Consider the following 57671-nt stretch of genomic DNA (forward strand, 5'->3'; position numbering starts at 1 on the left):
ACTCATAATTTCCCCTGCACCTTTTTCCGGACAGGCACCCTCATCATCCTGGGAATCTGGTTGCACCTGGTGGCGCTCTCGGTACCGGCCGGCGCCCAGGTGGGTTTCCCGCATTCGTTCGCCGATCTTGCCGAGCGGGTCCGTCCCTCGGTGGTAAACATCAGTTCCACCACCACCGTCAAGGTCCCGGGGAACCCCTTCCGGCATTATTTCGGTGACCGGGACGGGGGGAACTTCGACGAGTTCTTCAAGCATTTCTTCGGCGATACCCCGGACCGCGAGATGAAGCAGCAGAGCCTCGGTTCCGGGGTCATCGTCAGCCGGGACGGCTACATCCTGACCAACAACCATGTCGTCGAGGGGACCGGCGAGATCAAGGTGAAGCTCTCCGACGGGCGGGAGCTCAAAGCCAGGGTAATCGGCCGCGACCCGAAGACGGATCTCGCCCTGATCAAGGTAACCTCCGGCTTTGAAAACCTGCCGGTACTGACCCTGGGGGACTCCGAGAAGATGCGGGTCGGCGACTGGGTGCTCGCGGTAGGAAATCCCTTCGGGCTCGAACTCACCGTGACCCAGGGGATCATCAGCGCCACCGGTCGGGTCATCGGCTCCGGCCCCTACGACAACTTCCTGCAGACCGATGCGCCGATCAACCCCGGCAACAGCGGCGGACCGCTGGTCAACCTGCGCGGGGAGGTGGTCGGGATCAACACGGCGATCGTATCCGGAGGGCAGGGGATCGGCTTCGCCATCCCGAGCGATCTGGCCAAGTCGGTGATGACCCAGTTGCGGGAAAAAGGGAAAGTGACCCGGGGCTGGATCGGGGTCAGCATCCAGAGCGTTACCCCGGAGATAGCCAAGGCCTTCGGCATGAAGGATACCCGCGGCGCCCTGGTGGGAGACGTCATCCCCGAAGGCCCCGCCGCACGCGCCGGGATCAAGCGGGGCGACATCATCCTGGCCTTCGATGGCAGGCCGGTGAAGAGCTCCAACGATCTCCCCCGCGTCGTCGCGGAAACCGCGGTCGGGAAACAGGTCGAGGTGACGATTCTGCGCGACAAAAAAGAGATCCGCACGCCGGTCAAGGTTGCCGAACTGACCGATGCCCGCGCCGCCACCGGTGAGGCACCCGCGGAGGGGTACGGGATGAAGCTCTCCAACCTGGACGACCAGCTGCGCGAGCGTTTCGGCCTGACCGAAAATGCCGGGGTCGTGGTCACCGACGTCGCCTCCGGCAGCGTTGCCGACGATGCGGGGATCGAGGCGGGAGATGTCATCAAGGAAGTGAACCGGGTCCCGGTACGAAACCTCGCCCAGTACCAGGAACAGATCCGGAAAGGGACGAGTGGCGAGCCGGTCCTGCTCCTGGTGCAGCGCGGCAAGGAGACCTTCTATGTCTCCCTGCAGGCCCCGTAGCATGGCGGCGGTGCCGCAACGTATCTACGAGCGGATCGACAACGGGTTATATGACGACGAGTCCGACTCCTGGTGGGGGCCGGACTCGCCGTTTTTTCTCATGACCACCTCGCTCAACCCCGCCCGGGTCGGTTATCTGCGGCGGGTGGTAGGCCGGGCCCTGGGGCCCGATCTGGCCGGCAGGCGCGCCCTGGAAGTCGGGTGCGGCGGCGGAATCCTCTGCGAGGAGATCGCCCGGATGGGATTTGCCACGACCGGTATCGACCCGGCGGCCGCCTCGATTGCCGTCGCCTCCCGCCACGCCGCCGGTGCCGGTCTCGCTATCGACTACCTGCGGGGGAGCGGGGAGCGGCTACCCTTCGCCGATGGCGCCTTCGATGCCGTTTTTTGCTGCGATGTGCTGGAGCACGTCCGGGACCTTCCGGCGGTGATCTCGGAAATAGGGCGGGTCCTCAAGCCGGGGGGAATCTTCTGTTACGACACGATCAACCGGACCGTCGCCAGCTGGCTGATGGCGATCAAGGTCTCGCAGGAGTGGTCCCAATTCGCCTACCTTCCCCCGCGGCTGCACGTCTGGGAGATGTTCATCAAGCCGCAGGAGCTGCGCGGGCTTTTGGCGCAAAGCGGGATAACCTGGCGGGAACATCGGGGGCTGAAGCCGAACCGGCCGCTGTGGCAGGTGCTGTGGCAGCTGTACCAGAGGGCGCAGGGCAGGATCTCGATGACCGAGATGGGGAGCCGGCTTGGCCTGGTGGAGTGCGACTCGCTCCAGCTCATGTATCTGGGATACGGGGTGAAGCGAGGAGCAATGAGCAATGAGCCATAATAGAGGGCGAACTCAGCGACTCAACCCCATCCTCACCCCGACCCTCTCCTGGAAGGAGAGGGAGGTAACGGTGAATCAATAAGGAGCACCAATGGATTGTCTTGAGGTGAGCGCGGAACAGGCGCTGCAGATGGCGAAGGGGTGCCGTCAGTATGCCATGTGCAAGATCGACTTTCTGGGCACCGGAATCTGCGAGTCCGGTGCCGATCGACGCTTCGTCGCCTACTATCCCCAGGGAAGGATGCTCCTTTATGCCGCGCTGGCCGAAGGGAAGATACCCGTCACCGCACGGGCAAAGGAGATCGCCGATGGCTGCACCCTGTGCGGCAAATGCGATTACCAATGCTATTTCGTGACGGGGATGCGTCCCACCGCGGTGATGAGGGCGCTGAAACGGTTCGTCGTGGGGCATCCGCAGCCGGATCGCGCCGCTTCCGATGCCGATCCCCTGCTCGCTGAGATCCGCGCCATCGTCGGCTCCCGGTGGGCCGACAGCGATCCCGCGGTCACGGTTACTTATTCCACGGATCCCTGCCCGCTTGCCGACCAGCGCATTCCCCGCTACGTGGTCCTGCCCGAGTCGGCCGAACAGGTGGCGGCGCTCCTCGCCCTGTTCCGGGAACACGGCATTGCCTGGACCGTCCGGGGCAACGGCACCAATATCCTCGGTTTTGCCTTGGGGGACGGCGCCATCATCGACATGAACCGGATGAAGCGTATCGAGTTCGACGAGAAGAACTGGACGGCGCGCATCGGCCCCGGCGTTACCGCGTTCGAGCTCCAAAGCGAGGCGGTGCGGCGCGGCTACCGGGTCTGCGTCGCCGAAGGCGCCGCTTCGGTTATCTCCAGCATCATGACCTCCGGCATCCTTTCCCTGCTGTCGACCGCCTACGGCACCTGCGCGAGCAACGTGGTGGATGCCGAGTTCGTCTCCCGGGAGGGGAGGCGCTTTTCCCTGAACGACAAGGAGGCTCCCAACCTGTTCGCTTTCCAGATGACCGACCAGGAAAGCCGCTTTGTCTGCACATCCGCCACCATCAAGCTCCACCCGCGGAGCGACGACGAAGCGGGAGTCCTGGTCCCCTTCCAGGGCCTCGACGACGCCGTCGCCTTTGCCCGGGACTGCGCGGTGCGACGCATCGGTTTCGGGATCGGCATCCTGGGCGCCGAGTACGTCTCCTCATTCATCTCTCCGACGCAGGCGCAGGCGGTTACCGTGAAGGAGACCCTTTCAACGAAGCTCGGGATGGAATACCTCGTGGTCGTGCTGGGGGACCGCCATGCCCTCAGGTCGGTGGCGGATATGGGGCGCCCGTTGATCGACCAGAAGCTCTTCCGGACCCTCAACCTCGGTCTCAACGCACTGGGGGCGGCGGAATGGCTGGAACTCCTTACCGAGGTCTCCCAGGAGGAACCATTTTCCTATCTCAAGATCCAGGGCTTCAGCGAACTGGCCGAAACCGCGCTGGGTCCGTCCCCGGAGGCGCTGCTTAAGGAGGTCGATCCCGATCTGCGCTCTTTCTATGCCGAGCTTTACGCCGGTAGCGAGATGACCGACCTGGTCTGGCTCAACATGTTCCGGGTCACCAGTTCCCGCATCGGGCGGGAAAAGCATTTCTTTCCGATCCTGGTGTATTTGCCGCTCGAAGCGGAGCTCCTTGGCGTCCTGGTCCGCGAGTTCGCCGCAATTGCCGCGAAACACGGGATCAAGCACGATCTCGGTTTCATCACCCCGGTGGACGACGGGAAACGTTGCATGTTCGAGTACGACTACTTCGTCGATCACACCGACCCGGCGCAGATCGCCGATTTCCGGGTGGCGGCCGGCGAGGTTGGAGCGGTGATCGAGAAGTACGCCGCGAAGACCGGGACCATCCGCTGGTTGCGCTACCTGCTGCACCAGGGGGTCTGCCGGATGGAAAACCTGCTCTACTGCTAAGGGGGCGACCATGACCGACTCGAACGAAACCATTGTCATGACCGGTGCCACCGGGTTTCTGGGCAGCCATCTCATGGCGGCGCTGGTCCAGCGGGGGGACCGGCTCATTATCCTGGGGCGGCCGCAGGGGACGCGGCCGCTGCGGGAGCGGGTCGATGCCCTGCTGGCATCGTTGGGGGCCACACCGAAGAAGCACCAGGTCGACGTGCTGGAAGCCGATTTTTCCGACCCTTCGTGCGGGCTCAACTGGCACCAATACGCCGGCGTCTGCCTGAAAGCCACCCATTTTCTGCACTGCGCCTCCGACACCCGGTTCTCCGAGACGAACCGGCTGGCCTCCATCCAAACCAACGTCCGAAGCCTCGCATCGATCATCGAGCTCGCCCGCCGCAGCCGCGCGGCCTACTTCCACTACGTATCCACCGCCTACGTCTTTGGTGCCGAGACCTCCAGCTGTCCCGAAGCTCCGGTGATCGCGGCAAGGCACGCCAACGTCTACGAGGAGACCAAGGCGTGGGCCGAGCGCGACGTCGCCGAGGAGTGCAGCCGGCTCGGCATTCCCTACACCATCCTGCGCCCCTCCATCGTTTACGGGGACTCCCGCACCGGGCAGGCGACCCGCTTCACCGCCCTTTACCACCACGTCCGTTCTCTGAGCGCCATCCGGGACATCTATCTGAAGGAGATCCGGGAGCTGGGGGGGGAGAAGGCCCGCCGGCACGGCATCTACCTTGACGCTGACGGGACCCTGCACCTTCCGCTGCGTATCCATCTCCCCCGGAGGGGGTCCGTGAACCTGATACCCATCGACTACTTCGTTGCCGCGGTGCTGGCGGTGCTGGATCGGCCCGACAGCGACACGATCTACCATCTGACCAGCAACCGCCCCGTATCCATGGAAGAGCTGGCGTGCTACTGCGAGCGGTTTCTCAACATTCGCGGGATCAAGGTTCACTACGGTCCGGCCCCGGAAGGATTTGCGCCCAACCCGGCGGAGGCGCTTTTCGACAAGTTCGTGGAACCGTACCGGCCGTACCTGTCCGACATCCGCAATTTCGAGCGCCGCCACACCGATGTCGCCACCGAGGGAATCGATCCTCCCGAACTTACTTACGACGTCTTCGAACGCTGCATGGCGTTTGCCGCCGGGGCGAACTGGGGAAGGTAACGACTCGATTGCACCTTTCTTACAAAATTCATGCTTCCTTGACGTTAGTCAAAGAACTGATGTTTTTGCCCTGATAATCTGCCCCCCGGATTATTGGGACCGGATTGGTCCAATGGCATAGAGACGAACGTGGACACAACAGCAAAGGGAGGGAACGGATGAACAAACTGGTAACGAGAAGTGGGATCGCCGCGATGTTTGTCGTTGCGGCACTGTGGGCGGGATGTTCGCAGCAAAAGGTCGAGCCGATGAAGGCGACGGAGATTCCGGAAGGGACCATCGACCCGGCTGCCTGGGGCAAGGTCTACCCGGTCGAGTACGATATGTGGAAGTCGACCGGCCAGCCGACCCCGGCCGGAAAGAGCCGCTACAAAAAAGGGTACGACGTCGGTGAGGCGCGCCCGGACAAGCTCGACGAATATCCATTCCTGGCCCTTCTCTACAACGGGTGGGGCTTCGGGTCCGAGTACAAGGAACCGCGCGGCCACTACTTCATGGTCCAGGACCAGCTCGAAGTTGATCCGGGCCGGATCAAGGCGGGCGGTTCCTGCCTGACCTGCAAGACTCCGTATGCCCCGACGCTTCAGAAGCAGATGGGCGGGGCATATTTCTCCACCCCGTACAAGGAAGTCCTGGCCCGGCTGCCCAAGGACCAGCAGACCCTCGGCGTCGCCTGCATCGACTGCCACGACAGCAAAGGGATGAAACTGCGGATCTCCCGCGGGTTCACCCTCGGCAAGGCGCTCCAGGCGATGGGCGTCGACGAGAGCAAGCTCACCCAGCAGGATATGCGCACCCTGGTCTGCGCCCAGTGCCACGTCAGCTACTGCATCCCGAAGGATAAGGAGATGCATTCCACCGACGTGGTCTTCCCGTGGGCCGGCAGCAAGGTCGGCAACATCAGCATCGAAAACATCATCAAGTTCATCAAGAGCAACCCGGCCAACGGCGAGTGGACCCAGAGCGTTACCGGCTTCAAGCTCGGCTTCATCCGTCATCCGGAATACGAGCTCTATTCCAACAACAGCCCGCACTGGAACCAAGGGGTCACCTGCGCCGACTGCCACATGCCGCAGGTCACGGTCAACGGCCAGAAGGTGGCGGACCACCGCGTCATGAGCCCGCTCAAGGCCGACCTGAAGGCGTGCGCCGCCTGCCACACCGAGACCCCCGACCAGCTGCGCCGGAAGATTTTCGAGATCCAGGACGCCACCATGAGCCTGTACCTGCGCACCGGTTACCAGACCGCTACCGTGGCCAAGATCTTCGAAATCGCCAACCATGCGGCCGCTGCCGGCAAGCCGATCGACCGTTCCTTCTACAACGAGGCACGCGAGCAGTACGAGCAGGCCTTCTACCGGCTGATCTTCATCGGTGCCGAGAACTCCATCGGCTTCCACAACCCCGGCGAGACCATGCGCGTTCTCAACGACGCGGCGCGCTTTGCCGCCTCTGCCGAGGTGACGCTGCGGCTGGCCCTGAACCGGGCCGGCATCGAGGTCCCGGCCAAGGTCGACCTGGAGCTTACCAAGTACACCAACAACCGCGGCCAGAAAAAACTCATGTTCCACCCGGAGCACGAGATCAAGGTCCCGGCTCCGGAGAAGAAGTAACTCCATCCTCCAAAGGCCATTCCCTCCCCTTCACGGGGGAGGGATCCTTGGTGAAGGGAGCGCCAATAAAAAAAGGCCACATCGAAAGATGTGGCCTTTTTCCTTTCAGGACCGACGGTTTGGGAGGTTTTGGAAGGCATTTGAAGTGTTGGCTGCCCGCCGGCACCGAAAGAAACTCTTCAGCCCCCTGATTCCAGCGCCCTACTGCCCGCCGCCGTAGGAGCCGCCGCCGGCGGGGCTGCCCGTGTCGGAGCCGGTGCTCCCGCCCGGCGCGCCGGGGGTGCCGCCGGTGCCGCTGGGGGTGCCACCGCTGGTGCCGCCCATCGTGCCGGAGGTGCCGGTGCTCCCCGGACCCATGCCGGAAGTGGCACCTTGCTTCGATTTTGCTTTCTTCTTGGATTTTTTATGCGCTTTTTTGTGTTTCTTATGCTTCTTGGTCGGCTGGGTCTGCTGCATCTGGTTCCCGGTGCTGCCGGCCGTCTCGCCGGTATTGGTGGTGGGGGAGGTATCGGTCTGGGCGAAGACGATGGATGCCAGGGATACCGCGACGATTGCCGAGACTACAGAAGATAGAACCTTTTTCATCTCCAAACCTCCGTTTTTATAAAAGTGCCTGTTTCGCTCCAAGATTAAGCAAACCTAATGCCATGATGGCGGCAGGTGCGTAAGGTTCGGTAATCCTGGTGGACACCGTGCGGGGACAGGATACGAAGCCGCATTAGCGTGCCTTAAATAATCCACCCCCTGCCTCATTTGAGGTGGCAGCGCCTTGACTTGCGGGCAATCCTCTGTACACTGACTAACCCGGCGGCACGTCTCATTAGATTGACGGGCTCCAACGAAATTGACATCCCACCTCGCAAAGGTGGATGCTGAAAGAAAATGCAGGAAAAGGAGAGCAAGCCTTGGAAAACAGATCCTGGACCCCAGCGCAACTTCTCGAACTCTCCGGCAGTTACTGGAGCACCTGTGCCCTCCATGCCGCCGTCAAGCTCAAGGTCTTCACCTGCGCCGCGACGCCGCAAGCCGCGACCGAAATCGCGCGCAAATGCGGCTGCGATCTCCGGGGGCTCACCATGCTGCTCAACGCGATGTGCGGCCTGGGCCTGATGGAGAAGTCGGGCGACACCTACGTGAACACCCCCTTTGCCAACGAATACCTGTCCCAGTCGTCTCCCAAGTATCTCGGGCACATCATCATGCATCACCATCACCTGGTTGCCAGCTGGGGGCGGCTGGACGAGGCGGTCCGGACCGGCTCCAAGGTCCGGGTTCCTTCCTCCCATGACAGCGACCCTTCCGAGCAGGAAAGCTTCCTGATGGGAATGTTCAATCTCGCCATGCAACTTGCCCCGAAGATCGTGCCGCAGATCGATCTGAAGGGACGGCGCCGGCTGCTCGACCTCGGCGGCGGTCCGGGAACCTACGCGATTCACTTTTGCCGGGAGAACCCCGAGCTGAGCGCGGTCATCTGCGATCTCCCCACGACCCGCGCTTTTGCCGAGAAGACGGTGGCGAGCTTCGGCCTCTCGGACCGGATCGAGTTCGTCGCGCGGGACTTCGACACCGACGAGCTGCCGCGCGGGTTCGATGTCGCCTGGCTCTCCCACATCCTGCACAGCTGGGGACCGGAAGGGTGCCGGCAGCTTTTGAAAAAGGCGGTAAAGACCCTGGAGCCGGGGGGATTGATCCTGGTGCAGGAGTTCGTCCTGGACGACACCAAGGACGGTCCGCTATTCCCGACCCTGTTCTCGCTCAATATGCTGATCGGTACCTCCCAAGGTCAGGCCTACAGCGAGGGGGAACTGAAGGATCTCCTCTCGGAAGCGGGTGTCACCTATGTGAGGCGGATTCCCCTGCAACTGCCGAACGGCTCCGGCGTCATCGGGGGCGTGGTCAAGGGATAGCAAGCGCCTCGGGTGCCGTGGTCGCAACCCGAAAGCAGCTGCAGCTTTCCCGGTATTTGGGCACCTTGGAAGGATGGTAAGGGGGCTCATATGGAAAACGACACTCAGCGCGCGAAAAGTTCACGTCCGACCGGCATATACCTGGCGTTTGCCGTGATCGGATCGCTTCCGGCCGTTGCCTTGGTCGCGGCCGGGTTCGGCACCCGGTTCGGACTTTGGCAATTCCGCACCGGTTTCGCCATCCTCAAATATGCCGCCGTGGCCGGCGCCGTAACCGCGCTTCTCGGTCTCATCTTCGGCATCATCGCCATCCGCCAGGAATGGCTGCGGGGCGTGCTCATTTCCCTGGTCGCGATCGCCTGTGGGGTTCTCGCCTTCGGCCTCCCGTTCTCCTGGAAGATGAATGCCATGCGTTATCCGAAGATCCACGATATTACGACCGATATCGCCACCCCGCCGGAATTCGACGCCGTCATCCCCTACCGGGGCGGTCCGGTTCCCTATCCGGGTGCATCGGTTGCCGTCCAGCAACGGGAGGCGTACCCGGACATCAGGACCCTCGTCCTTCCGGTTCCCGCCGAGCAGGCCTTCAAGCACGCGGTTGGGGAGGTGCAGGATCTCGGCTGGCAGATCGTCGCCATGGATCCGGTCCACGGCAGGATCGAGGCAACCGATACGACCTTCTGGTTCGGCTTCAAGGATGACGTCGTCATCCGGATCACCCCCGCCGGGAAGCGGTCCCTTCTGGACATCCGTTCGGTATCGCGGGTCGGCATCAGCGATGTCGGCACCAATGCCCAGCGGGTCCGGAACTTCATCCGCGCCATGTCCCGGCAGTTCCCGGTTCAGTTGCCGATGTCCTGATCTCGCCTGCCTTTATGACTGGTGCACGTCCTTTTCTAAGGTGAGAGCGCCTTTCCAGGCGCGATCCGCCGAAGGCGGCGCTAGGGGGTCCTCCCGTTTACTCGCTTGGGAAGGCGCTCCCACTTGGTCGGCCGCTACCTCGCATTCAGCTAGACCCGATCGCGACCGCAACGTCGCTCCGGCAGGAAATCCCCTCCGCGGTCATTCCCCTTCACTCACCCTCGGTGAGCCCTTTCGGTAACGCCCCCAATCTTTTCCCCACACATTGAGATGCTGAAGTTGCCCATTATAATTGGTGCACCGCGGCGGATGCTGCTTTTAATGTTAACGCACTGACCGCGGTACTCATTAACTAGAAGCATCCGGAGGGGAGCACCGATGAGCCTGGAGTTAAACGACGAACAGCTGAAACTGAGGAACCTGGTTCGGGAGTTTGCCCGTTCCGAACTGGCGCCCGGGGCAGCACAACGTGATGCCACCGGCGAGTTCCCGGCCGACCAGATTCGGACCCTGCAGCAGATGGGCTTTTTCGGGTTGATCTTTCCGACCCGGTTCGGCGGGGGAGGGCGCGACTTCGCGAGCTACGTGATCGTGGTGGAGGAACTGGCCCGGGTGGATGCTTCCATTGCCATTACGCTGCTGGCCCATACCTTGTGTGCGACGCACATCGATCTTTTTGCCTCCGAGGAACAGAAGGAAAAGTATCTCGCGCCGCTGGTGAGCGGGCGGCAGCTCGGCGGCTGGGCCCTTTCCGAGCCGGATGCCGGAAGCGATGCCGCCGGTATCCGCACCATGGCGGTGGCCGACGGTGAGGGATGGCGCCTGGACGGCAACAAGTACTTCATTTCCAACGGTTCCCGGGCCGGCACTCTCGTGGTGATGGCGGTGACCGATCCCGCCGGGACTTCCGGCAAACTTTCCGCCTTCATCGTCCCCGGGGATGTCGAGGGGCTTGGTAAAGGGAAGAACCTCGACAAACTCGGCTACCGGGCCAGCGACACGGTGGCGCTCATGTTGCGGGCGGTGCGGCTCCCCAAGGAAAACCTGATCGGGGCCCAGAACCAGGGATTTCACCAGGCGATGCACGTGCTCGATGCCGGTCGGGTGGGGATCGCCGCGATGGCGCTGGGGATCGGGCGCGCCTGCCTGGAAGACAGCCTGACATACCTCAAGAAGCGAAACGCCTTCGGGCACCCGATCGCCGAGTTCCAGGCGCTGCGTTTCATGATCGCGGACATGGCGACGGAACTGGATGCGGCGCGCCTTTTGGTGATGCGGGCGGCGCAGATGAAGGACCGCGGGATACGTTTCACCAAGGAGGCGTCGATGGCGAAGCTCTACGCTTCGGAAGCGGCGACGCGCGCCGCGCTGAAAGCGGTCCAGATGCATGGCGGCTACGGCTATACCAGGGCCTTTGCCGTGGAACGTTACCTGAGGGAGGCCAAGTTGTGCGAGATCGGGGAGGGGACGTCCGAGATCCAGCGGACCATCATCTCCCGGGAGATGCTTGGGGAGGGGGGAAAGCCATGAGACCGGTCTACATGATATCGGGGGGGATCACCAAGTTTGCCAAGGCCCACCCGCAAAGCGATTTCCGCAAGATGGTGGCGGACGCCTTCGAGTATGCCCTTGCCGATCTTCCCGGCCTGAGCCGGGATGCCATCGACGGCAGCGTCTGCTCCTATTTCTCGGACCACTTTACCCGGCAGCTCATGGCGGGGGCGATGGTCCAGGACTACCTGGGGCTCGATCCCAAACCGTCGCGCCGGGTCGAGGGGGGCGGGGCGACCGGGGGGCTCTGTTTCCAGTCCGCCTGGGAATCCGTCGCTTCCGGCAGGCTCAACTGCTGCCTCGCCATGGGGTTCGAGACCATGGGGCGGGTGAACACCTGGAAGGGAAACGAATTCATCGCCCTTGCCTCCGACACCAACTTCGACTTCCCGGTCGGCGGCTTCTATTCCGGTTACTATGCGATGATGGTCCAGCGCCACATGCATGAGTTCGGGACCACGGTCGAGCAGATGGCGAAGGTCTCGATCAAGAACCACGCAAACGCGCTGTACAACCCCTACGCCCAGCGCCCCGGGAAGCTGACCATCGACGAGGTCCGCTCGGCGCTGATGGTGGCCACACCGCTCACCCTTCTCGACATCTGCCAGATGTCGGAAGGTGCCGCGGTGGTGGTGCTCGCTTCCGAGGAGGTGGCCCAGCGGTTCGGCGGGACCCCGGTAAAGGTCACCGGGGTAGGGAGCGGGACCGACGCGATGCGGATGGCGGACCGCCCGCACGGCAAGGTGATCCTCCTCCCGCACGAGACCGAAGAGGAGTATGCCGACCTCAAGTATCCCGGCGTCCACTCCTTCCGGGGCGGCCGGATGGCGGCGAAGCTTGCCTACGAGATGGCGGGCATCGGGAACCCGGGGGAAGAGCTCGATTTCGTCGAACTGCACGATGCCTACACCTCCTCCGAGATCCAGACCTGCGAGGATCTCGGGCTTTGCCGTTACGGCGAAGGAGGGAGCTACGTCGACTCCGGGGCTCCGTTTCTCCCCAACCTCGACTACGGTCTTTCCTTCTCCGGTTCGGAGCAGTGGCCCCGGCTTCCGGTCAACCCGTCGGGGGGGCTTTTGGCCTGCGGGCATCCGGTCGGGGCGACCGGCCTGATGCAGGCGGTGTTCGCCTTCTGGCAGTTGCAGGGGACCATCGGCAAGCACCTGCGCGATACCACCCTGCAGATCCCGGACGCTCGGCGCGGGCTCATCCACAGCCATGCCGGCACCGGAACCTACATCACCGTATCGATCCTGGAGAGGGTGTAACCATGGACAAACATTACCAACTGCCGGAGACCCAGGACGGAACCGTTCTTTTCAATACCGATCCCATCATCCAGAAATACCATTACGAGATCGACTACCTGCACAGCTACGCGCAGGACTCCCCTTTTTTCGTCGGGCTGTCCCAAGGAAAGCTCCTGGGAAGCCACTGCACCTCCTGCGGGAGGCGCTTTGCCACCCCGCGGGGCATCTGCATGGAGTGCGGCGGCAAGACTGAATGGTTCGAACTGCCGCGGGAGGGGAGGGTCCATACCTTCACCACCTGTCACTTCGGTGGCGAAGCCTTTTTGAAGGAGACCCCGTTCACCCTGATCCTGGTGGAGTTCGACGGGGTCGACACGCTGTTTTTGTCCCGGCTGGTGGGCGCGGAGCCAGAGGAGGTCTACATCGGCATGCCGGTCTGGGCGCGGTTCATCCGCAACAGCAAGTTCAAACCGACCGACGTCTATTTCGTGCCGCGCTGACCTTCGGCAGGCGCTCCCGCCCCCCGTCTTGGCAGGAGGGGCGCGGCAAAGCCGCCGATAGCCCCAGATGCCGATCCGGGCCGGACCGGCGCATACCCGGTGGGAACGCGCTTCCGGGCGCGATTGACGACATCATCGAGCTGGAATCGGAGAAAAGGGGATATCGCCTGCGGAGGCGGTCGGCCCAGGTTGTTGCGTGGCGTTCAAGACGGAGTTGGTGGGGAAGGGAAAGAAGGGTCTTAAGGAGAGATGGATCCGATACCGTAGGGGCGCAGCATGCTGCGCCCTTTTTCATCATCGAGATTGCCGGCTACTCAAATCAACTCTGCAACTCTTTCAGATCCCGGAACAGCTCCAGCGCCTCCGGATTGGCGAGCGCCTCGCGGTTCGGGACCGGCTCCCCGTGGATCGTCTGGCGCACCGCCAGTTCCACCTTCTTCATGTTCCGGGTGTAGGGGATGTCCGCCACCGCCAGGATCTTCGCCGGAACGTGCCGTGGCGAAAGCTGCTCCTTGATGGCCCGCCGGATCCGCTCCTGCAGATCCTCGCTCAGCTCCCCGCCGGCAAGTTTTAAAAAGAGGATCACCCGCTCATCCCCCTCCCAGCGCTGGCCGACGGCCAGGCTATCCGCCACCTCCGGAAAGGTTTCCATAAGTCGGTAGAGCTCGGCGCTTCCGATCCTCACCCCGCCGGGATTGAGGGTGGCGTCGGAGCGTCCGTGGATAATCATGCTGCCGGTCTCGGTGAGGGTGCACCAGTCGCCGTGGGTCCAGACCCCCGGGAATTTTTCGAAATAGGCCCGGCGGTACTTGCTGCCGTCCGGGTCGTTCCAGAAATAAAGCGGCATCGAAGGGAAGGAGGCCCGGCAGACCAGCTCGCCTCCCTCACCGACCACCGGTTCCCCTTTCGCGTCGTAGACCTCTACCGCCATGCCGAGTCCGCGGCACTGCAGTTCGCCCGGGTACACCGCCCCGATCGGGTTCCCCAGAGCGAAACAGCCGTTGAGGTCGGTGCCTCCGGAAATGGAAGCCAACTGGAGGTCGTTCTTCACCTCCCGGTAGACGTAGCGGAAGGTCTCTTCGGATAGGGGGGAGCCGGTGGAAAGGACCGCGCGCAGCCGGGTGATATCGAAATGCCGGCCGGGCCAGGGGAGGGTGCGCTGCAGGTTGGCGAGGTAACGCGCGCTGGTGCCGAAAACGGTGATTCCCTCGTCGGCCGCCAGCCGCCAGAGCACCCCGGGGTCGGGATGGAAGGGGTGTCCTTCGTATAAAACGATGGTGGCGCCGACCGCAAGCGATGTCACCAGCCAGTTCCACATCATCCAGCCGCAGGTGGTGAGGTAGAGGATGGTATCGTCCCGGGTGAGATCGGTATGGAGCACCAGTTCCTTTAACTGCTGCATCAGGATTCCGGCCGCCCCCTGCACCATGCATTTGGGGGGTCCGGTGGTCCCGGAGGAGTACATGATGTAGAGCGGGTGGCTCGCCGGGAGCTGGGCAAACGATAGGTCCGAGCCGGCGGTCCCGGAGGTAAAGTCCCGCCACGTGGTGGAGCGCGGCACGCCGCCGCTGCCGCCATCGTCGACGAGCTGCGGCACCAGCACCACCTGCTCGATTTCCGGGATCCGCTCCACGATCTCGGCGAGCCGGTCGCGAATGTCGAACTCCTTGCCGCCGTACCGGTATCCGTCCGTGGCAAAGAGAACCCGCGGCCCGATCTGTCCGAAACGGTCCACCACTCCCTGGGTCCCGAAATCGGGGGAGCAGGAGGACCAGGTCGCCCCGACGCTGGTTGCCGCAAGCATGGCGATCACGGTCTCCGGGAGGTTCGGGAGCAGCGCCGCCACCCGGTCTCCCGGCCCGATCCCGGCGCGCCGCAGCGCTTGGGCTACCCGCGCCACTGCAGCGTAAAGCTCGGCATAGCTCAGGCGGGAAAGCTCTCCGCTTTCGGTGCCGGACACGATGGCGGTCCGATCGTCCCGGTAGCGGAGGAGGTTTTCGGCGAAATTGAGCCGGGCACCCTCGAACCAGCGCGCCCCCGGCATCCGTCCCGGGTCGTCCACGACCGAGTCGTACCGCTTGGAGGCGATGATGCCGAGGAAGTCCCAAAAATCGGCCCAAAACGAAGCAATCTCGCTCACCGACCAGTCGTAAAGCTCGCCGTAGCTGGAAAACCGGCTGCGGTGCCGCTCGTTGACCAGGCGCATGAAGCGCATCAGGTTGCTGCGCTCGACCCGTTCCGGGGAAGGTGTCCAGATCGGTTGCTTTTTCATGGCACGGTACCGTTTCGTTTCCGGACCGTCACCTGCAGCCCCTCGACCCCGACCACCTCGACCGGTTCACCGCTGCGGATCGCCTCGTTGCTCCGGGCATTCCAGTACTCGCCCCGGATCAGGACCTTGCCCTGGGCGCCAACGTCGGTTTCCGCCACCCCTGCAGTGCCGATGAGCCCTTCGGGACCGGTGATCGGCCGCTGGCGGTGCGCCTGGACCGCCTTGGTTATGACCAGCGTTACGAAGAGGGCGGTCGCCAGGCAGGTCAGTGCGATGATCCAGCGCGAGACCCGGAGATACGGCTCCGGGGATGGAAAGAGGAGGAGCGAGCCGAGAATGAAGGCGATCGCCCCGCCGATGGCCAGGATGCCGTGCGAGACGATCTTGATCTCGGCGATGAAGAGGACGAAGGCGAGCAGGATAAGGAGAAATCCGGCGTAGTTGACCGGCAGGGTTTGGAAGGCGAAAAAGGCGAGGATCAGCGAGATGCCGCCGATGACGCCGGGGAAGATGGCGCCGGGGGTGGAGAGTTCGAAGAAGATGCCGAGGATCCCCAGGAGCATCAGCACGTAGGCCACGTCAGGGTTCCCGATGGTGTTGAGGATGCGGTCGCGGTTCCCCATCGGGTGCAGGACCACCTTGGCCCCCGAGAGTCTGAGCACGGTTTCCCGGCCCCCCTTCACGATGCGCCGGCCCTCCAGTTTTTTGAGGAGATCGGTCCGGTCGGTGGCGATGAGGTCGGTCACCTTCTCCTGGAGGGCACGCTCGGCGGAGACCGAGATGCTTTCCCGCACCATCTTTTTGGCGAGTTCCACGTTGCGTCCGCGGTTGCGGGCGATCCCCTCCACGTACGCCTCGGCATCGTTGAGGATCTTCTCCTCCATGACTTTCTCGACCTTTTGCCCCATGGTGACCGGGTGCGCCGCGCCGATGTTGGTTCCCGGCGCCATGGCGCAGATGGCGGCGGAAAGGGCGATCACCGCACCGGCCGAGGCCGCCCGCGCCCCGGAGGGGGCCACGTAGACCGCCACCGGCACCTTGGCGGCGAAGATCTCCTTCACGATGCCGCGCATCGAGGAGTCGAGCCCGCCCGGGGTGTCCATCTCGATGAGCACGAGCCGGTCGCCCCGGTCGGCGGCGCTCTGGAGGTTGGCCGTGAGGTAGGCGGCGGTTGCCGGGTTGATCGGCCCGTCTACGGTGAGTACCGCCACCTCCGAGGGCTGCGCCGCGCCCAGCAGAAAACTCACGAGCAGTATCAGTGCGCATGCCAGGATCATTTTCATCAGGTTTGGCCTTTCTTGATGTTCCTGAATTCCGTCTCGTCCCTGTCATGAGCCGTTCCAGGATCGAGAAAGTCTATCCACGCCCCCGACTGTGTCAAACCGGGTGCAGATACAAGAACGGCAGTTCTCGATAAGAGAGCTGCCGTTACTGTCTGCCCTGTATCAAAGGTCATGGACCTCATTTTTTACCCCGTGCCGTGGACGAGGTTTTTCTGGCCGCAGTGATATGCCCCCCGATCGGTTTGCCGCCGCTTCTCCCTCTCATCTGAGCCGGGCTTTTGGCAGCTACTGACATACCTTTGGGCGCTTTGGTGCTGCTGCCGCGCTTCATACTGCCGATGCTTTCTTTGGAATGTCTCATTTTGCCACCCCCCTTCCTTACAACTAATGCTTTGCCTAGCTCCCTACCTGCATGATAGCATAGGGAGCGAAAAAAGCCTCATGCTGCCTGCTGTGAGAGTTGCGGGAGATTGTTCCCGGCAGCGTTATTTGGAACCGGTCGCTTGACCTACCTGTGAAAAGGAAGTCTATGAGATATCTGTCAGTTAGTGCCGTCCTTTCCTGCACCATCCTCTGTTCCTCGCTCGCCGCCCACGCCGAGAGCACGTACTACAAGGGTGACCTCGAGATAGTAAAAGTGTCCGGCAATGCCTGCGGTGACATGACCCCCGGCAAGAAGCTCCCCATGGAGATGGTGCTGCAGCATGAAGGGGACAGGATCCTCGCCTACTTCACCGCTCCGGACATCCAGATGGGGAAAGTCACCGGAAAAGACCCCGCCACGCTCGACATCGAATACCCGGATCCCTCCGGGGGGACCGGTCATCGCATCTCCCTCCAGGAGAACCCGCGCGGGTTGACCGGGGTGATGCACGAGGCGCCCCTGCCGCCGGATGGCAAGGGATGCAACTTCGATACGGCGACCCTCAACCTGATCCGCAGCACCGATAAGGACGGGGCAGATGTGTTCAAGAAGAGCGCGGGCAGGTTCGATGCCCAGCAAAGCTACAATGCCGCGCTCGAAGCGTACTCCGCCGGCAAGGTCGAGGCCTCGATCAGCGGATTTGAAAAGACGATCCGGATCCTGGAAGAAACGCAGGGGGTCGATTCGGACGGGGTGCTCGATCCCTGTCTCTATCTCTCCGTCGCGTACTGCGCGGTGGGGCGTTACGACGAGGGATACCGCCTCCAGGACAAGGCGTTCGGCATTCCCAAGGAGAAGGACAAGCGCCAGTTCCTGCGCAACGGCGCCCTGGTGAAGCTCTTCAACTCGCAGGTCGAGCGGCTGATCCAGGAAGGAAAGTACGACGCCGCGCTGACCCTGCTCGACCACGCTGCCTCCCGTTACCCTGATCTGGCCGGTTTGCAGGCCTCCCGGGCGGTTATCCTGGTCGGGCTCCGGCGTGCGCCGGAGGCATGCAAGGAACTGGAAAAGGCCCTGAAAGAGGATCCCAAAAGCGATGTCCTCAAGGAATCGCTCGCCTGGTGCCTGACCCAGCAGGGGCACGAGCGCTACACCGCCGAGGACGTGGATGGCGCGGTCGCCTTGTACCGCCGGGCGTACTTGCTGAACCCGAAGAACATCGAGTCGGTGCGGAGCATCCTCGCGGCCCTTTTGTCCAACAAGCGGGTCGCCGAGGCCGATACCTTCTTCCGGGCCAACGCCGCCGCGCTGGCCAAGACGCTGCCGCCGCACCATTTCAACGCGATCAAGGGATCGTTTTTGCGCGAAGAGGCGATTCTGGTCGAGAAGGAAGGAAAGCTGCAGCAAGCCGAGGAGCTGTACCGCGAATCGCTCAAGGTTTCCCTGGATCCCTCGGTCCCGGCCACCGACCTGGCGCGGCTTTTGACCAAGGCCCGGCGCTTCCCCGAGGCCGAGAAAATGCTGACCGAACAGCGCAAGCTCTGCAGCACCGATCCCTGCCGCAATGCCATCGACGCCTCGCTGGAAAAAGAGGCGGAAATGAACCGGCTGGTGTCGCGGATGCAGTAGCGAATAAAAGACCCGGGGGAGGCCACTCTCCCGGGTCTTCTCGTCTTGCTCCCTTCCCCCCTGCCGCCAGGCTTTACTTCTCCTCGACCGGCTCCTCCTTGCGTTCAACTTTGGGCTCCGGGTAATCCTTTTTGATGATGTTCACGATCCGTGTCACGCACTCCTGCATCGGCATCCCCAGGTCGGCAATGAAGTTGCGCCGCCTCGATTCCCTCAGCTCCCGGTAGCGCCGGGTCAATTCCAAACGCCCCAACGAATGCACCGATTCCGCTGCCATCTGGCGATGGTCGGGATGCTCACAGTGGATGCTGAACCCGAACTTCGCCGCATAGGGGCAGGACGGTTCCTCCTTCAGGCATCCCGAGTGTTCCTCGCATATCGGCTTTACCACGCATCTGCTCATCGTATTTTCCTCCGTCTGTACCGGGATTGGTGGTTGGCCGCAGCCGGTGGCGGTTCCGGAGCCTCACCGGCACGCCACGAAACGGACCGCGCTGCGGGTTTCGGACAGGATCTCTTGCAGGCTTTGCAACAGGTAGGCGATGTCGTCGGCGCCGGTTTGGGCGCCGAGGGAAAAACGGATCGAGCAGTGGGCCTGGTGCGGGGTAAGCCCCATCGCCAGCAGTGCCGGCGACGGATCGGGATGACCCGATTTGCATGCCGACCCGGACGAACAGGCGATCCCCTTGCGGTCCAGGAAGAGGACCAGCGACTCGCCGCGGATCTCGGGCAAGGTCAGGTTGAGGGTGTTGGCCAGCCGCGCCTCCCGGGGACCGTTTCGGGTCGCCCCCGGCAAAAGCCTTGCCACCCCTTCCTCCAACCGGTCGCGCAGTTCGGCCAGCCGCTGCTCCTCTCCGGCGTTGAGCCGCTGTACCGCAAGCTCTACCGCGCGGCCGAACCCGACGATCCCCGGCACGTTCTCGGTGCCCGCCCTGAGGCCGCGTTCCTGGCCACCGCCCCAGATCAGCGGGGCTACCGGGACGTCTTTGCGGATGTAGAGCGCTCCCAGCCCTTTGGGGCCGTGGAGCTTGTGGGCCGATACCGAGAGGAGGTCCACCCCGAGATCCTCCACGTCGACCGGGATCTTCCCCAGCGCCTGGACGGCGTCGCAATGGAAAAGGGCGCCGGATTCGTGGGTGATTTCGGCGAGTTCCCGGACCGGCTGGATCGCCCCCGTCTCGTTGTTGGCGAGCATCACCGAGACCAGCAGCGTGTCGGGGCGGAGCGCCTCCTTGAGCGCTTGAGGATCCACCGTGCCGTCGGGGCGGACCGGGAGCAGGGTGAAGAGATAGCCTTCGCGCTGCAGCGCCCGGCAGGGGGCGAGGACGGCGGGATGCTCGACAGCGCTGGCGATGATATGGTGACGCCCCTCGTCGCAGCCGTGCAGCACCCCGAAGATGGCGAGGTTGTTGGCTTCGGAGCCTCCGCCGGTGAAGACGATGCGCCGGGCGGTGCAGTTGAGCGCCTGCGCCAGGACCCGGCGCGCCCCTTCCACCGCGGCACGGGCCCGGCTCCCGGACGAGTGGATGCTGGAGGGGTTGCCGCACTCGGCGGAAAGGAAGGGGAGCATCGCCTCGCGCACCTCGGAGCTCACCTCGGTGGTGGCGTTGTTGTCCAGGTAGACCTTTCTTCCCGGCTCGCGCGGTTCGGCACGGTGCAGCGCCACCGGTTTTTCCCGAGTGCCGCGGATTGAAGGAGCCGAGCGGTCCCGGGCCCCGCGCTCTTCCTTGCGCACCCGGCAAAGGAGCGTCTTGTACACCGGGAAGCCGGAAATGGGGTCGAAACGCCCCAGGTCGGTCAGTTCATTTACGTTGCATTCGCGCCACGGTGCGGACCCGAGCGGCCCCCCCCCTCCCATCGCGGCGTCGATCGCCCCCCGGACGATGTCGGGGGTGACCCGCGCCGTGAACCGCGCCGCACCGCGCGGGCTCTCCACCAGGACCCGGTCCCCATCCGAGATTCCCAGTTCCCATGCGTCCTGGTCGTTGAGCGTCACCGGCGGTTCCGCCAGGTGCTGCGCCAGCCCCGGTACGCCATGGTGCTGGGTCCGGAAGTCGTAATAGGTGCGCGTCCCGGAGTTGAAAACGAGCGGATAATCCCGCGCCAGTTCCGGTGCCGCCAACGGTCCCTCGGCCGGCTCGGTGTAGACGGGGAGGGGATCATAGCCGTTTTCGGCAAGGATCGAGGAGGCGATCTCGAACCGGCCGCTCGGGGTGTTGAACCCGGCGGCACCGTCGGGTCGCAGCAGCCCCTTTTCCCACTTCTTGTATTGCATGAGCACCGGTTTCAGCCGGGCCTCCCCGTCGTTGGCGCGAACCTCTTCCAGATCGAACCCGGTCCCCTCCAGGGCGAAGCGGAGCAGATCCTCCTCGCTTTGGGGGTAACGGTTGCCGTAACCCAAGCGCCGGGCCAGTTCGGCCAGGATCAAAAAGTCGTTACGGGCCTCCCCCTGCGGCTCGACCAGGCGCTCACGGATCTTGAAAAGGGGGCCGTAGCGCATGTAGGAGACGTTTTCGAAATAGGTGGTGGCGGGAAGGACGAGGTCGGCGTAGGCGGAATCGGCGGTGTGATAGCGGTTGATGGTCACCAGAAAGTCCAGCGAGCCCAGGGTCTTCTTCCATATTTCCGGCCTGGGCCACGCGGTGATGATCGAGCCCCCCAGGACCGCGAGTGCCCGGATCGGGTAGGGGGATCCGCTAAGCACCGCATCGGGGAGTGCTATCGCATGGGATTCGCCGCGATAGGCGCTGTAGACCGGGAACCGGTCCCGGCCCAGGGCCTTCTTCAGGTCCGGGTTGGGGATGAGGCGGGAGCGGTTCTGGGGAAAGATGTTTTCCTTCATCCGGAAGAGAAGCCCGCCCGGGACGTCGAGTTGCCCGGCCAGGGCCCACAGGGTGAAGACGGCACGGATCGCCTGGACGCCGCTGTCGGAATACTCCAGTCCCGAGTACATCACCGGCGACGCCCCGCGCGAGGTAGCCAGGGACCGCGCCAGGGAGCGCACCGTCTCCTCGGGGACGCCGGTGATCCCTGCCACGACCTCCGGACGATAATGCTGGACCATCTGGGCCAGCTCGTCGAAGCCCACCGTCCAGTTGCGGGCGAATTCCTCGTCGTAGCTCTCCTCTTCGATCAGGACGTTGATCATCCCCAGCGCGAGCGCGCCGTCGGTGCCGGGGCGGATCGGAATCCATTCCGCTTCGGCTTCCCGGGCGGTTTCGTTGCGACGCGGATCGATGGCGATGATCCGGGCGCCCCGTTCGCGGGCGCGCAGCACCTGCTGGTGGGCGAGGGGAGGGGAGTCGGTGGCGGGGTTCGCCCCCCAAAGGACGATCAGCTCCGCCTGCTCCAGGTCCGTTTCCATGGTGACCAGCATCTCGCCCATGGTCAGGTGGGGGGCGATCATGGCAAAGGACACGTAGCAGAGCGCCCCTACGCCGAGGGTATTGGGCGAGCCGAACGGGAAAAGGACGCTGGAGGCGGAAGAGACCGCGACGTCGGCGGGCTGGAAGATGTCGCATAAAGCCATGTCGAAACTGCCGCGTCCGGTGTAGATGGCCACCGCTTCGGGGCCGGACTCGGACTTGATCCGGTTGAACCGCTCCACGATCAACTGGTAGGCGTCGTCCCAACTGATCGTCTCGAACTCGTAATTACCTTTCGGGCCCTTGCGGCGCTGGGGATAGAGGACGCGGTCCGGGTCGTGGACGATTTCCGGCGCGCGGCTGCCGATGCGGCAGATCATCCCCAAGGGGTGCCCTTCCCGCGGCTCGACCCGGACCAGCCGGCCGTTTTCCAGGGTGACGGTCACGAAGCACCCCGCCGGGCAGATCCCGCAAAGCCCGTTGGTAACCCCGTCGGTAATGCAAGGCATGGTGCCTCCTTTAAAGTAGGTCTCGTTGCGGAACCGAAAGGCGACCGTTCCGGGCCCTCCCGGCAGGCTTTTTCCGTTTCGCGACGAAGCGTTACCTGCCAGCCGGCTCCCGTTACAGTGAAGGGGGGAAGGAAGGGATCGGATCCGCCCCTTCAGATCCGGCGCAGCAGCACCAGCGCGTACCATTTCCGGTCGTCGGTAAAGGTCGCTTCGCAGTGCAGACCGAAGGATTCCAGGTAGGGGAGAACGGCCTCCAGGGAATACTTGCGGCACCGTTCCACCTCGATCGCCTCCCCGGCCCGGATCGGGAACCGCTGGCCCAGCTGCGAGACGGTGATCACCTGAGAGGCGGTGAACTGGGCCTTGATCTCGACTTCCTGCTGGTCCGGGAGATAGCGGGCCACGTGCTGGATCGAATCCACGTTCAGGCGGCTCCCCAACTCCCGGTTCATCCGGGCGAAGATGTTGCGGGTGAAATCAGCCGTGATGCCGGCGGCATCGTTGTAGGCCCGCTCGATGACCTCGGGATCCTTGGCGAGATCCAGGCCCAGGAGGAGAAAATCGTCCGCGGAGAGGGAGGCGGCCAGGGCGCCGAGGAAGACGGAGGCATGGCCGGGGGAGAAATTGCCGAGACTGCTCCCCAAAAAGAGGACCAGCAGCGGCGAAAGTTCCCGGAAGAGCGGAAAGGCACAGCGGTACTCCGAGTTCACCGCGATGACCAGCACGGAGCTGAAGGTGGATTCGATGAGGCGACAGGCTCCGGAGAGGGCGCTTCGGCTGACGTCGATGGGAACGTAGCGGACCCGGTCCCCGCGCTCCAGCCACGCCTGGAGCAGGATTCTGGTCTTGAGGGAACTTCCCGAACCAAGCTCGGACAGTGTTACCGCACCGGTAATCGCCCGGATGGCCTCGGCATGGGCGGCAAGGAGCGCGGTCTCGGTGCGGGTGAGATAGTATTCCGGCTGCTCGGTGATCCTTTCGAAAAGTTCGCTGCCGGCGCGGTCGTAGAGAAAGCGGCACTCAAGACGTCGGGGGCGGGCCGCCAGCCCCTCCACGGTGGAGTAGGCAAAGTCGAAAACCGGGTCCTGGCCGGCGTCACCGTCGAGGATCGCCGTAGTGTTGGATGCCACGGCGCGGCGAAAGCTTTCACAGATCGAAATCCTGGTGTAGGCATCCATGGGCAGGTTCCTTGGAAGCTTAGGTGTAGCTAATGAAATGAAAAAACAGAGACGAAGTCTACAACAGCCGCTGCTTCGTGCAACCGCGCCTTTGCATGAGGCTAACGTGCCGGAAATGGGAATGAATGCCGTACCGCGGCGGCGCGCCGGGAAAGGATTGCCCGGGCTTGCGTCCTGCGCAGTATCGGCAGGTGAGCGTCGGGGAAGGTGGTAGACTGTGCCGGTTGCCGGAACGTCCGACCGAGGAGGTAGACCATGGAAAGGGAGCAGCAAATGCGCAAACAGCTGATGCAACTTCTGGAGGGAGGGAATGCCCACATGACCTTCGAGGAGGTGTTGGAGGATTTCCCCCTGGCGCATATCAACACGAAGCCGCCCAAGACCCCGTATTCGTTTTGGCACTTCGTCGAGCACATCAGAATCGCGCAGTGGGACATCCTGGCATTCATCCGCAACCCGAGGCATGTCTCGCCCAATTATCCGGAAGGATACCGGCCGGCGCCGGACGCGGTAGCCAGCGAAGCCCAGTGGCAGAAAAGCATCGCATCGGTCCAGGCGGACCTGGAGGCCCTGAAGAAGATGGTGCACGATCCCGGCGTGGATCTTTTCGCCCCCATTCCGCATGCCCCCGGCTACACCGTGTTCCGGGAGGTACTGGTGGCCGCTTGCCACAACTCCTACCATATCGGCGAAATAGCCTTGATGCGGCAGGTGCTCGATCTGTGGCCCGAGGGAAAGAAATACCTGACCGGACGGCCGGACTGACCGGGAATTCTATGGAATTACCGCGCCTTGGGATGCTAGTATGAAATGGTGGTTAAAAAACGTTCATGGAGGTGGGGAGAGATGAAAACGCAACCGGGCGAAAAACTGGTTTGCGCCAGTTCGGAATGCAGTTCCGAACTGACCGTTGCCAAGACCTGCAACTGCAACCCGGACGGCTCCGCGTGCGACGTGGAAGCGACCTGTTGCGGTCAGCCGATGGTCCATCTGGAGCGGCAGCAAGAGAAATAACCGTCTTTCCACGCGGCAAGCGTGTTGATCATAGTAATGAAAAGCCCCCGGAATCCTTGGGGGCTTTTCTTGTCCACGCGGCGCCTCCGGCCATGTATATGAAATTTATACGTACCCATTGGTCGACTTTCCTGTTGTCATTTCAGTATCTTAGCCAGACAAACCCTCACGGTCCCGCCTGCTTTCTCCCCCTTTTCGGAAGCAATTGACTATACATCTGTGGCACCTTCCTGGACCGGTGGAAAAATTTACCACTGTTAAATCAGCTGGTTGGAACGTATTTCGTCGTGGCGCACGCTCTGGCACGCACGGTGCTACGTAAAGGGCAAAGGTCGACACCATACAGGAGCCCCAGACGGAGGATGCCATGAGAACGACCACGAAAGCACTTACCGCATTGATCGCCGCCGCAACCCCGGCCTATGCCGCCACCGGTGAGGCAAACGGTCTCGGAATTCTTACCATCGCCTTCATCGGCTTCGTCGCACTCATCGTCGTGTTCCAGATGGTTCCTGCGGTGACCCTTTTCATCGGCATGGTGAAGGGGCTTTTCGCAACCACGAAACAGAACCCCGACACCGCCCATAAGGACGCGAGAATGTAACGACAGCGCAGGCCGCAGGCGACCCGCCCAAAAAGGGGACAGAGATGGGACTTCTCATTGTTGATAAAGACAAGACAGCGCGGAGAGTTCTCGCCGACCTCCTCATCGAGGAGGGGTACGACGTGACGGTAACCAGCTCCGCGGCCCAGGCCCTCTACGACATCCTCAAGAAGAGCGCGCAGGTGGTTCTCCTCGGGGAAGAGTTCGACGAATTACGGGCCGCGGATCTGATCCCGCTCCTCAAACAGTGCCGGAAGGATGTCAACATCATACTCGTATCGGACAAGGTGCCGCTGCCGCTGATCCGCAAAGTCAGAAAGGAAGGCATCTTCTACCACGCACTGAGACCGCTCGGAGCCGAAGGGCGTGAAGAGATACGACAAGCAGTCCGATGTGCCCTTGCCAGTGTCCAGAACTGCCACTCGCATTAAGACGGAGCAACCAGAGGAGGTTAGTCATGAAAACGAAAAGCGCGTATCTCCAGGCACTCGCACTTCTGCTCGGCCCCGCAACCAACGCCTTTGCCGCCGGCTCCCGGACGGACAACAGCGGGATCTTCGTCTGGGTGTTCCTCGGCTTTTGCGCCATCATCGTGGTAGCCCAGCTCATCCCGGCCATCATGGTGCTGCTCGGCATCGCCAAGGGCGTTGCCAGCCCGAAGGAAGAGGTGCACGAAAAGGCAATCAAGTAGCCGGGTTTGGGGCCTGAACTGCCGCGGAAACCGGCTGCTCCAGGCCCCTGATTTCATTTGCGTTAGCTTCCTGATTCCGATAGTATGCGTCTCGCTGTTTCATGAGATTGCCTCCTGCTTCGGGACAAGGGACACCGGTCGGACAGCATAGCCTGCTGTCCGATTTTTTTTGTCTTCGTGTAGGCACTTTGCCCGATGGAGCGTTGATACGACAGGCGCGGCATTTTCGGCCGCGATGCAACGGCTGGTCGGCAGCAGGCATTCCCCTTCTTGAGGAAGGGCTGCCGGATTTCTCTGTGGGAGCGCCCTTCCGGGCGCGATGCCGGCCGCTGGTCGGCTTTGTGCAGGTGAGTTTTGGGTAGGAGGCTTTGGGTTGGCAAAGAAGGGTAAGGCAGTAAACCGGCGCAAGTCCAGCGGCGGCCGCCCGCCGTACGTGGCGCTGCTCGTGGTTCTGGCGGTGATCGTCGTCGTGGTTTTGCTTCTCGAGCAGACCCGGAAGAAGGTTTCCGTTCCGGAGCAGAAGAAGGTTGAGACGCCGCTGCATCTGAAGATGCCGGAGCGGACTGCGCCGGCCCAGCAGCCGATGAGCACGGCGGTGGCCGCCCCGGAGAAAAAAGAGCCGGTCGAGCCGGCACCGCGTCCGCACGGTTCCGGCACGGTCGCCATCATCATCGACGACATGGGTACCAACGTATCGGAGGTACGGGAACTCCTTGCCATCGGGCAGCCGTTGACCTTCTCCGTCATCCCCAGCCTCGCCAAGGCCAAGGCGGTCGCCGAGATCGCCCACAGTGCGGGGGCCGAGGTAATGGTCCACATGCCGATGGAGCCGCAGGGGTACCCGAAGCAGCGCATGGAAAAGATCGGGCTGCTCCTCTCGATGGATGACGCCGAGGTCGCGCAGCGGGTGAAGGGCTACTTCCAGACCGTCCCTTTCGCCGTGGGCGCGAACAACCACATGGGATCGCGCTTCACCGAAGATGCGGGAAAGATGGAAACGGTTCTCACGGTGCTCAAGGAGCGGGGGATGTTTTTCATCGACAGCCGCACCTCGCCGGCCTCGGTGGGGCTGGAAACGGCGCGGGAGCTGGGGGTGAAGACGGCCGCACGGCAGGTTTTCCTGGACAACGTGCAGGATGATGCCTTGATCCGGAAACAGCTGCAGCAGGCGGTTTCCATCGCCCGGAAGAGGGGGAGCGCGATCGCCATCTGCCACCCGCATCCCGCAACCATTCGCGCACTCCGTGGCGCCTTGCCGGGAATCGCCCGGGAGGGGATCACCTTCGTGCATGTATCCAAACTAGTGCGGTAGCGGTGCCCGCATCCTCCCGGTCCGTTGCCTACGACCCGGAAAGAAAAAAGGGATAAAAAAGCCCCCCGCGCCGGATGGTGAGGGGGGCTTTTTTTACTCGTAGGGACGGCTCGATCAGATCTGGGAGGCGATCATCCTTTTCAGCTTGGCCATCTCCCGGTAGTTCTCCTCCACCAGGATCGAATCGGGGCTGTCGCCGGGGATCGGGTGCACCATGAGGAAGGCGTCCCTCAGGTTCCCTTCGTATCCCGCCAGGGTCCCCTCCACCAGCGTGGAGAAACGGTCCCGTTGCGGGGCGGTCGCCAGCGGGAATTCCTTTTTGAGCAGGTGCCCGCCGGTCAGGTCGAAGCGGTGGAAATTCACGCTGCGGCGGCCTTCTCCCTCCACCGGATCCAGCACGTAAACCGACTCCTGCGCCGACTCGTTGATCATCATCCGGGTCGGATCGTCCGCCGGGAGGTTGTCGTCGATGTTGTAGATGGCCGACATCAAAAAGCTCGCAAAACAATCGGCTTCCATAAATCCGGTGACCCCGCCGTCGGAGGCCTCGCAGTAGAAGGAAATCTCCGCGTCCTGCCGCAGTTCCTCGCCGCAGACCAGGCACTGCGACTTGATCCCGGTGAGCCGGCCGAAGTAGGCGTCCTTTTTGCGCTGGTTTTCCTCTTTCTGCCAACGGTCGAACAGGACCGAGCGGGGCTCGGCGGTGGCGCGGTACTCCTCCAGCATGGTCTGGGCCAGCTGGGTGAACTGGGTGTAGACGTCGGTGCCGCGGCCGTGGGTCAGGATGGGGTAGATCCTGCCGTCCGGGTTGGTGTTCAGGCTCTCCACCTTGGGGCTTTTGGAAATGAAGAGGTCGAGGCAGCGGTAGCCGCGGTTGATGGCAAAGGCCCGCAACAGCGTCTTCTGGTCCTTGAAGAGCCCGTCGAACTTGATCCGCTCGTCGATCAGGCAGGGGATCAGGGTCAGGCTTTTGCGGTCCAGCCCGCGCTTGTCGAAGAGCTCGAAGATGTTGCGGCAGTTGTCCATGCTCGCCATGTCCTTGATCGGGACGATGACCCGGTCCGCGGCGTAGAGCGCGTTTTGGGTCATGATGTCGAGGTCCGGACGGGTGTCCACCACCACGATCCCCGGGATCTCCGAGTTGGCGAGGAGTTTCGCCAGCGTCATCGGCCCGTTGAGGTTCCCCTTAAGCTCGGGGAGCGAGTTCGACGAAGGGATGTAGTTGACGCCGTACTGCCCGGTGTGCAGAAGCTGCGCCCCCGGGGTCTCCTGGAGCAGATCGGCGACGCTGCCGGTCAGCGGCTGCCCCTTGATGGAGAACATCTTGTCGATGGAGAAGTGGTTGTCGAAGGAGAAGATCGACACCGGAAGGTCTTCGTGCAGCGCCTTGAGGAAGATGGCGAGGTTCATCGCCAGGGTGGTCTTGCCGACGCCGCCTTTTTCCGAGGAAACCGTAATTACATAGGGGTAACTTTTCATGCGCGGGATACTAGCATTTCCCCCCCGGCACGGTCAACCGGTTTGACAGGCGGAGCCGGGACGTGTTAGAAACGGCAAGTGCCTGCAAAAGGGGACTTTTCCTATTCGTGCCAAGGGGTTGTGATGGAACTTTTCAAGGAGCGGCGGGTGCTCACGGTAACCCAGCTCACCGGGCTGATCCGGGGGGTGCTGGAGGAGAATTTCGACCGGGTCTGGGTTGAGGGGGAGATCTCGAACCTCTCCTGCCCGCAGTCGGGGCACGTCTACTTCACCTTGAAGGACGCCGGCGCCCAGCTCCGCTGCGTCATGTTCCGCTCCTCGGCGCGCAGCGTCACCTTTCAGCCCAAAGACGGGATGCGGGTCCTGGTCCGGGGCCGGATCACCCTCTACGAGCCGCGCGGCGAATACCAGATGGTGGCCGACGCCCTGGAGCCGCAGGGAATCGGCGCGCTGCAGCTTGCCTTCATCCAGCTCAAGGAGCGCCTGGCCCGCGAGGGGCTTTTCTCGGAGACTCACAAACGGGAGATCCCCAAACTGCCGCGCCGGATCGGCGTGGTCACCTCGCCCACCGGGGCCGCCATCCGGGACATCCTCACCGTGCTATCGCGCCGCTTTGCCAACGTCGAGGTGCTGATTGCGCCGGTCAAGGTCCAGGGCGAAGGCGCCGCCAAGGAGATCGCCGCCGCGATCGCCGACCTGAACCGCTACGGCTCTCTCGACGTGATGATCGTCGGCCGGGGAGGGGGGAGCCTGGAGGACCTCTGGGCCTTCAACGAGGAGGTGGTCGCCCGGGCCATCCACGAAAGCGCCATCCCGGTCATCTCGGCCGTGGGGCACGAGATCGACTTTACCATCGCCGATTTCGTTGCGGACCTGCGGGCGGCCACGCCGTCGGCCGCCGCCGAGCTCGTGGTGCAGAGCAAGGCCGAGCTTACCGCGGACCTCGACGCGCGGACCCATCGGCTCATCGTCGCCATGGAGCGGATCCTGGGGCAGCGCCGCGCCGAGGTCAACTACCTGAGCCGCTCGGTGCAGGACCCCTCGCGCTTCCTGGGGCACCTGATCCAGCGCACCGACGACCTGCAGGCGCGGGTCTTGCGGCAAGGTGAGCTGCTCCTGGTCCGGCGGGCCGAGCGGATCGAGGGGCTCGCCAACCGGCTCGCGCTGCAGAATCCCGCCCTGCAACTCGAGAAGGTGCGCGAGCGCCTGGGGACCCTCGAGCTGCGGCTGATCCAGGCCAAGGAGCGCCGGCTTGCCGCGTTCCGCGATCGGCTCAAACTCAACGCGGGGAAACTGCATGCCGTCTCTCCGCTGGCGACGCTGACCCGCGGTTACAGCATCGTCCAGAAACTCCCCGAACTCTCGGTCGTTACCTCGGCGGCACAGCTCAACCCTGGGGACCGGCTCAAACTCGTTTTATCCTCCGGAAGCGCTCACTGTAAGGTGGATGCGGTCCAGCTTGACGAATCCTTGACGCCCCCGCCCACTTCTGTATAATAACGTTCTTTTTACTCTCGGTTACCCGTTTGCCGTTTCCTGGCAGGCATAGCCGAGGGCGGCAATTCTTTCTGACCCGATTTGTAAGAGGCCCACCCATGGCTGTGGAAAGATTCGAGACATCGCTGAAGAAACTCGAGGAAGTCGTAAGGAAGCTGGAAGCGGGCGAACTCTCTCTGGAGGAGTCGCTCAAAGCATTCGAGGAGGGGGTGAAGCACTCCGTCTTCTGCAGCAAGAAGCTCAATGAGGCGGAACGGCGGGTTGAGCTTTTGCTCAAACAGCGCGACGGCAGTTTTGCCAAGCGTCCCTTCGAAGAGGACCTCGGCACCGCCTGACCTGAGCACTCCCTCTCCCGCCGGGAGCGGAGCGGGGTGAGCGGGTCTTTGGCCTGAGTCCCAAGGTCCACCAGGGGACCACGCCTGTCTTTCGAAGCTCCAGCTTTGTAACGAGCTGAATGGTTTGATCGTTTCCGAAGCTGGAGCTTCCTATAACTGTTCCGTTCCCAAAGTGGACCTTGGGAACGAGATAAATGAAAGTGAGATGACGATGGATCTTAAGGAATATTTGAAGAAGCAATGCCAGGTGGTTGACGACGCGCTGGAGAAGTACCTGCCGCGCGCTGAAGAACTGCCCACCTCGCTGCACAGCTCGATGCGCTACTCCGTTTTCGCCGGCGGCAAGAGGGTCCGCCCGATCCTGCTTTTGGCCGCCTGCGACACCGTCGGCGGCAAGACGGCCGATGCCCTTCCGGCGGCCTGCGCCATGGAGATGATCCACACCTACTCGCTGATCCATGACGACCTCCCGGCCATGGACGACGACGATTTCCGGCGCGGCAACCCGACCAACCACAAGGTATACGGCGAGGCAACCGCCATCCTGGCCGGCGATGCGCTCCTCACCGAGGCGTTCATCCTCCTCTCCCGGGAAGGGGGCGATTTGGACCCGGCCGCCCGCGTCAGGGTGATCCAGGAGATCGCCCACGCCTCCGGCTCCCACGGGATGGTCGGCGGCCAGGTGGTCGACATGGAAAGCGAAGGGGGCGGACCGGTGGACCTCGCGACCCTCTCCTACATTCACACCCACAAGACCGGCGCCCTGATCCGCGCCTCGGTCCGCGCCGGCGCCCTGGTCGGCGGCGCCGATGCCGCAAGCCTCGAAGCGCTCACCCGCTACGGCGAAGCGGTCGGACTTGCCTTCCAGATCGCCGACGACATCCTCGACGTCGAGGGAACCACCGAAGAGCTCGGCAAAGACGCCGGCAGCGATGAAGCACGCGGCAAGGCGACCTATCCGGCCCTCATGGGGCTGGAAGCCTCGAAACAGCGCGCCAACGAACTCGTGGAAATGGCCCTGGACGCCCTGGCCCGTTTCGACGAGAAGGCCGAGCCGCTGCGTGCCATCGCATCCTATATCGTGAAACGGAAATCCTAAATGGCCCTTCTTGATCGGATTACGGAACCCAAGCATCTGCGCGGGCTTTCGCTTAGGGAACTGGAACAACTTGCGGGCGAGCTGCGCGACAAGATCATCGACACCTGTGCCAAAAACGGCGGCCACGTCGCGCCGAGCCTGGGGGTCGTCGAGCTGACCATCGCCCTGCACCGGGTCTTCGACTCCCCCTACGACAAGATCGTCTGGGACGTCGGCCACCAGGCTTACGCGCACAAGATCCTCACCGGGAGGAAGGAGGCCTTCTCCACCCTGCGCACCCTGGGCGGGATCAGCGGCTTTCCCAAGCGCGCCGAGTCCTCCCATGACGTCTTTGACGTCGGCCACTCCTCGACCTCCATCTCCGCTTCGCTGGGCATGGCGGTGGCGCGTGACCTCAAGGGGGCCCGCAACAAGGTCCTCGCGGTGATCGGCGACGGGTCGATGACCGGCGGGATCGCCTACGAGGCGCTCAACCACGCCGGCGATCTGAACAAGGACCTCGTGGTGATCCTCAACGACAACGAGATGTCCATCTCCGAGAACGTCGGGGCCATGTCGGAGCTCCTCTCCCGTACCGTCACCAACGAGTTCGTGCACCGGATCCGAAAGGACGTCGGCGCCTTTCTCAAGGCCCTTCCCATGGTCGGCACCTCCGCGCTGCAGATCGCCAAGAAGGCCGAGGAGTCCCTCAAGGGGCTCTTTACCCCGGGCATGCTCTTCCAGGCGTTCGGTTTTGAATACATCGGGCCGATCGACGGGCACAACATTCCGCTTTTGCTGGAGACCCTGGAAAACGTCCGCAAGTTCGACGATGCGGTCTTGATCCACGTGGTGACCAAGAAGGGGAAAGGGTATCCCCCCGCCGAGAAGAATCCCTCGCTGTTCCACGGGGTCGGCCCCTTCGAGCGGGAGACCGGCAAGGTGCTCAAGGGGAAAGGCGGCCCGGCAAGCTACACCGGCATCTTCGGCGAGACCATGAAGAAGATTGCCCGGGAGAACGAGAAGGTGGTGGCGATCACCGCCGCCATGCCGGACGGCACCGGCCTCTCTCCCTTTGCCAAGGAGTTCCCGGAGCGCTTCTTCGACGTCGGTATCGCCGAGCAGCACGCGATCACCTTCGCGGCCGGTTTGGCCGCCCAGGGGTTCCGTCCGGTGGTTGCGCTCTATTCGTCGTTCTTGCAGCGCGCCTACGACCAGGTCTTCCACGACGTCTGCCTGCAGAACCTCCCGGTGCTCCTTGCTATCGACCGCGCCGGCGTCGTGGGCAACGACGGCCCGACCCATCACGGGGTCTTCGACCTTTCCTACCTTCGGGTGCTCCCGGGGCTGACCATCATGGCGCCCAAGGACGAAAACGAGCTGCAGCACATGCTGCAGACCGGGCTCGAACTGGATGGTCCCAGTGCGGTCCGCTACCCGCGCGGCAGCGGTCTCGGGGTTCCCATCGAGCAGATCCTGCAGCCGCTTCCGGTAGGGAAGGGGGAACTTTTGCGCGACGGGAAGGACGCCGCCATCATGGCCGTAGGTACCATGGTGTACCAGGCGCTGCGGGCGGCCGAAACCCTCGCCGCCGAGGGGATCGAGGTCGCCGTCTGCAATGCGCGCTTCATCAAACCGCTGGACCGGGAGCTGGTAATCAAGCTCGCGGCGAAGGGGCGCCTGATCACCGTGGAGGAAAACGTGCTGCAGGGCGGCTTCGGTACCGGGGTTCTGGAAGTACTCGAGGAAGAGGAGCTCACCGAGACCGCGGTCACCCGCCTGGGCTACCCGGACGCCTTTGTGGAACAGGGGGAACAGCACGAGCTTCTGGCCCGCTACGGGCTGAACGCGGAAGGGATTGCCGCCGCGGTCCGAAAGTCCCTGGGTCGGTGATGCGTTGGCTCCCCATCCTCCTGATCTTTTTGCTGGCCGCCCCGGCGCTCTGCCGGGCGACGCCCCCCACGGCGGCCGTCCTGAAGGAGGAGATCAACCGGGGAGAGTACGACAAGTCGGTCGAACAGCTGCGCCGGGAACGCGAGCTCTTTCCCTACAATGAAGGGCTGCGCAACGACCTGGCCACCGTGTATGCGCTCATCGCACAGCGGGAGCTGAAACTCGGGCATTATCCGGAAGCGGCCGCCTACTTCGGCCAAGCCGAGGAAATCCTTCCCGAACGCTCCGACTTCATGCTTATGCGCGGGGTGGCACTTTACTTCGGCAAGCAGTACGATGCGGCCCGTTCCGAGCTGGGGCGAGCCGAAGAGTCCTGCACCGCTCTTTTGTTCGAAGGAAGGATCGCCTACGACACGGGCGATCTCCAAGAGGCGCTGCGCGCCTGGCGGCGGGCGCTGGAGCTGGAGCCCCAAAACGAAATGGCGCAGAAGTTCCTGACCAAGCTGGAGAAGGAACTTCCCGTCGAGACGCGCATGGACAAGGGGTACAGCTCCATGTTCGACGTGAGCTTCGACGCCGAACTCCCCTCCGGCCTCTCCGCCGAAGTGCTCGACGCCCTGGAGAGTGCCTACAACAAGGTCGGCGGCGACTTCGGCCTCTTCCCCAACCGGCGCATTCCGGTCCTTCTCTACCTCAAAAGCGATTATCGCGTCATCACCAACGGACCCGACTGGTCCGGCGGCCTCTACGACGGCAAGATCCGTCTGCCGCTCGGCAACGTAGCCAAGATGACCCCCCAGCTGCGTGGCGTCCTTTTTCATGAATACACCCATGTCCTCGTCGCCGAACTGACCGGCGGCAACGTCCCTACCTGGCTCAACGAGGGGCTGGCCGAGTACCAGGGGCGGAGGGAATTCAACCCGCCGCTTTCCTTTCTGGCCCCTGCCGGCAAAGAGGGGAAGCTCATGGGACTGGCAACCCTGAGCGGGCCCTTTGCCGGATTCGGCGGGAGCGATGCTGGCCTTGCCTACCAGCAGAGCTATTCCATGGTGAAGTACCTGGTGGCGAGCTATGGATGGCAGGCGGTGCGGGACGTCCTGAAATACCTGGGTGAGAAGGATTCGGTGGAGGAAGCCTTCAGGAAGGCTTTGGCTAACTGGGCCCTTGACCTCCCTGGCTTCGTGGAACAGTGGAAGAAAAGCCTCTCCAGTGACCATGAGACAATGAAACAATGAGACAATGAGTTCTCTTTGAGCTACCATTGCTGAGTGGGTGTTGGATTTGTATTGAATGTAGCGCGGGAAGTTCTATGTCGATCATGCAGGAAAGAGCTTAGGTCCGACTTTATGAGTTGATCCCGCTCAATCGTTGCCGGCATGAGAACCCCATCCTCACCCCGACCCTTTCCTGGGTTGATCGGCAAAGAATAATGGAGACCATTCTTGATCGTCGGCACCGGTGTGGACATCGTCGAAATAGCCCGCTTCGAGCGGTTCCTGCAGCAGAATAACGACGCGCTCTTCCGCCGTTTGTTCACCGAGGCGGAAATGCAGTACTGTTCCGGCAAGAAGCTCGCCGCCCAGCATTACGCCCTGCGCTTCGCCGCCAAGGAATCCTTTCTGAAAGCGCTCGGCACCGGGCTTCGGGACGGGCTTTGCTGGAAGGAGATCGAGGTGGTCAACGACGCGCTGGGCAAGCCGGAACTGAAGCTGTCCGGCGTCGCCGAAGAGAAGTACCGCCAGGCCGGCTGCACCGCCTGTTTCGTGTCCCTTTCCCACGACGCCGGTTCGGCGATCGCCATGGTCATCCTGGAGCGCTAGATGAAGGTCGTCAGCGGCGAAACCATGCAGCAGATGGACCAGCGGACCATCCGTGAGTTCGGCATCAGCGGGCTCACCCTGATGGAAAACGCCGGCCGCGGCTGCGCCGATGCCATCTGCGACCGCTTCGGCGCCGCCTCGGGACGGCGCGTGTTGATCGTTGCCGGCAAGGGGAACAACGGCGGGGACGGTTACGTCATCGCCCGGTACCTGCGGGAGCGGGGGTGGCAGGCTACCGTGCTGCTTCTCGCCAGCCCGGACCAGATCCGGGGGGATGCCGCGACCAACCTGGAACGTTTGGGCGGGGAAGGGGTGATTATCGCTCCGGAGGGGGTAGCGGCGTACGCGGAACTCTTCCCATCGAGCGACCTCGTCGTCGACGCGCTCCTGGGGACCGGGGTGAAAAGCGAGGTCACCGGCGTCTACGCCGAAGCGATCGGTGCCATCAACGCCGCCGGGGTCCCGGTAGTAGCGGTCGACCTCCCTTCGGGGGTCGATGCCAATACCGGCAGGGTGCTCGGCGTGGCGGTAAAGGCAGAGCTGACCGTCACCTTTGCCCTCGCCAAGTTGGGCAATGTTCAATTCCCCGGCGCCGAGCACTCCGGGAAACTGGTGATCGTGGATATCGGCATGCCGAAGCAGGTGGTTGATGCGGCCCCGGGCGGAGAGTTTGTCGACGCCGCTGCTGCGGCCCGGCTGGTCCGTCCGCGCCGGAAAACCGCGCATAAGGGAAGCAGCGGCCACACCCTGATCGTCGCCGGCTCGACCGGCAAGACCGGGGCTGCGGCCATGGCTGCCGCGAGCACGGTCCGGACCGGCGGCGGCCTGGTGACCCTTGCGGTGCCGGAATCGGTGCACCCGATCCTTGAGGTGAAGACCACCGAGGCGATGACGGTTCCGGTAGGCGACCACGGCCGCGGCCATTTCACCGCCGGAGCGTTTCCGTTTCTTGAAAACCTCGCCCAAGGCAAAGACGCCGTCGCCTTAGGGCCCGGGATCGGTGCCGCCCGCACCACCTTTTTCCTGGTGCAGCGGCTGGTCGAGGCACTCGAGGTGCCGATGGTGATCGATGCCGACGGGCTGAACGCCCTGGCCGCCGCGCCGGAGCTCCTCGGCAAAAGGCAGGGGAGGGTGACCGTCCTTACCCCCCATCCGGGCGAGATGGCACGGCTCACCGGAGGCGGCGTCGCCGATGTCGAGCGCGACCGCATCGCCACCGCCGTCGGGTTCAGTGCCCGCTACGGTGTCCATACCATACTGAAGGGGGCCGCGACGGTTATCGCCGCCCCGGATGGCCGCTACGCCGTCAACGGCAGCGGCAACCCCGGCATGGCGTCGGGGGGGATGGGGGACACCCTCACCGGGATCCTGGTTTCCCTCCTGGGTCAGGGGTATCCCCCCTTCGATGCCTGCCGGCTCGGGGTCTTCCTGCACGGCTTTGCCGCCGATCTGCTCGCTGCCCAAGGGTGCGGGGTCGGCATGCATGCCACCGACGTCCAGGAAAAGATTCCGCTGGCGCTTTCCCGTCTGGGCGGCTGACGTCCGCCGCTTTGCCCGAACCACACCAAGGAGAACCGACATGCTAAAGGCAAAAGACATCATGACCAAGGACGTAGTAACGGTCCGTCGCCAAACCACCATCCGCGAGCTCGCGGACCTTTTCTTCCAAAAGCGCATCAGCAGCGTCCCGGTGGTCGACGACAACGGCGAGCTCCTCGGGATGGTGAGCGAAACGGACCTGATCGAGCAGGACAAGAGCCTCCACATCCCGACCGTGGTCTCCATCTTCGACTGGGTCATCTACCTGGAAAGCGACAAGCGTTTCGAAAAGGAGCTGCAGAAGATGACCGGGCAGACCGTCGGCGACATCTTCACCGCCCCGGCGCGCTCCGTTGCTCCGGAGACCCCGGTCAACGAGGTGGCGGACATCATGACCCGGGAAAAGGTCCACACCATCCCGGTGGTGGACGGCATGCGCCTGGTCGGCGTGATCGGGCGGATCGACATGATCCGGTCCATGGTGAGCTGACGCATGGTGGTAGTGGAAACGTCGAGCGCCGAGGCCACCGTTCAACTGGGGCTGCGCCTGGGAAGGCTGCTCGGTCCGGGTGATTTCGTGGCCCTGTTCGGGGAGCTGGGGGCCGGCAAGACGCAGTTTGCCAAGGGAATTGCCGCGGGGCTCGCGGTCGACCCGGCGACGCCGGTGACCAGCCCGACCTATACCATACTGAACGTCTACCAGGGGCGTCTCCCCCTCTACCATTTCGATCTCTACCGTTTGCAGGGTGCCGAGGAGTCGGCGGCGCTCGGTTTCGAGGAGTACTTTTACGGGAAGGGGGTCTGCGTGGTCGAGTGGTCCGAGCGGCTGGAAGATGAACTTCCCGAAGAGGTGATCTCGGTGACCCTGGCCCACCTGGAGCATGACTCGCGCCGGGTGGCGTTCGAGGGCTCCGGGCCCCGCACCAGGGAAATCATCGAGGCGCTTCGGGGCTCTGGGTGAGGGCGTTTTCCGGCTGATACAAGGTAGCAAAGCGCGGCTCGCCGCGCTTTTTTATTCCGTATCCACTGGAATAGAACATCGCCGATTCATCCACGGCGCCGGACTTCGGCAAAACATTCCTTTGTCTACCGGATTTAGTAGAAAAATGTTTTGACTTCGCCCGTTTGTTCTTGGTATTAAAGGTGTTTCAACCGCTCGGCATTGATGCCGTCGGATCATTGTCTAGCAAAAGGAGGACTGACATGGCTTTGGTGGTCCAGAAGTATGGCGGCACCTCGATGGGTTCCATCGAAAGGATTCGCAACGTTGCCAAGCGGGTCGCGAAAACTTACGACGCCGGTAACGATATGGTGGTGGTTGTTTCCGCTATGTCAGGAGAGACTAACAAACTGGTCGCACTGGCCAACGAGATCGCCGAATTCCCCGATAACCGCGAGTACGACGTTCTCGTCGCCGCTGGGGAGCAGGTCTCCATTGCGCTGCTGGCCATGTGCCTTAAATCGATGGGGTACAAGGCGAAGTCCTACCTGGGCTTCCAGGTCCCGGTCGTCACCGACAGCGCCCATGCCAAGGCCCGGATCGAGGAGATCCCTGATACCAAGATGCGCGCCGACCTCAAGGAGGGGACCATCCTGGTCGTCGCCGGTTTCCAGGGGGTCGACGCTGCCGGCGACCTGACCACGCTGGGGCGCGGTGGCTCGGATACCTCGGCGGTCGCCCTTGCCGCCGCTCTCAAAGCGGACGTCTGCGAGATCTTCACCGACGTGGACGGGGTCTACACCACCGACCCGAACATCTGCAAGGACGCCAAGAAGATCGAGCGCATTTCCTACGAGGAGATGCTCGAACTGGCCAGCCTCGGGGCGAAGGTGCTCCAGATCCGCTCCGTCGAGTTCGCCAAGAAATACAACGTGGACGTGCACGTCCGCTCCAGCTTCAATGAAAATCTCGGAACTATGGTTACCAAGGAGGATAAAGATATGGAAGCAGTGCTCGTCTCCGGTATCGCGTATGCCAAGGATGAAGTGAAAATTGCCGTGATGCACGTTCCCGACAAGCCGGGAATCGCGGCCCAGATCCTTTCGCCGCTTTCCGACGCGAACATCTCCGTCGACATGATCGTCCAGAACGTAAGCGAGCAGGGCTTCACCGACTTTACCTTCACCGTGCCCCAGGCCGACTTCAAGAAGGCCCTGGCGATCACCAAGGAGGCCGCCGAAGCGATTTCCGCCAAGGAAGTCCTCACCGACGAGAACATCAGCAAGATCTCCATCGTCGGCCTCGGGATGCGCAGCCACGCCGGCGTCGCCACCAAGATGTTCCAGGTGCTGGCCAAGGAAGGGATCAACATCCAGATGATCTCCACCTCCGAGATCAAGATCTCCGTCGTGGTCGATTCCAAGTACACCGAACTCGCCGTCCGCGTGCTCCACGACGCCTTCGGCCTGTCCGGGGAAGCGAAGTAAAACCCGTTCTGCGTTCGACGTTCGACGTTCGACGTTGACTCGGTTGCCACCGGCTCAACGTCGAACGTGCCCCCCACTGGTGGTCCTGAACCGAGAGCGCTGGAACCTTATCAGCAACGTCGCACGTTGCACGTCGGACGTCGAACGAGCATCTAAGGTGGGGAAATGAGCCTGGTAAAACTGTACGATACGACGCTTAGGGACGGGACCCAGGGAGAGGACATCTCCTTTTTGGTCGAGGACAAGGTCCGCATCGCCCACATGCTGGACGAAAGCGGCATCCACTACATCGAGGGGGGCTGGCCCGGGAGCAATCCCAAGGACATCGCCTTTTTCAAGGACATCAAGAAGGAGAAGCTGCACCAGGCGAAGATCGCCGCCTTCGGCTCCACCCGGCGCGCCAAGGTCACCCCGGACAAGGACCAAAACATCCGCACCCTGGTGCAGTCCGAGGCGGACGCGGTCACCATCTTCGGCAAGACCTGGGACTTCCACGTCCACGAGGCGCTCAGGATCTCCCTGGAGGAGAACCTGGAGCTGATCTACGACTCGCTCGAGTACCTCAAGGCCCGCATGCCGGAGACCTTCTACGACGCCGAGCACTTCTTCGACGGCTACAAGGCGAATCCGGAGTACGCCCTGAAGACGCTGCAGGCCGCCCAGCAGGCGGGCGTCGACTGCATCATCCTGTGCGACACCAACGGCGGGACCATGCCGTACGAGTTCCCCAAGATCATCGCCGAGGTGAAAAAGGTCATCACCACGCCGCTTGGCATCCACACCCATAACGACGGCGACTGTGCAGTCGCGAACTCGATCATGGCGGTGGAGCAGGGGATCGTCCAGGTGCAGGGGACCATCAACGGTTTCGGCGAGCGCTGCGGCAACGCGAACCTCTGCTCGATCCTCCCGGCGCTCAAGCTCAAGATGGAAAAGGAGTGCATCAGCGACGAGCAGCTCAGGCACCTGCGCGAGCTCTCCCGTTTCGTCTACGAACTGGCGAACCTCGCCCCCAACAAGCACCAGCCCTACGTCGGAAACTCCGCCTTCGCCCACAAAGGTGGGGTGCACGTCTCGGCGATCCAGCGCCACCCGGAAACCTACGAGCACATCCGTCCCGAGCTGGTGGGGAACAACACCCGGGTTTTGGTCTCCGACCTTTCCGGCCGTTCCAACATCCTCGCCAAGGCATCCGAGTTCAACCTCAACCTGGACAGCAAGGATCCGGTCACCCTCGAGATCCTGGACAACATCAAGGATATGGAGAACCGGGGCTACCAGTTCGAGGGGGCCGAGGCTTCCTTCGAGCTCCTGATGCGCCGGGCGCTGGGGACCCACCGCAAGTTCTTCTCTCTGAGCGGCTTTCGCGTCATCGACGAGAAGCGGCACGAAGAGGGGCAGCCGATCTCCGAGGCGACCATCATGGTCAAGGTGGGGGGGAAGGTCGAGCACACCGCCGCCGAAGGTACCGGTCCGGTGAACGCCTTGGACAACGCGCTGCGCAAAGCGCTGGAGAAGTTCTACCCGCGCCTCAAGGAGGTCAAGCTCCACGACTACAAGGTGCGCGTCCTTCCGGCGGGACAGGGTACCGCCTCCTCCATCCGCGTCCTCATCGAGTCCGGGGACAAGGAGAGCCGCTGGGGCACCGTGGGGGTCTCCTCCAACGTCATCGAGGCCTCGTACCAGGCGCTGGTCGATTCCATCGAGTACAAGCTGCATAAGGAAGAAGACGCGGCCGCGAAAAAATGACCGGCCGGCGCAGCCGATTGGCCCTGTGGGTGGTCGCGCTGCTCCTTTTTCTCTCCCTGTTCATCCACGGGCGCGTCCCGACCGAAACGGTCGGTGACGCGCCCTTTTTTCATGCCGGCGATGCAAAGATAACGGTCCGCCTGGCCGGCGCCTTCCCCCGCCCCGGCGTCTACCGCTATTCTGTTGGCGCCACTCCGGAGAGCGTCATTAAAATGGCGGTCCCCTCCAGCCCCCGATCGCTGCGGATTGCCGGGGGGGCTTCCCGCCCCCTCCGCTCCGGCGATGTCCTGACCCTCACCAAGCTTTCCGCGCAAGGTGCTGATTTATCGCTTTCCACCATGCCCGCCGCCGAGCGGATGCAGTTGCACATTCCCCTGGACATCGACCGGATGGAGGCGTCGGACTGGGTGGCACTGCCCGGTATCGGCCCGGTGCTCGCCGCCCGCATCGCTGCCGACCGTCAATCAAATGGCGCTTTCGGCAGCGTCGAGGAGCTGGTGCGGGTGCGCGGCATCGGTCCGGCGACGGTTTCCCGGCTGAAAAAATATTTTTAAAAGATTGGTAACCTCTTTTGTAGTCGCGGTTTTTCTCCGGATGGCCCGCCCCGGCGGCTCCCTTGCCGCAACGTTACCTCCTGGTTGGCATACAAGATGTAATGTATTGGGCCACATGTTCTTTAATTTTATTCATCTCAAATCCGGAGGTTGATAGCTATGAAATGTCCTAAATGTAAAGGGAGAATGTTCGCGGAGAAATACTACGATTTCGTGAGATCTTTTGATGCCTGGAAATGCACCTGCTGCGGCGAGGTACTGGATCCGACGATCCTGGCGAACCGGGCGAGAAACTTCAACAGCCTCCTGGGCTGACATACAACTTGAAATGCAGAACCGAAAAAAGGGACGCGAGAGCGTCCCTTTTTTATTGCCCGAAATCAGCGGGGAAGGTTCCCCCGGAGAGCTGCATCAACAAAAGATGAGAGGGAGGGGGGCAGGGGTCAGGGGAACGGGGTGGCGGTGAACCGACGGTTGTGGTCGCTTTGCTCGATGAGGAGTAGTTCCAGTTCGCGCGGAGTGAAGTAGCCGCGCTCCACGAAGAACTGGCCGAACTTCGCCTGGAGGGACCGCTGGTGGTACAAAAGCTGGCGGACCTGAAACCGGCTCAAGAGCCCGAGTACCACCGCCTTGTCGCCGAACTTGCCGGCGAGGGTGGTGGTGCCGAGTACCGAGCGGACGCCGTGCTCGCTGAGCCAGTTCCAGCGCCGCGCCAGGGTTCCGATGGTCGGGCGCTGGCGGCGCTGCCAGGTAACCGCCTCGATCAGGGCCCGGTAGGGGATCAGCCCCCGGTAGAAGAGGTACCTCCCCAATTCCAGGTGGCGCTGGGGGAGGTCCCCCTGGTGGTAGTACTCCCCGTTGCCGTAGTCGGCGGGGGAAGGCCGGGGGGGGAGGGCGCTGCCGTTTTCCCGCTGCTCGAAATAGCTGAGCATCAGTTCGTACGCCTCGACCAGACGCCGGAACTGGTCCCCTTTCACCTCGGCGGCCTCGCGCCGGTGCAGGTCGGGATGGGTTTTCTTCGCCATGGAGCGGAAGGCGGCCTTGGCCCCGCTGGGCTGCAGGTAGCGCAAAAAGTCGCGGCTTACCTCGACCTCGGGGCCGAAAAGGGCGCGGCAAGCGGCGAGGAGCTGGGTTTCCGGGGGAGGGGCCAACATCGGAACTCCTTTGAGGTGATGCAACGGCGTATGTATATAGCACGGATCGACCGCAAATCGGAATATTTTCCGATTTTAAAAATGCGTTTTATTTATTCAATTTTCCTTGACACGGGTGGGACTATCCCGATATAAATGAGATTAAATTGGTCCTAAATGCATTCCGAAAGGTGAAATTTATATGATGGAACTGACCAGAAAAGGAGAGTACGCGATCCGGGGGATCATCTATCTGGCCCAACAGCCTCCCGGGCAGGTCGCGTTGATCAGTGAGATTGCCAATGCGGCGGACGTCCCCCAGAGCTTTTTGGCCAAGATCTTCCAGAGCTTTGCCAAGCTGGGGCTGGTCAATTCCTCGCGGGGGACCGGGGGCGGGTTCACCCTGGCCAGGCCGGCAGGTTCGATCACCCTGCGCGAGGTGGTCGAGGCGGTCGAGGGGCCGATACTCCCCAACCGTTGCCTCTTGGGTGATCCCTGCGCGCGCGGGGGAGGGTGCCTGGTCCACGGCGTCTGGAAAGACGTGCAGTTCCAGGTGGTGCAGATCCTGGACGGGGTGACCATCGAGTCGCTGGCGCAACGCCCGTGACCGGGGCTCCCTGAGAAAGGCCGCGGGGTGCCGGAATTGTCCGGCAACCTCGCGGCAAGTTCTGGTTGACATCCTCACCCCCCTTTGTTACTTTACTCCCTTCGATCCGACGGCATGGGGGCCTATCCGCCGGGCGGTCCCGCCTCGAGCCCCGCCACAAGCGATGCCCCACCTGCAGCAGGACGTTCCCCCACGGTAACAAAGGCAGCAGGCTGCCCACCAGTACATATAAAGAGAGGTTTCACAGATGCAGATCAATGTCGAAACGCTGAGCAGCGTCAAAAAGAAGATCAACTTCGTGATCCCTGCTGAGCGGGTTTCCCAGGAGGTCGACAAGGCTTACGGCGAAATCAAGAAGTACGCCGCCGTCAAAGGGTTCCGCAAGGGTAAGGTCCCGATGGGGCTCATCGAGAAGCACTACGGCGACAAGATGGCCGAGGAAGTGCTCAAGACCCTGGTAAACGACACCTACTATAAAGCGGTAGCGGACGAGGGGCTGAATCCGGTCTCCTTCCCGGTTATCGAAAGTGATGCCCTCAAGCCCGGCGAGGCCTTCAACTACTCCGCCACCATCGAGGTTTTCCCCAAGGTCGAGCTCAAGGAGTACGTCGGGCTGGAGCTGGAGAAAGAGCAGCTTGTCCTGGACCAGGAAGCGGTGAACGCGCGTCTGGCCGAGATGCAGCAGAGCATGGCGCAGCTTGTGCCGGCCCAAGAAGGGCACGCCGCCGCGCTGGGCGATTTCGTCGTCTTCGACTTCACCGGGAGCATCGACGGGGTTCCCTTCGAAGGGGGCGCTGCCGAGGACTTCCAGCTCGAACTCGGCTCCGGGCGCTTCATCCCCGGCTTTGAGGACCAGATGGTCGGGCTGAAGGCCGGCGACAGCAAGGATCTCAACGTCACCTTCCCCGAGCAGTACGGCAACGACACGCTGCGCGGCAAGCCGGCGGTCTTCGCGGTCACCGTCAAGGAGATCAAGGTGAAGGAGCTCCCCGAGCTCGACGACGAGTTCGCCAAGGAGTTCGGCGAGTTCGACAACCTCGACGCCCTGAAGGCGAAGCTCGCCGAGATCCAGAAAGAGCAGGAAGAGCACCGCGTCGAGTACGAACTCAAGGAGCGGATGTACAAGCAGCTCGTCGAGAAAAACGAACTCGAAGTCCCCGAGACCCTGGTCGACCGCCAGGTCGAGGTGATGCTCGAGCAGAGCAAACAGCGCCTTGCCCAGCAGCGGCTCACCCTCGAGATGATGGGGCTCACCGAAGATGCCTACAAGGCCCAGTTCCGTGATGCGGCGCGCGACCAGGTGAAAAGTTCTCTCATTCTGGACGCGGTTGCCGAAAAGGAAAATATCGAAGTGACCGATGCCGACTTCGACGCGCGCGTCGAGGAGATCGCTCAGTCCTCCGGTCAGGACAAGGGCTCGGTGGCCAAGCATTTCGCCAACGCCCGCGCCAAGGAAAGCCTCACCTTGCAGCTGCGCGAGGAGAAGGCTGCCGATTTCATCATCTCCAAGGCCGTCGTCGTGGAACGCCCGAAGGCGGAACTGAAAGCTTAGGAGACGCCCAATGCTGGTACCCATCGTAGTGGAGCAAAGCGGCAGGGGGGAGCGGTCGTACGACATCTATTCCCGCCTGCTCAAAGACCGGATCATCTTCCTCGGCGGGGGGATCGACGACAACGTCGCCAACCTCGTCATCGCCCAGCTCCTCTTCCTGGAGGCGGAAGACCCCGACAAGGACATCCACCTCTACATCAACTCCCCCGGCGGTGTCGTCACCGCCGGGATGGCCATCTACGACACCATGCGCTACATCAAGGCGCCGGTCTCCACCATCTGTATCGGACAGGCCGCCTCGATGGGTGCCTTTCTCCTTTCCGGGGGGGAAAAGGGCAAGCGCTACGCGCTGGCCAACTCGCGCATCATGATCCATCAGCCGATCGGCGGTTTCCAGGGGCAGGCGACTGACATCCACATCCACGCCAAGGAGATCCTCCGGATGAAGGAGCGGTTGAACGAGCTCCTCGCCGAGCATACCGGTCAAACCGTCGCCAAAGTGGAGGCGGACACCGAGCGGGACTACTTCATGTCTGGCGAAGAGGCGAAGGCCTATGGTATCATTGACGCCATCTTTGAAAGAAACCCCGCAGTCACTGGAGGTTCGCGGTGAGTAGAAGAGACGATCGCTCCGACACCCTGATCTGTTCTTTTTGCGGTAAAAGCCAGGAAGAGGTTAAAAAGCTCATCGCTGGCCCCACCGTTTACATCTGCGACGAGTGCATCGAGCTGTGCAACGACATCATCGCTGAGGAGTCGAAGCTCGAGGAGGCCACCTCCTCGGACGTGCGCAAGCTGCCCAAGCCGCAGGAGATCAAGGAGGTCCTCGACGAGTACGTGATCGGCCAGAATCGGGCCAAGAAGGTGCTCGCCGTTGCGGTCTACAACCATTACAAGCGCGTCGAGGCGGCTGCCAAGCCGGGCGAGGTGGAGATGCAGAAGAGCAACATCTTGCTCCTGGGCCCCACCGGTTCCGGCAAGACGCTCCTCGCCCAGACCCTGGCCCGGATCCTCAAGGTTCCCTTCGCCATGGCCGATGCCACCAACCTCACCGAAGCGGGCTACGTCGGCGAGGACGTGGAGAACATCATCCTCACCCTGCTCCAGGCCGCCGACTACGACGTGGAGAAGGCCCAGAAGGGGATCATCTACATCGACGAGATCGACAAGATCGCCCGGAAGTCCGATTCCCCCTCCATCACCCGCGATGTCTCGGGAGAAGGGGTGCAGCAGGCGCTTTTGAAGATCATCGAAGGTACCGTCGCTTCCGTCCCGCCCAAAGGGGGGCGCAAGCACCCGCAGCAGGAGTTCCTCAAGGTCGACACCACCAACATCCTCTTCATCTGCGGCGGTGCCTTCCCGGGGCTGGACAACATCATTCAGCAGCGGATCGGGATCAAGACCCTCGGCTTCGGCGCGGACGTGAAGAAGAAGGTGGAGAAGAAGTCGGGCGAGCTTCTCGCCGGGGTCACCCCGGAGGACCTTCTCAAGTTCGGCTTCATCCCCGAGTTCGTCGGCCGGCTCCCGATGCTCGCCGCCCTCACCGAGCTCGACGAGGAGGCGATGGTGCAGATCCTCAAGGAGCCGAAAAACGCGCTCATCAAGCAGTACCAGAAGCTTTTCGAGATGGAGCACGTGAAGCTGAAGTTCACCGACGGCTCGCTCATCGCCATCGCCCGCGAAGCGCTCAAGCGCAAGACCGGCGCCCGCGGGCTCCGTTCCATCCTGGAGAACGCGATGCTCGACATCATGTACGAGATCCCGTCCCAGAGCATGGTGAAAGAGGTGGTCATCTCCGAAGAGGTGATCTACAACAAGGAAAAACCGATCATCGTCTACGAGAACGTCGCGGAATCCGCGTAGGACTCGAAGGGGCCTCATGACCGAAACAACTAATGGCAGAAGCAGAAAAAGAGGGAACCCGGTGCGGTTCCCTCTTTTTCCATTAAGGGATATCGTCATCTTTCCGCACACCGTGATCCCGCTGTTCGTCGGGCGGGAGAAGTCGGTCCTGGCGCTTGAGGCGGCCATGTCCGGGCACCAAAAGCAGATCCTCTTGGCGACCCAGAGAAACGCCCAGACCGAGGAGCCGACCCCGGAGGAGATCTACCCGGTCGGCACCATCTGCCAGATCATCCAGCTCCTGAAGCTCCCGGACGGCACCGTGAAGGTGCTGGTCGAAGGAAAACGGCGCGCCTCCATCGTCTCCTTTACCGACGAGGCGAGTTACTTCGAGGTGGACGTCGAGGAGCTTCCGGAGCGGTCCGGCAAGGCGAGCGAGGTCGAGGCGCTCAAGCGCGGCGTGGTCTCCGGTTTCGAGAACTACGTCAACCTCACCAGCTCGGTTCCCGCCGAGATCCTCCAGTCGGTCACCGGGATCACCGATCCCTCCCGGCTGGCCGACACCGTTGCGCCGCACCTGAACCTCAAGGTGCCGCAGAAGCAGGAACTTTTGGCGCTGGCCAACCCGGGGAAAAGGATGGAGCGGCTCCTCGCCCTGATGGAGAGCGAGATCGAGATCCTGCAGATCGAGAAACGGATCCACGCCCGGGTCAAGAAGCAGATGGAGAAGACCCAGAAGGATTACTATCTCAACGAGCAGATCCGCGCCATCCAGAAGGAGTTGGGGGGCAAGGACGAGTTCAAGCAGGAACTGCGCCTGCTTGAGGAAAAGGTCGAGAAGGTGCGCCTTTCCGACGAGGCGCGGGAAAAGACCCTCTCCGAGATCAAGAAGCTCAAGCTGATGTCGCCGATGAGCGCCGAGGCCGCGGTGGTGCGCAACTACATCGACTGGCTCCTGTCGCTCCCCTGGGGGGTACTCACCCCGGAAAACGCCGACATCGAGGCCGCCGAGGCGCAGCTCGAGGCGGACCACTACGGGCTTACCAAGGTGAAGGAGCGCATCCTGGAACATTTGTGCGTGAACACCCTGGTGCCGGGGATGAAAGGACCTATTCTCTGCCTGGTCGGCCCTCCCGGGGTCGGGAAGACCTCGCTCGCCCGATCGGTTGCGGCTGCCACCGGACGCACCTTCGTGAAGATGTCGTTGGGCGGGGTGCGCGACGAGGCCGAGATCCGCGGGCACCGGCGCACCTACGTCGGTGCGATGCCGGGCAAGGTGATCCAGTCGCTCAAGAAGTGCGGCAGCGTGAACCCGGTCCTGTTGCTGGACGAGATCGACAAGATGACGGCCGATTTCCGGGGCGACCCGGCCTCGGCGCTCCTCGAGGTCCTCGATCCCGAGCAGAACGCCTCCTTCAACGATCACTTCCTCGACGTCGACTTCGACCTCTCCAAGGTGATGTTCATCACCACCGCGAACACCGCGCAGGGGATTCCCCGGCCGCTTCTGGACCGGATGGAGGTGGTGCGCCTGGAGGGATACACCGAGAAGGAGAAGCTCGCCATCGCGCGCCAGTATCTGGTCCCGCGGCAGGCCAAGGCGAACGGGCTCGCCGCGAAGGGGGTCGTTTTCGCCGACGAGGCGCTTCTCGAGATCATCCGGCGCTACACCCGCGAGGCGGGGGTCCGCTCCCTGGAGCGGGAGATCGGCTCGGTCTGCCGCAAGATAGCGGTCAACGTCGTCAAAGGTGGGCGGATGCGGCGCGTGGTGCAGGCCAAGCAGATCGCCCAGTATCTCGGGCCGCAGCGCTACCGCTACGGGGTCGCCCAGGTCAAGGACCAGGTCGGCATGGTCACCGGTCTGGCCTGGACCGAGGTGGGGGGGGAGCTCCTCGACATCGAGGTGGTATCCCTGCCGGGCAAAGGGAAGCTCACCATCACCGGAAAGCTCGGGTCGGTGATGCAGGAGTCGGCCCAGGCCGCGCTCACCTACGTGCGGTCCCGCTCCGAGCTTTTGGGGCTCGCTCCCGATTTCTACCAGAACATCGACCTGCACATCCACGTCCCCGAAGGGGCGATCCCCAAGGACGGCCCCTCCGCGGGGATCACCATGGCCTGCGCGCTCATTTCCGCGGTCACCCGGCGCCCGGTCTCCCGCGAGCTCGCCATGACCGGCGAGATCACCCTGCGCGGCGCGGTGCTCCCGATCGGCGGACTCAAGGAGAAGCTCTTGGCCGCCGGGCGCGGCGGGATCCGGACCGTGCTCATCCCCAAGGACAACGAGAAGGACCTCGCCGAAGTCCCCAAGGAGATCAAGGCGGGGCTCACCATCCATGCGGTTGCCCACATGGACGAGGTGATCGCGCGGGCGCTACCCGGCGACCTGGCCCAGCACGTCCATCCTCCTTACGTGGAGCGGATCGAGAAGGGTGAGGATGCGGCGACCCCGCATCCGTCGCATTAGCGGTACCGGACCCGATTTTTTTTGCTCGACGGCGAGCGCTGCCGGCGGTCCGGCTAATGTTTTGATTTCCCGCCGTTTGCCCCGTTTTGGGCTGCGGCGGGGGCGGCGCCCGGGCGGGGCTTCCGCCCGAAGAATCGCGCCAGGCTTGAAAAAGTGGTTGACACTTCGGGAAGTCTTCTGGTATATAGTTGATTCACTTTTGCGATGCACTCATGAGGAGGTCAGGATGAACAAGTCCGAACTGGTTGGCGCCGTAGCCGAAGAAGCTGGTCTCACCAAGGTTGATGCAGAAAAGGCCGTTACCGGTATCCTCGAAGCGCTGACGGACTGTCTCGCCCAGGGAGACAAGCTGACCCTCGTCGGCTTCGGTACCTTCTCGGTTGCCGAGCGCGCCGCGCGCTCCGGGCAGAACCCGCAGACCGGGAAGAAGATTGAAATCCCCGCCTCGGTCACCCCGAAGTTCAAGCCGGGCAACACCCTCAAGTCCCTTATCAATCAGTAGATTTTTCCGCAGGTCGCACGCTGCGGGGTTGTAGCTCAGTTGGTTAGAGTGCCAGCCTGTCACGCTGGAAGTCGCGGGTTCGAGCCCCGTCAACCCCGCCATTATTAGATTCGAAAGGGCGAATAGCTCAGCTGGGAGAGCGCCAGCCTTACAAGCTGGATGTCGGGGGTTCGATCCCCTCTTCGCCCACCAATCGTGCGCCGGATGCGGAAACGTCCTCCCAAGGACGCAAAAAATTGGGGTTGTAGCTCAGTTGGTTAGAGTGCCAGCCTGTCACGCTGGAAGTCGCGGGTTCGAGCCCCGTCAACCCCGCCATTATCAAGAAAAGGCCGCTTTCAGCGGCCTTTTTTGTTTGCCCCCTTTCACTTGACTTAGCACCTTAAAATCGTTTATCCTCGCCGAATCACTACCCCCAAACCCACGGCGTCATGCCGCTGAGCGAGTCCCCTTGAAACCAGTCGTAGTCATCCCAACCTATAACGAACGCGACAACCTGGAAAGGCTGACCCACCAGATCCTTGCCCTGGACGAACGGGTCCACCTGCTCGTGGTGGACGACAACTCCCCGGACGGCACCGGCGCGCTGGCCGACCGGCTGGCCGCGGAATCGGAACGGGTGCACGTTTTGCACCGCGCCGGCAAGCTCGGCCTGGGATCCGCCTACCGGGAGGGGTTCCGGATTGCGCTCGACCTGGGAGCGGACTGCGTGGTGGAGATGGACGCCGATTTCTCCCACGACCCGGAGATCCTGCCGATCTTTTTCCGGGAGATGGAGCGCTACGACCTGGTGATCGGGTCGCGCTATCTGAACGGGGTGTCGGTGGTCAATTGGCCGCTGCGCCGGCTGATGCTGAGTTATTTCGCCAGCGTCTACACCCGGGTCATCACCGGGCTCACCATCTCGGACTGCACAAGTGGCTTTAAATGCTTCCGCCGTGAGGTTCTTGAGGCGATCGACCTTGACCAGATCCGTTCGGACGGGTATTCCTTCCAGGTCGAGATGAACTACCGCTGTGTGGAGGCCGGGTTCCGGGTGGGCGAGGTGCCGATCATCTTCATCGACCGGCACGCCGGTACCTCCAAGATGTCGAAGAAGATCGTCCGCGAGGCGGTGGTCATGGTATGGAAGCTCAAGCTCGGTTCCCTGGCGCGCGGGCTGTTCGGAGGCAAGCGTGGCTGAGTGGTGGAGCGTGGTGACCCTGGTCGGGCTGTGGGGATGGATCCTGAGCGCGGTCGGCTTCATCCTGCGCGGCTTTCCCCGGCGCGGGACCTTTTGCGGCGGCCGGGCGCTCCCCTTTGGCGTAGCCCTGGTGATCTTCTTCATCCTCTGGATGGTGGGCATGTCGCACGCCTGAAGGCGTAACCCCCTGTCATGACCGGGGTTCGCGGGAGCTTTCCTGTTTTCATTCCCCGGCGTTTGTGGTAATGATAGGAAGTTATGTCCGTATTCAAATGCAAGATAGGTGGCGCCGACGGGCGGGTGGTCGAACGTGAGTTCGAGGCCGTCAACGCGGCAATCCTCAGACAAAGTCTCGTGGAGCAAGGTTTCGTCGTCTTCGAAATCAAGAAGAAGGCGTTCCAGTTCCTTTTCGATACCGGCAATGCGCGGCGCAAGGTTTCCAACAAGGAACTCCTGATGTTCAACCAGGAGCTCCTGGTCCTGCTCAAGGCGGGGCTCCCGATCATCCAGGCGCTCGACACCATCCTGGAAAGCGGTGCGCGCGGCAAACTCACCGAGATCCTCACCGCGATCCGCGAGGACGTCAAGGGGGGGATGGCCTTTTCCGCGGCCTTCGAGAAGTACCCCCGGGTCTTCCCGCACCTGTACATCGCCTCGATCCAGGCCGGCGAGCGGACCGGCGACCTGCCGCAGACGCTTCGGCGCTACATCGCCTTCCTGAAGCGGACCGAAGGGTTCAAGGGGAAGGTGGTCGCCGCGCTTTTCTACCCGGCGATCCTGGTGACCGTCGCGGTGATCGCGGTGGCGGTGCTCCTGGTGCAGGTGGTGCCGACCTTCAGCCAGATCTACAAGGATTCCGGGGCGGCCCTTCCGGTGCCGACCCAGATGTTGATCAACTTCACCACCATGCTGCGCCACTACCTCCCGGTTTTCATCGCGCTCGCCGTGGCCGGGGCCGCCTTCTTCCGGCGCTGGAAAGCGACCGAAACCGGGCGCTTCGCGGTGGACCGGTTCAAGGTCGGCCTCCCCTTCATCGGGCCGATGCTCACCCGGTACGCCGTCGCCGGCTTCACCCGGACCCTCGGCACCGTCCTCGGCTCCGGGATCCCGATCGTCGAGGCGCTGCGCATGTCGGTCGGGACCCTGAACAACCGGCTCCTGGAACAGGGGCTTTTGCAGGCGGTGATCAAGGTCGAGGAGGGGAGCAAGCTCTCCAGCGCACTGGACTCGATCAAACTGATGCCCCCTCTGGCGCTCCGGATGCTTTCCGTGGGTGAATCCACCGGCTCCCTCGAAGAGATGCTCGGGGACATCTCGGACTACTTCGAGGAGGAGATCGACCGCAACCTCCAGGTCCTCACCACCGCCATCGAACCCGCCATCATGATCCTCATGGGTATCGTCATCGGTGGGATCATCATCACCATGTACCTTCCGATCTTCAAGATCGCGAACACAATGGGTTAACGATAGATGCTGAACAACTTCCACAGAAGACGGCTCGGCGAGATCCTGCTGGCGAACGGTTCGCTTACCCGCGACCAGCTCGATTACGCGCTCGACAAGCACCGCACCACGCGGGAGCGTTTCGGCACCATCTGCGTCGCCGACGGGCTGATCTCCGACCTCGCCCTGGCCCAGACCCTCGCCGAGCAGTACGGCCTCGAATTCGTCGACCTCAAGGGGTTCCGCCCCCCCGAGGAGGTCTTCAACGCCATCCCCCCCGACGCCGCCTTCCGCTACCATTTCGTGCCGCTGGAACTCAAGGGTGAGACCCTGGTGGTGGCGGTTTCCGACCCCTCCGACGTGCTGCAGCTCGACGAGATGGCGATCCTTTTGGAGCGCCCCCTGGAATTCAAGGTGGCCGCCGCCTCCGAGATCGAATTCCTTCTGAAGCGCGGGGAGGGGACCAGCCGCGTCCTCAAGGAGGTCTCCGAGGACTTCATGCTCCAGCTGGTCACCGAGACCGAGAAGGGGGAGGAGGTCCTCTCCGTCGAGAACGTCTCGGCCGACACCAGCCCGATCATCAAGCTGGTCAACTCGACCATCCTGGACGCCCTGGCCCGGCGCACCAGCGACATCCACATCGAGACCACCCAGGAAGGGGTGATCATCAAGTACCGTATTGACGGCGTCCTCTACAAGGCGACCGACACCATCGACGGTCACTTCCAGGGGCCGATCATCTCCCGCCTCAAGGTCATGAGCGAACTCGACATCTCGGAGCGCCGCATCCCGCAGGACGGCCGCTTCAAGATCCGCTTCTCCGGCAAGTCGATCGACTTTCGCGTCTCGATCATGCCGAGCGCCTTCGGCGAGGACGCGGTCATCCGTATTCTCGACAAGGAGAGCATCGCCTCCGACCTCAAGGGCCTCACCCTGGACACCCTCGGCATGGCGCTGCACGAGGTGAAACGCTTCCGCAAGATGATCCGCGAGCCGTACGGCATGGTGCTCGTCACCGGTCCGACCGGCTCCGGCAAGACCACCACCCTCTACGGCGCGCTCTCCGAGATCCACACCGGCGAGGAGAAGATCATCACCATCGAGGACCCGGTCGAGTACGTTTTGAACGGGATCACCCAGATCCCGGTCAACGAGAAGAAGGGACTCACCTTCGCCCGGGGGTTGCGCTCCGTCTTGCGTCACGACCCGGACAAGATCATGGTCGGCGAGATCCGCGACTCGGAGACGGCGCAGATCGCGGTGCAGTCGGCGCTCACCGGGCACTTGGTCTTCACCACGGTCCACGCGAACAACGTCTTCGACGTGATCGGGCGTTTCACCCACATGGGGATCGACCCGTACAACTTCGTCGCCTGCCTGAACTGCGTGATGGCGCAGCGCCTGGTGCGCAAGATCTGCCCGTCCTGCAAGCGTCCGACCACCATATCCGACGAGGCGCTCATCGAAAGCGCCATCGACCCGCAACGGGCCCGCGGCGTCACCCTGTACGAGGCGGTCGGGTGCGAGGAGTGCAACGGGACCGGCTACCGCGGCCGTTCCGCCATCGTGGAGCTCCTCGACTTAAACGACGAGATCCGCGAGCTGATCATTTCCAAGGCCCCCATCGCCCAGCTGAAGAACGCGGCGCGCGAGGCGGGCACCCTCTTTCTCCGGGAGTCGGCGGTCGCCAAGGTCCTGAACGGCGAAACCACCCTCCGGGAGATCAACCGTGTCACCTTCGTGGAGTAGGGCGTGAGCATCTTTGCCAGGAAAGGAGTGGGGGCCGAAATCGCCCCGGGGGGGGTTACCCTCGCGCTTTTGGGCGGGTCGGCCAAGGCCCCGCGGCTGGAGGGGTTCGAGCAGGTCGTGCTCCCGGCCGAGGTCCTGCGCGTTTCCCGCCGGGAGCCCAACGTCCTGGAGACCCGGCGCTTCGTCAGCGCGATCAACGAGGCGCGGCTCAAGCTCCCCTCCGACGAGAAGGGGATCTCGCTCTCCATCCCGGACGCCTGCGGCCGGGTGATGCTCCTCGACCTCGAGGCCCGCTTCAAAAACCGGGAGGAGGGGGCGGAGCTGATCCGCTGGAAGCTGAAAAAAAGCCTCCCCTACGACATCGCCGGCGTCCAGCTGGACTACCAGACCCTTGCCGAGCGGGAAAACGGCGCCCTGACCGTGCTGGTCTCGATGGTGGCCCGCGAGGTGGTGACGCAGTACGAGGATCTTTTCGCCGAGGCCGGAATCGAGGCGCGGCGCATCGATTTCACCTCCTTCAGTCTCTACCGCCTCTTCGCCAACCGGCTCGATCTGGCGGAAAACGGCGCCCTGGTGAGTTACTACGGCGGGGCCCTCAACATTTTCATCTTCTACGGCGGGATCCTCTCGTTCTACCGGAGCAAGGCACTCCCCGGCGACGGGCAGGCCCTTTTCCGTGAGATCAACAGCTCGCTTCTGGTATACAACGACCGCAACCCCGGTCAGGTCATCTCGGAGATCTTCTGCCTGGCCGACGCCGCCGACGCCGAGGTCTTCCGTGCCGTCGTCGCCGAGGCGAGCGGCATCGAGCCGGTGCTGCTCGACCCGGAACGGGTGGTCGCCCGTCCCAACCTCAAGGTTTCCCGGGAGACCTTCCATGCCCTCACCGGGAGTATCGGGGCGGCCCTGAGGAGTCTGCGATGAAACTGCGGATCAACCTCGCCACCCGGCGCTATATCGACCACCGCATGGTCAACGGCATCCTGGGCGGCGCGTTTTTAGTATGTCTGCTGCTGCTTGCCTTCCAGCTCAACCGGACCGCCTATCTGGCCGGCGAGGTGCGGCGGGCGCGGGGCGAGGCGGCGGCGCTTGCCAAAACCGGCAAGGTCGAGGTGGTCAACGAGAGCCAGTACCGGGTGGTGAAGGCCCGGATCGCCTTTGCCAACACGGTCCTGGAGCGCAAAGGGCTCAATTGGCTGGGCCTGCTCGACGCCCTGGAGGCGACCGTCCCGGAAGGGGTCGCGCTGAACCGGATCGAGCCGAACCCGCACGACAACCTGATCAAGATCGGCGGGGCGGCACGCAACTTCACCAACCTGCGCCAGCTCATGGAAAACATGGAACACTCCCCGTACTTCTCCGAGGTCTACATCCTGAGCCAGAGCGAGGCGAAGGTGGGGCTGACACAGCAGGGGATTCTTTTCGGGCTCTCCACACGGGTGAACTTGCGATGAACTACGAGATGCTCCGAGATATCGCACGGGCCAAGCGCGGCGCGCTCCTTTTGCTCGGCCTGATCCTGTTCGGCTCCCTGGCCGCCTGGGGATACGGCGCCTTCGTCGCCGAGCCGGCCCTGGATCGGGCTCAAAACGAGTTGGCGGCGGCCCGACGAAACGCCTCCGGCGCGGCCGCCGGCACTCCTGCCGCGCGCTACCGCGCCGCCGAGGCCGACCTGAAGCTGTTTAGGGAACGGGTTTTGGACAAGAAGTCCTTCCCCGCTTTCCTGTCCCGGCTCTTCGAGGATGCCCAGCGCAACGCCCTCTCCCTGAAGCAGGTCAGCTATAAACCGACGGTGGTCAAGGACCAGGGTCTCTTGAGCTACGATATCGGTTTCACCGTGAGCGGCCACTACGGTTCGGTCAAAAGCTTCATCGCCGACCTGACCCGTACCCCGGAGATGGTGACCCTGGATTCGGTCTCGCTGATGAACCCGAGCCCGACCGAGGAACGGATCGACCTCAGGGTCCAGATCACCGCCTACCTGAAGACGGAGGGAGCATGAACCGGAAGAAGCTCCTGCTCGCCGTTTTGGTACTCTGTTTCTTCGGCGCGGTCGTCTCGGCCGTGCTGCGCGCCCCGCACCAGGAAAAGGTGACCCAGCTCAAGTACCGTCCCGGGGTGCCGGTGCCGGTGCGCAAGTCCGCCCCGACCAAGGGAACTGCCGCCCCGGCGGGCCCGGCGCGGGACCAGGGGGGGCTCGACATGGCCCTGATGGACCGGCAGCTCCCCGCCTACAGCGGGTTTCGCAGGAACATCTTCAGCCCGATCTTCCGGGAGGAGGTGAAGCTCCCTCCGGTCAAGGCGCTGCCGCTGCCGCCCCGGCCGCTGCCGCTGCCGCCCCCCCCGAAACAGCCGCCGCTGGTCGCGGCCGGACCTCCGGCTCCCCCTCCACCGCCGGAGGACAAGGATTTCGAGGAGCTTTCCCGGTTCACCTTCCTCGGTTTCTTGAACAAGGAAGGGAGCAAGACGATCTTTCTTTCCAACGGGAAGGAGATCTTTCTGGCGAAGAAGGGCTCGACGGTGGCCGGTAAATTCACCGTGGTCGCACTTACCGACGATGCCCTGACCCTGGGCACCCGCAGCAGCGGGAAGGAAGTGGTCATTCCGTTGATGGAAAACCGGGCGCTGATCCCGCAGCGCTCCGGGAGACGCTAAGGAGTAACGCCATGCACCACCTACGCACCCTCATCATCCCGCTCATGACGCTGCTCCTTTTGTCCGGCTGTACCGGAGGGCGGAGCGCCTTTTCCAAGGCGGAGAAACTGGAGCGCGACGGGAATCTGGATGCCGCCCTGGTGAAGTACGCCGAGGTGGCCGCGGCCAATCCCGACGTCGGGGAGTACCGGGTCCGTTACCTCCGGGTCACCGAGGCGGCGGCGCGTGCCCACTACAAGAAGGGCGAGGCGTTCTACGCGGCCAAGAACTACTCCGATGCGTTGCGCGAGTACCAAAGCGCCTATGCCATCGACCCGACCCAGACCCAGGCGAAGCAGCAGGCCGATGCGGTGCAGCGGATGATCAACGCCCGCACCTACTACCAGCAGGGTGAAGACTTCGAGAAAAACCGCAAGCCGCGCGAGGCGCTGGACGCCTACCGCCAGGCGCTCGAGTTCCAGCCCGACTTCCCCGAGGCGAAAGCCGGCGTGGACCGGATCGTCAAGACCCGCCACCCGAAACTGGACGGCTTCGAGCTCAACCTCAAGTCCACCAAGCCGATCACCCTCAAGTTCAAGGACGCGAAGCTCAAGGAGATTTTCAACATCCTCTCCCAGCTCTCCGGGATCAACTTCATCTTCGACGACGCGGTGAAGGACGTGAACATCTCCCTGTTTCTGGAGAACGCGACCTTCCAGCAGGCGATGGAGATCATCACCGGGATGAACAAGCTCGGCCGCAAGGTCTTGAACGAGAGCACCATCATCCTGTACCCCAGGACCCCCGAGAAGGCCAAGCAGTACGAAGAGCTCTTCCTGCAGACCTTCTACCTGAACAAGCTCGACGCGAAGAAGGCGGTCAACCTGATCCGGACCATGCTCCAGGTCAAGAAGATCTACGTGAACGAGGAGATGA

52 protein-coding genes and 3 tRNA genes (2 of these 55 cut by a window edge) are annotated in these 57671 nt (G+C 63.0%); 47 read left to right on the forward strand and 8 right to left on the reverse strand.

What is annotated here, in order from left to right; all coding sequences use genetic code 11:
- The 5 genes from JFN93_RS16345 to JFN93_RS16365 form a co-directional block, all read left to right on the forward strand.
- Nucleotides 1-1416, forward strand: the 3' portion of a protein-coding gene (locus JFN93_RS16345) for a DegQ family serine endoprotease (protein WP_199385175.1). It extends 6 nt beyond the left edge of the window; 1416 of the gene's 1422 nt are visible here — the last part of the coding sequence; its start codon lies off the left edge, out of view; it ends in the stop codon at nt 1414-1416.
- Nucleotides 1394-2242, forward strand: coding sequence for a bifunctional 2-polyprenyl-6-hydroxyphenol methylase/3-demethylubiquinol 3-O-methyltransferase UbiG (gene ubiG / locus JFN93_RS16350; protein WP_236021773.1), 849 nt, complete (start codon nt 1394-1396; stop codon nt 2240-2242). The genes JFN93_RS16345 and ubiG overlap by 23 nt, the downstream gene beginning before the upstream one ends.
- A gap of 91 nt (nt 2243-2333) precedes the next feature.
- Nucleotides 2334-4181, forward strand: a complete 1848-nt coding sequence (locus tag JFN93_RS16355; RefSeq protein WP_199385176.1) for an FAD-binding oxidoreductase — start codon at nt 2334-2336, stop codon at nt 4179-4181.
- A gap of 10 nt (nt 4182-4191) precedes the next feature.
- The gene (locus JFN93_RS16360; RefSeq protein ID WP_199385177.1) at nt 4192-5349 is read left to right on the forward strand and encodes an SDR family oxidoreductase; all 1158 of its coding nucleotides are present in this window, start codon (nt 4192-4194) and stop codon (nt 5347-5349) included.
- A 158-nt stretch (nt 5350-5507) separates the two neighbouring features.
- Nucleotides 5508-6962 (forward strand): ammonia-forming cytochrome c nitrite reductase subunit c552, encoded by a 1455-nt coding sequence (locus JFN93_RS16365; protein ID WP_199385179.1) that lies wholly within the window; start codon nt 5508-5510, stop codon nt 6960-6962.
- Nucleotides 6963-7163: 201 nt separating this feature from the next.
- On the opposite strand, the gene JFN93_RS16370 is transcribed toward JFN93_RS16365, so the two are convergent.
- The gene (locus tag JFN93_RS16370; protein ID WP_199385180.1) at nt 7164-7547 is read right to left on the reverse strand and encodes a hypothetical protein; all 384 of its coding nucleotides are present in this window, start codon (nt 7545-7547) and stop codon (nt 7164-7166) included.
- Nucleotides 7548-7867: 320 nt separating this feature from the next.
- On the opposite strand from JFN93_RS16370, the gene JFN93_RS16375 reads away from it, so the two are divergent.
- The 5 genes from JFN93_RS16375 to JFN93_RS16395 all read left to right on the forward strand — a co-directional run bounded on the left by JFN93_RS16375 (nt 7868) and on the right by JFN93_RS16395 (nt 13034).
- Complete coding sequence (locus JFN93_RS16375; protein WP_199385182.1) at nt 7868-8869, forward strand: methyltransferase; 1002 nt, start codon at nt 7868-7870, stop codon at nt 8867-8869.
- A gap of 90 nt (nt 8870-8959) precedes the next feature.
- Nucleotides 8960-9733, forward strand: a complete 774-nt coding sequence (locus tag JFN93_RS16380; RefSeq protein ID WP_199385184.1) for a DUF1499 domain-containing protein — start codon at nt 8960-8962, stop codon at nt 9731-9733.
- A gap of 378 nt (nt 9734-10111) precedes the next feature.
- Nucleotides 10112-11263, forward strand: a complete 1152-nt coding sequence (locus JFN93_RS16385) for an acyl-CoA dehydrogenase family protein (RefSeq protein ID WP_199385186.1) — start codon at nt 10112-10114, stop codon at nt 11261-11263.
- Nucleotides 11260-12552, forward strand: a complete 1293-nt coding sequence (locus tag JFN93_RS16390) for a thiolase C-terminal domain-containing protein (RefSeq protein WP_199385188.1) — start codon at nt 11260-11262, stop codon at nt 12550-12552. Before JFN93_RS16385 ends, JFN93_RS16390 begins: the two co-directional genes overlap by 4 nt.
- A gap of 2 nt (nt 12553-12554) precedes the next feature.
- Nucleotides 12555-13034 carry a Zn-ribbon domain-containing OB-fold protein gene (locus JFN93_RS16395; protein WP_199385190.1) on the forward strand — a complete coding sequence of 160 codons (480 nt, stop codon included), beginning with the start codon at nt 12555-12557 and terminating at the stop codon, nt 13032-13034.
- A 319-nt stretch (nt 13035-13353) separates the two neighbouring features.
- On the opposite strand, the gene JFN93_RS16400 is transcribed toward JFN93_RS16395, so the two are convergent.
- A complete protein-coding gene (locus JFN93_RS16400; protein WP_199385192.1) occupies nt 13354-15306 on the reverse strand; it encodes an acetoacetate--CoA ligase in 1953 nt (650 codons plus the stop codon).
- Complete coding sequence (locus JFN93_RS16405) at nt 15303-16589, reverse strand: NfeD family protein (RefSeq protein WP_199385193.1); 1287 nt, start codon at nt 16587-16589, stop codon at nt 15303-15305. The genes JFN93_RS16400 and JFN93_RS16405 overlap by 4 nt, the downstream gene beginning before the upstream one ends.
- Before the next feature lie 529 nt (nt 16590-17118).
- On the opposite strand from JFN93_RS16405, the gene JFN93_RS16410 reads away from it, so the two are divergent.
- Complete coding sequence (locus JFN93_RS16410; protein WP_199385195.1) at nt 17119-18582, forward strand: tetratricopeptide repeat protein; 1464 nt, start codon at nt 17119-17121, stop codon at nt 18580-18582.
- Between the two features lie 73 nt (nt 18583-18655).
- On the opposite strand, the gene JFN93_RS16415 is transcribed toward JFN93_RS16410, so the two are convergent.
- The 3 genes from JFN93_RS16415 to egtD all read right to left on the reverse strand — a co-directional run bounded on the left by JFN93_RS16415 (nt 18656) and on the right by egtD (nt 23634).
- Nucleotides 18656-18985 carry a hypothetical protein gene (locus JFN93_RS16415; protein ID WP_199385196.1) on the reverse strand — a complete coding sequence of 110 codons (330 nt, stop codon included), beginning with the start codon at nt 18983-18985 and terminating at the stop codon, nt 18656-18658.
- 63 nt (nt 18986-19048) lie between these two features.
- Nucleotides 19049-22456 (reverse strand): IscS subfamily cysteine desulfurase, encoded by a 3408-nt coding sequence (locus tag JFN93_RS16420; protein ID WP_199385199.1) that lies wholly within the window; start codon nt 22454-22456, stop codon nt 19049-19051.
- A gap of 152 nt (nt 22457-22608) precedes the next feature.
- On the reverse strand, nt 22609-23634 hold the full coding sequence (egtD, locus tag JFN93_RS16425; protein ID WP_199385201.1) for an L-histidine N(alpha)-methyltransferase: 1026 nt from the start codon (nt 23632-23634) through the stop codon (nt 22609-22611).
- Between the two features lie 255 nt (nt 23635-23889).
- Here egtD and JFN93_RS16430 point away from each other — a divergent pair, with 255 nt between their 5' ends.
- The 6 genes from JFN93_RS16430 to JFN93_RS16455 all read left to right on the forward strand — a co-directional run bounded on the left by JFN93_RS16430 (nt 23890) and on the right by JFN93_RS16455 (nt 27255).
- Nucleotides 23890-24399, forward strand: coding sequence for a DinB family protein (locus JFN93_RS16430; protein ID WP_199385205.1), 510 nt, complete (start codon nt 23890-23892; stop codon nt 24397-24399).
- An 81-nt stretch (nt 24400-24480) separates the two neighbouring features.
- Nucleotides 24481-24648, forward strand: a complete 168-nt coding sequence (locus JFN93_RS16435; RefSeq protein ID WP_199385207.1) for a hypothetical protein — start codon at nt 24481-24483, stop codon at nt 24646-24648.
- Nucleotides 24649-25015: 367 nt separating this feature from the next.
- On the forward strand, nt 25016-25252 hold the full coding sequence (locus JFN93_RS16440; protein WP_199385208.1) for a hypothetical protein: 237 nt from the start codon (nt 25016-25018) through the stop codon (nt 25250-25252).
- 44 nt (nt 25253-25296) lie between these two features.
- The gene (locus JFN93_RS16445; protein ID WP_199385210.1) at nt 25297-25683 is read left to right on the forward strand and encodes a response regulator; all 387 of its coding nucleotides are present in this window, start codon (nt 25297-25299) and stop codon (nt 25681-25683) included.
- A gap of 26 nt (nt 25684-25709) precedes the next feature.
- Nucleotides 25710-25943 (forward strand): hypothetical protein, encoded by a 234-nt coding sequence (locus tag JFN93_RS16450; protein WP_199385211.1) that lies wholly within the window; start codon nt 25710-25712, stop codon nt 25941-25943.
- A gap of 373 nt (nt 25944-26316) precedes the next feature.
- Nucleotides 26317-27255, forward strand: a complete 939-nt coding sequence (locus JFN93_RS16455; protein ID WP_199385213.1) for a divergent polysaccharide deacetylase family protein — start codon at nt 26317-26319, stop codon at nt 27253-27255.
- A gap of 114 nt (nt 27256-27369) precedes the next feature.
- On the opposite strand, the gene JFN93_RS16460 is transcribed toward JFN93_RS16455, so the two are convergent.
- On the reverse strand, nt 27370-28734 hold the full coding sequence (locus JFN93_RS16460) for a ParA family protein (RefSeq protein ID WP_215907788.1): 1365 nt from the start codon (nt 28732-28734) through the stop codon (nt 27370-27372).
- A gap of 123 nt (nt 28735-28857) precedes the next feature.
- Here JFN93_RS16460 and xseA point away from each other — a divergent pair, with 123 nt between their 5' ends.
- The 12 genes from xseA to JFN93_RS16520 all read left to right on the forward strand — a co-directional run bounded on the left by xseA (nt 28858) and on the right by JFN93_RS16520 (nt 41626).
- Nucleotides 28858-30231 carry an exodeoxyribonuclease VII large subunit gene (gene xseA, locus JFN93_RS16465; protein ID WP_199385215.1) on the forward strand — a complete coding sequence of 458 codons (1374 nt, stop codon included), beginning with the start codon at nt 28858-28860 and terminating at the stop codon, nt 30229-30231.
- A 98-nt stretch (nt 30232-30329) separates the two neighbouring features.
- Nucleotides 30330-30566: an exodeoxyribonuclease VII small subunit gene (locus JFN93_RS16470; RefSeq protein WP_199385216.1), complete on the forward strand. Its 237-nt coding sequence runs from the start codon at nt 30330-30332 to the stop codon at nt 30564-30566.
- Nucleotides 30567-30777: 211 nt separating this feature from the next.
- Complete coding sequence (locus tag JFN93_RS16475; protein WP_199385271.1) at nt 30778-31665, forward strand: polyprenyl synthetase family protein; 888 nt, start codon at nt 30778-30780, stop codon at nt 31663-31665.
- Nucleotides 31666-33537 (forward strand): 1-deoxy-D-xylulose-5-phosphate synthase, encoded by a 1872-nt coding sequence (gene dxs, locus JFN93_RS16480; protein ID WP_199385217.1) that lies wholly within the window; start codon nt 31666-31668, stop codon nt 33535-33537.
- The gene (locus JFN93_RS16485; RefSeq protein WP_199385218.1) at nt 33537-34772 is read left to right on the forward strand and encodes a peptidase MA family metallohydrolase; all 1236 of its coding nucleotides are present in this window, start codon (nt 33537-33539) and stop codon (nt 34770-34772) included. The genes dxs and JFN93_RS16485 overlap by 1 nt, the downstream gene beginning before the upstream one ends.
- A gap of 207 nt (nt 34773-34979) precedes the next feature.
- On the forward strand, nt 34980-35357 hold the full coding sequence (locus JFN93_RS16490) for a holo-[acyl-carrier-protein] synthase (protein ID WP_199385219.1): 378 nt from the start codon (nt 34980-34982) through the stop codon (nt 35355-35357).
- On the forward strand, nt 35358-36896 hold the full coding sequence (locus JFN93_RS16495; protein ID WP_199385220.1) for an NAD(P)H-hydrate dehydratase: 1539 nt from the start codon (nt 35358-35360) through the stop codon (nt 36894-36896).
- Nucleotides 36897-36936: 40 nt separating this feature from the next.
- Nucleotides 36937-37386: a CBS domain-containing protein gene (locus tag JFN93_RS16500; protein WP_199385221.1), complete on the forward strand. Its 450-nt coding sequence runs from the start codon at nt 36937-36939 to the stop codon at nt 37384-37386.
- A 3-nt stretch (nt 37387-37389) separates the two neighbouring features.
- Nucleotides 37390-37857 carry a tRNA (adenosine(37)-N6)-threonylcarbamoyltransferase complex ATPase subunit type 1 TsaE gene (gene tsaE, locus JFN93_RS16505; protein WP_199385222.1) on the forward strand — a complete coding sequence of 156 codons (468 nt, stop codon included), beginning with the start codon at nt 37390-37392 and terminating at the stop codon, nt 37855-37857.
- 242 nt (nt 37858-38099) lie between these two features.
- Nucleotides 38100-39323, forward strand: a complete 1224-nt coding sequence (locus JFN93_RS16510; protein WP_199385223.1) for an aspartate kinase — start codon at nt 38100-38102, stop codon at nt 39321-39323.
- A 165-nt stretch (nt 39324-39488) separates the two neighbouring features.
- Nucleotides 39489-41072 (forward strand): citramalate synthase, encoded by a 1584-nt coding sequence (gene cimA / locus JFN93_RS16515; protein WP_199385224.1) that lies wholly within the window; start codon nt 39489-39491, stop codon nt 41070-41072.
- Entirely contained in the window at nt 41069-41626 is a 558-nt protein-coding gene (locus JFN93_RS16520; protein WP_199385225.1) for a ComEA family DNA-binding protein, read from the forward strand. Before cimA ends, JFN93_RS16520 begins: the two co-directional genes overlap by 4 nt.
- A gap of 443 nt (nt 41627-42069) precedes the next feature.
- Here the strand turns inward: JFN93_RS16520 and JFN93_RS16525 are convergent, their stop codons facing one another.
- On the reverse strand, nt 42070-42780 hold the full coding sequence (locus JFN93_RS16525) for a J domain-containing protein (RefSeq protein WP_199385226.1): 711 nt from the start codon (nt 42778-42780) through the stop codon (nt 42070-42072).
- A 181-nt stretch (nt 42781-42961) separates the two neighbouring features.
- On the opposite strand from JFN93_RS16525, the gene JFN93_RS16530 reads away from it, so the two are divergent.
- The 18 genes from JFN93_RS16530 to JFN93_RS16615 form a co-directional block, all read left to right on the forward strand.
- Nucleotides 42962-43366 (forward strand): RrF2 family transcriptional regulator, encoded by a 405-nt coding sequence (locus tag JFN93_RS16530; protein ID WP_199385227.1) that lies wholly within the window; start codon nt 42962-42964, stop codon nt 43364-43366.
- 247 nt (nt 43367-43613) lie between these two features.
- Nucleotides 43614-44918: a trigger factor gene (tig, locus tag JFN93_RS16535; protein ID WP_199385228.1), complete on the forward strand. Its 1305-nt coding sequence runs from the start codon at nt 43614-43616 to the stop codon at nt 44916-44918.
- Between the two features lie 10 nt (nt 44919-44928).
- Nucleotides 44929-45531: an ATP-dependent Clp endopeptidase proteolytic subunit ClpP gene (gene clpP / locus JFN93_RS16540; RefSeq protein WP_199385229.1), complete on the forward strand. Its 603-nt coding sequence runs from the start codon at nt 44929-44931 to the stop codon at nt 45529-45531.
- Nucleotides 45528-46781, forward strand: a complete 1254-nt coding sequence (clpX, locus tag JFN93_RS16545) for an ATP-dependent Clp protease ATP-binding subunit ClpX (protein ID WP_199385230.1) — start codon at nt 45528-45530, stop codon at nt 46779-46781. The genes clpP and clpX overlap by 4 nt, the downstream gene beginning before the upstream one ends.
- Nucleotides 46782-46797: 16 nt before the next feature.
- On the forward strand, nt 46798-49224 hold the full coding sequence (gene lon, locus JFN93_RS16550) for an endopeptidase La (RefSeq protein WP_199385231.1): 2427 nt from the start codon (nt 46798-46800) through the stop codon (nt 49222-49224).
- A 226-nt stretch (nt 49225-49450) separates the two neighbouring features.
- Nucleotides 49451-49726: an HU family DNA-binding protein gene (locus tag JFN93_RS16555; RefSeq protein WP_199385232.1), complete on the forward strand. Its 276-nt coding sequence runs from the start codon at nt 49451-49453 to the stop codon at nt 49724-49726.
- A 24-nt stretch (nt 49727-49750) separates the two neighbouring features.
- Nucleotides 49751-49827, forward strand: a tRNA-Asp gene (locus JFN93_RS16560).
- Nucleotides 49828-49842: 15 nt separating this feature from the next.
- A tRNA-Val gene (locus JFN93_RS16565) sits at nt 49843-49918 on the forward strand.
- A 46-nt stretch (nt 49919-49964) separates the two neighbouring features.
- Nucleotides 49965-50041, forward strand: a tRNA-Asp gene (locus tag JFN93_RS16570).
- Nucleotides 50042-50174: 133 nt separating this feature from the next.
- Nucleotides 50175-50906, forward strand: coding sequence for a polyprenol monophosphomannose synthase (locus JFN93_RS16575; RefSeq protein ID WP_199385233.1), 732 nt, complete (start codon nt 50175-50177; stop codon nt 50904-50906).
- On the forward strand, nt 50899-51081 hold the full coding sequence (locus JFN93_RS16580; RefSeq protein ID WP_199385234.1) for a hypothetical protein: 183 nt from the start codon (nt 50899-50901) through the stop codon (nt 51079-51081). The genes JFN93_RS16575 and JFN93_RS16580 overlap by 8 nt, the downstream gene beginning before the upstream one ends.
- 83 nt (nt 51082-51164) lie before the next feature.
- Nucleotides 51165-52373, forward strand: coding sequence for a type II secretion system F family protein (locus JFN93_RS16585; RefSeq protein ID WP_199385235.1), 1209 nt, complete (start codon nt 51165-51167; stop codon nt 52371-52373).
- Between the two features lie 6 nt (nt 52374-52379).
- Complete coding sequence (locus JFN93_RS16590; protein WP_199385236.1) at nt 52380-54101, forward strand: GspE/PulE family protein; 1722 nt, start codon at nt 52380-52382, stop codon at nt 54099-54101.
- 3 nt (nt 54102-54104) lie between these two features.
- A complete protein-coding gene (gene pilM / locus JFN93_RS16595) occupies nt 54105-55025 on the forward strand; it encodes a type IV pilus biogenesis protein PilM (RefSeq protein WP_328754184.1) in 921 nt (306 codons plus the stop codon).
- Nucleotides 55022-55555: a PilN domain-containing protein gene (locus JFN93_RS16600; RefSeq protein ID WP_199385237.1), complete on the forward strand. Its 534-nt coding sequence runs from the start codon at nt 55022-55024 to the stop codon at nt 55553-55555. Before pilM ends, JFN93_RS16600 begins: the two co-directional genes overlap by 4 nt.
- Nucleotides 55552-56103, forward strand: coding sequence for a type 4a pilus biogenesis protein PilO (pilO, locus tag JFN93_RS16605; RefSeq protein WP_199385238.1), 552 nt, complete (start codon nt 55552-55554; stop codon nt 56101-56103). Before JFN93_RS16600 ends, pilO begins: the two co-directional genes overlap by 4 nt.
- A complete protein-coding gene (locus JFN93_RS16610; protein WP_199385239.1) occupies nt 56100-56756 on the forward strand; it encodes a type II secretion system protein PulP in 657 nt (218 codons plus the stop codon). Before pilO ends, JFN93_RS16610 begins: the two co-directional genes overlap by 4 nt.
- Before the next feature lie 11 nt (nt 56757-56767).
- Nucleotides 56768-57671, forward strand: the start of a protein-coding gene (locus JFN93_RS16615) for a secretin N-terminal domain-containing protein (protein ID WP_199385240.1). 1865 nt of this gene lie beyond the right edge of the window; only the first 904 of its 2769 coding nucleotides appear in the window; its start codon is at nt 56768-56770; its stop codon lies off the right edge, out of view.

Origin of the sequence: Geomesophilobacter sediminis (genome assembly GCF_016458275.1) — a bacterium.
Classification (GTDB): domain Bacteria; phylum Desulfobacterota; class Desulfuromonadia; order Geobacterales; family Geobacteraceae; genus Geomesophilobacter; species Geomesophilobacter sediminis.

Coding starts and splice junctions, on each gene's coding strand:
- ubiG (WP_236021773.1), top strand. CDS start 1,394: ATGTCTCCCTGCAGGCCCCGTAGCATGGCGGCGGTGCCGCAACGTATC.
- JFN93_RS16355 (WP_199385176.1), top strand. CDS start 2,334: ATGGATTGTCTTGAGGTGAGCGCGGAACAGGCGCTGCAGATGGCGAAG.
- JFN93_RS16360 (WP_199385177.1), top strand. CDS start 4,192: ATGACCGACTCGAACGAAACCATTGTCATGACCGGTGCCACCGGGTTT.
- JFN93_RS16365 (WP_199385179.1), top strand. CDS start 5,508: ATGAACAAACTGGTAACGAGAAGTGGGATCGCCGCGATGTTTGTCGTT.
- JFN93_RS16370 (WP_199385180.1), bottom strand. CDS start 7,547: ATGAAAAAGGTTCTATCTTCTGTAGTCTCGGCAATCGTCGCGGTATCC.
- JFN93_RS16380 (WP_199385184.1), top strand. CDS start 8,960: ATGGAAAACGACACTCAGCGCGCGAAAAGTTCACGTCCGACCGGCATA.
- JFN93_RS16385 (WP_199385186.1), top strand. CDS start 10,112: ATGAGCCTGGAGTTAAACGACGAACAGCTGAAACTGAGGAACCTGGTT.
- JFN93_RS16390 (WP_199385188.1), top strand. CDS start 11,260: ATGAGACCGGTCTACATGATATCGGGGGGGATCACCAAGTTTGCCAAG.
- JFN93_RS16395 (WP_199385190.1), top strand. CDS start 12,555: ATGGACAAACATTACCAACTGCCGGAGACCCAGGACGGAACCGTTCTT.
- JFN93_RS16400 (WP_199385192.1), bottom strand. CDS start 15,306: ATGAAAAAGCAACCGATCTGGACACCTTCCCCGGAACGGGTCGAGCGC.
- JFN93_RS16405 (WP_199385193.1), bottom strand. CDS start 16,589: ATGAAAATGATCCTGGCATGCGCACTGATACTGCTCGTGAGTTTTCTG.
- JFN93_RS16410 (WP_199385195.1), top strand. CDS start 17,119: ATGAGATATCTGTCAGTTAGTGCCGTCCTTTCCTGCACCATCCTCTGT.
- JFN93_RS16415 (WP_199385196.1), bottom strand. CDS start 18,985: ATGAGCAGATGCGTGGTAAAGCCGATATGCGAGGAACACTCGGGATGC.
- JFN93_RS16420 (WP_199385199.1), bottom strand. CDS start 22,456: ATGCCTTGCATTACCGACGGGGTTACCAACGGGCTTTGCGGGATCTGC.
- egtD (WP_199385201.1), bottom strand. CDS start 23,634: ATGGATGCCTACACCAGGATTTCGATCTGTGAAAGCTTTCGCCGCGCC.
- JFN93_RS16430 (WP_199385205.1), top strand. CDS start 23,890: ATGGAAAGGGAGCAGCAAATGCGCAAACAGCTGATGCAACTTCTGGAG.
- JFN93_RS16435 (WP_199385207.1), top strand. CDS start 24,481: ATGAAAACGCAACCGGGCGAAAAACTGGTTTGCGCCAGTTCGGAATGC.
- JFN93_RS16440 (WP_199385208.1), top strand. CDS start 25,016: ATGAGAACGACCACGAAAGCACTTACCGCATTGATCGCCGCCGCAACC.
- JFN93_RS16445 (WP_199385210.1), top strand. CDS start 25,297: ATGGGACTTCTCATTGTTGATAAAGACAAGACAGCGCGGAGAGTTCTC.
- JFN93_RS16450 (WP_199385211.1), top strand. CDS start 25,710: ATGAAAACGAAAAGCGCGTATCTCCAGGCACTCGCACTTCTGCTCGGC.
- JFN93_RS16460 (WP_215907788.1), bottom strand. CDS start 28,734: ATGAAAAGTTACCCCTATGTAATTACGGTTTCCTCGGAAAAAGGCGGC.
- xseA (WP_199385215.1), top strand. CDS start 28,858: ATGGAACTTTTCAAGGAGCGGCGGGTGCTCACGGTAACCCAGCTCACC.
- JFN93_RS16470 (WP_199385216.1), top strand. CDS start 30,330: ATGGCTGTGGAAAGATTCGAGACATCGCTGAAGAAACTCGAGGAAGTC.
- JFN93_RS16475 (WP_199385271.1), top strand. CDS start 30,778: ATGGATCTTAAGGAATATTTGAAGAAGCAATGCCAGGTGGTTGACGAC.
- dxs (WP_199385217.1), top strand. CDS start 31,666: ATGGCCCTTCTTGATCGGATTACGGAACCCAAGCATCTGCGCGGGCTT.
- JFN93_RS16485 (WP_199385218.1), top strand. CDS start 33,537: ATGCGTTGGCTCCCCATCCTCCTGATCTTTTTGCTGGCCGCCCCGGCG.
- JFN93_RS16495 (WP_199385220.1), top strand. CDS start 35,358: ATGAAGGTCGTCAGCGGCGAAACCATGCAGCAGATGGACCAGCGGACC.
- JFN93_RS16500 (WP_199385221.1), top strand. CDS start 36,937: ATGCTAAAGGCAAAAGACATCATGACCAAGGACGTAGTAACGGTCCGT.
- tsaE (WP_199385222.1), top strand. CDS start 37,390: ATGGTGGTAGTGGAAACGTCGAGCGCCGAGGCCACCGTTCAACTGGGG.
- JFN93_RS16510 (WP_199385223.1), top strand. CDS start 38,100: ATGGCTTTGGTGGTCCAGAAGTATGGCGGCACCTCGATGGGTTCCATC.
- cimA (WP_199385224.1), top strand. CDS start 39,489: ATGAGCCTGGTAAAACTGTACGATACGACGCTTAGGGACGGGACCCAG.
- JFN93_RS16520 (WP_199385225.1), top strand. CDS start 41,069: ATGACCGGCCGGCGCAGCCGATTGGCCCTGTGGGTGGTCGCGCTGCTC.
- JFN93_RS16525 (WP_199385226.1), bottom strand. CDS start 42,780: ATGTTGGCCCCTCCCCCGGAAACCCAGCTCCTCGCCGCTTGCCGCGCC.
- JFN93_RS16530 (WP_199385227.1), top strand. CDS start 42,962: ATGATGGAACTGACCAGAAAAGGAGAGTACGCGATCCGGGGGATCATC.
- tig (WP_199385228.1), top strand. CDS start 43,614: ATGCAGATCAATGTCGAAACGCTGAGCAGCGTCAAAAAGAAGATCAAC.
- clpP (WP_199385229.1), top strand. CDS start 44,929: ATGCTGGTACCCATCGTAGTGGAGCAAAGCGGCAGGGGGGAGCGGTCG.
- lon (WP_199385231.1), top strand. CDS start 46,798: ATGACCGAAACAACTAATGGCAGAAGCAGAAAAAGAGGGAACCCGGTG.
- JFN93_RS16555 (WP_199385232.1), top strand. CDS start 49,451: ATGAACAAGTCCGAACTGGTTGGCGCCGTAGCCGAAGAAGCTGGTCTC.
- JFN93_RS16585 (WP_199385235.1), top strand. CDS start 51,165: ATGTCCGTATTCAAATGCAAGATAGGTGGCGCCGACGGGCGGGTGGTC.
- JFN93_RS16590 (WP_199385236.1), top strand. CDS start 52,380: ATGCTGAACAACTTCCACAGAAGACGGCTCGGCGAGATCCTGCTGGCG.
- JFN93_RS16600 (WP_199385237.1), top strand. CDS start 55,022: ATGAAACTGCGGATCAACCTCGCCACCCGGCGCTATATCGACCACCGC.
- pilO (WP_199385238.1), top strand. CDS start 55,552: ATGAACTACGAGATGCTCCGAGATATCGCACGGGCCAAGCGCGGCGCG.
- JFN93_RS16610 (WP_199385239.1), top strand. CDS start 56,100: ATGAACCGGAAGAAGCTCCTGCTCGCCGTTTTGGTACTCTGTTTCTTC.